The sequence below is a fragment of the Streptomyces sp. NPDC057623 genome (genome assembly GCF_042800355.1).
Classification (GTDB): domain Bacteria; phylum Actinomycetota; class Actinomycetes; order Streptomycetales; family Streptomycetaceae; genus Streptomyces.
The window spans coordinates 1-56,798 of the sequence record NZ_JBHVGZ010000030.1 but is presented as its reverse complement, the minus strand read 5'-3'; the positions used below and the strand labels follow the sequence as shown (position 1 = coordinate 56,798).

The following is a 56,798-nucleotide window of genomic DNA, read 5'->3' as shown; positions in this document are numbered from 1 at the left end:
TCGGCGAACGGCCCGTCGGTGACCGGCGGCCGCCCCTCACCGTCGTACCGGACCCACGACCCTTCGGGGGCGAGTGCCTGACCGTCGACGAACTCGCCGCTCTTCTCCAGCCGGGCCGCGAAGTCGTTCATGTACTGCACATGGGCCGAGATCTCCTGAGGCGTCCACTGGTCCATGGGCACGTCGTTCACGGCAGCCGGTGCGCCGCGGTAGTGCTTGAGCAGCAGGTACTTCGCCATGGTGCTTCTCCTCGTCGCTGTGCGACCCATTCTGGTCGCGTTCACAGCAGGGACGGAGCCGGTCGCGGGTTCTCGACATCGCCGCAGAGGTTTTTTCGGCCCACCGCACAGTGAGCCCGGCGGACAGACCGACGGAGCGACCTCCGGATCTTCGTGGCTTCTGCCAGTACGGCCCTGTCTCGGGATGCCGGAAGACTGCCCGTCAACCACGAGGCACAGGGGAGGACACCACGATGAGCGTGCAGCAGTACGACGAGATCGGTGAGGCGTTCGAGGGCTTCAAGTCCCTGCCGCTGACGCGGTACGGGGAGGTGCCCGGCTTTCTGGACATGGTCGGGGACGTGCACGGAAAGTCGGTGCTGGACCTGGCCTGCGGCACCGGCTTCTACAGCCGGGAGTTCAGGCGGCGCGGCGCCGCGGAGGTGCTCGGAGTCGACATCTCCGGTGAAATGGTCGCCGCCGCGCGGAAGTTGGAGGAGCGCGACCCGCTGGGCGTGCGCTACGAGGTGGGCGACGTCAGCGAACTGCGGCCCTTCGAGCGGCGCTTCGACATCGCCACGGGGGTCCAGGCGCTCAACTACGCGCAGGACATAACCGCCCTGGAGCGGATGTGCCGCAATGTGCACCGCAGCCTGGAGCCGGGCGGAGAGTTCTTCGTGCTCGGCCAGTCCCCCGACTACCGCGGCGACGGGCCGTCCCTGGACAAGTACGGCTTCCTTTGCGAGCCGACCGGTGAGGAGACCGAGACCGGACCGCGATTCCGGGTCACGGCCCTGCTCGACCCGCCCATCTCGATCGTCGCCGCCGTCCCGCGCCGCGAGGTCTACGAATCGTGTCTGCGGGCCGCCGGATTCAGCGACCTGACCTGGGTCCCCCTGGAGGTGTCCGCCGCCGGTCTGCACCGGTTCGGTGCGGACTTCTGGGCCGACTTCCTCGCTCACCCCCCGCTGGAGATGCTGCGCTGCCGCGCCTGACGGGGAACAGCCGAGGGCGGGGCCCCGGCCGGAAGGCCGGGCCCCGCCCTCATGCGCTCGGTTACGGCAGCGCCAGCATCCGCTCCAGTGCCAGCTTCGCGAACGCCTCCGTCTCCTTGTCGACCTCGATGCGGTTGACCAGGTTGCCCTCGGCCAGCGACTCCAGGGTCCAGACCAGGTGGGGGAGGTCGATGCGGTTCATGGTCGAGCAGAAGCAGACCGTCTTGTCGAGGAAGACGATCTCCTTGCCCTCGGGCGCGAAACGGTTCGCCAGCCGGCGTACCAGATTCAGCTCGGTCCCGATCGCCCACTTGGAGCCGGCCGGGGCGGCCTCCAGGGCCTTGATGATGTACTCGGTCGAGCCGACCTGGTCCGCCGCCGCCACGACCTCGTGTTTGCACTCGGGGTGGACGAGGACGTTCACGCCCGGGATCCGCTCGCGCACGTCGTTCACCGAGTCGAGGCTGAAGCGGCCGTGCACCGAGCAGTGGCCGCGCCACAGGATCATCTTCGCGGCGCGCAGCTCGTCCGCCGTCAGCCCGCCGTTCGGCTTGTGCGGGTTGTAGAGGACACAGTCCTCCAGGGACATGCCCATGTCGCGGACGGCGGTGTTGCGGCCGAGGTGCTGGTCGGGCAGGAAGAGCACCTTCTCGCCCTGCTCGAAGGCCCAGTCCAGGGCCCGCTTGGCGTTGGACGACGTGCAGATCGTGCCGCCGTGCTTGCCCGTGAACGCCTTGATGTCCGCGGACGAGTTCATGTACGACACCGGCACGACCTGCTCGGCTATGCCGGCCTCGGTCAGTACGTCCCAGCACTCGGCGACCTGCTCGGCCGTCGCCATGTCGGCCATCGAGCAGCCGGCGGCGAGGTCGGGCAGGACCACCTTCTGGTCGTCGGACGTCAGGATGTCCGCCGACTCCGCCATGAAGTGCACGCCGCAGAACACGATGTACTCGGCCTCCGGGCGGGCGGCCGCGTCCCGGGCCAGCTTGAACGAGTCACCGGTCACATCGGCGAACTGGATGACCTCGTCGCGCTGGTAGTGGTGGCCGAGCACGAAGACCTTGTTCCCGAGCTTGGCCTTGGCCGCGCGGGCACGCTCGACCAGGTCCGGGTCGGACGGCGAGGGAAGGTCGCCGGGACACTCGACACCGCGCTCGCTCCTGGGGTCGGCCTCACGGCCGAGGAGCAGCAGGGCGAGGGGCGTCGGCTGTACGTCGAGCTCCTGGGTCTGGGCGGTGGTCACGACACGCACCCTTTCTGTTCTGCGGCTCGCCGGCACCGGAGAAATCCGGGCCCGGCGGGTCAAGCGGGACACCTTCATCGACTTCTCGTCGATATGACGCTATCTATCATAACCGGTTCACGTCACTTTGACGATGGCCATCATGTCGATGTGACGTGAATCCCGGTGACGGGCCCGCGTATTCCCCAAAGGGACGTTTTCCGCTTCGCACGCCGTGTGCGAGCATGAAGAAAGACCGAAAGACAAGCGCCCGGCCCCGGAATGAATCCGCGGCCCCGCCGGTTGCACTCGTCGGCAAGCAGTCTCCGTACAACCCGGGAGAGATGTAGATGTCCGTATCGGACGAGACCAGTACCGCCACCGACGGCATCATCCTGAGTGACGCCGCCGCGGCCAAGGTCAAGGCCCTGCTCGACCAGGAAGGCCGCGAGGACCTCGCGCTGCGTGTCGCCGTTCAGCCCGGCGGCTGCTCCGGCCTGCGCTACCAGCTCTTCTTCGACGAGCGCTCGCTCGACGGCGACGTCGTCAAGGACTTCGGCGGGGTCAAGGTCGTCACCGACCGCATGAGCGCCCCGTACCTGGGCGGCGCGTCCATCGACTTCGTGGACACCATCGAGAAGCAGGGCTTCACGATCGACAACCCGAACGCGTCGGGCTCCTGCGCCTGCGGCGACTCCTTCAACTGAGCAGCCCGGCCGAGTCCGGCTGACGCGCGGAAAGGCGGCGACCCCCTCCGACGGGGCCGCCGCCTTCCCCTGTCCACGGGCCCGGTAGGGGCCTGGGGACAGGCCCCTACCGGGCCCCGGACGTCTCCGGAGCGTCCGGCAGCTTCTGTCCCGGCTTCTCCAGCGGGACCGCCTGGCCGTCCGTGCCCACGACCTTCCGGTCCCCGAGCGGCTCGTCCAGCCGCACGCTCTTGTGGAACACCTTGGCGATCAGGATGCACACCTTGTCCGGCTGCGACGTCTCGGTCACCCGGACCGTCACCTCGCCACCGCTCTCGCTCGCCGTCACCTCGTAGTCGGCGCACACGCCGCCGGTGAAGGCCACGGTGAGTTCCCTGCCGTCGGCCGTGTAGCCGTCCACGCCGACGTTCCGGGTGATCGGCGACGCGCTCGGGTCGTCCTTCGGCTCGCTCGGCCGCGGGGTCGGCTGCCCGGACGGCTCCTCGGACGGCGTGGACGAGGCCAGGTACTTCGGGTCGATCGCCGGGTACGTCACCGTGAAGCTGTCCTGCGCGCCCGGCGTCCGCACCTCGAACAGCCAGGACGGCACCAGCGCCTGCCGCGCGTCCACCTGGTGCGCGGCCAGCCCGAACACCGCCTTCTCGACCGTCACGGTGTCCCCGGCCGGCGCACCCGTCGACGCCTGCGCCCCGCAGGGCGCCTCAAGCCGGTCCTTCAGCGGTACGGGGCTGGCGCAGCCGCCGATCCCCATGCGGTGACCGGCCCCCGGCGTCGCGTTCATCAGCCCGAGCGTCTTCTCGGCGTCCAGCACGGGGTAGGAGTCCCCCTTCGCCGGCGCCTTCAACTGACCGCTGCCGCCGACCACTTCGCCCTGGGTGCTCACGGTCACCCCGGTCGTCCAGCCGTGCGTGGGCAGCCCGCCGACCACCGGGTTCGCGTTCACCACCCGCTGGGCGCCCATGACCTGGCCCGCGTCGAGCTTCGCGTCGTCCTGACCCACCGCCTTGAGCACCGGCGCGGCCGCCTTCTTCGCGGCGGCCTCACCCACCGGGTCACCCGTCGGCTCGGCGGGCGCCTTGGCGCAGACGGTGGTGCTCTCGCAGTCGTCCGTGCCGGGGGTGTACCGGGAGAACGTCCAGGTCCCCGGCGCCCGCTTGTTCACCTGGAGAGCGGGCCCCGCCCCGTCCTTCGCGCCGACCCGCCAGGTCTGCCCCTGCGCCACCGGTGTCCCGTCCACGCCGAGCGCCTCGGCCAGTCGGGCCACGTCATCCGCGCCGACCTCGCCCCCCGCCCGGTACACGGGCGCCGATCCGGGCCCGTCGGGCAGTTCCCCGTCGGCCTTGTAGGTGACGCCGTACGGGTTGGGCTCGCCGGGCGCGATGCCGTTCGTACCGCCCTCGGTGCCGCCTTCGGAGTAACCGTCGAGATGGAGCGGCGGGGGAGTGTCACCGTCGGCCGCCCCGGACGTCGTACCGCCGTCCGAGCCGCCCGACGCGCTCGCGGCCAGGTAGGCCCCACCGCCCCCGACGAGCAGTACGGCGGCGGCGACGGAGGCGATGATCGCGGGGGAACGGCGCCGGGGCGTGTCGGAGGCATCGGCGTCGTCAGCGACGGCATCGGGAACGCCGACGGGATCCGACCCCTCGGCATCACCGGCCGCGGCGACGTGCTCGTCCTCGGTCTCGCCCTTCGCGTCGTCCGCGGCGTCGGGAACGGACGTACCGTCCTCCGCATCGCCGCCGGAAGCCTCGGCACCGGCGACGTCCGCGCCCTTCTCCAGCCCGGCGTCCTGCTCCTCGGCGGAGCCGTCGGCGCCCGTGTCGTCGTTCTCGGGTCGCTCGGTGTTCACCGCATCGCTCCTTCGGCTGCGCACATGTCCCATGACCCTGACCCGACCCTGTCAAAAGGGTGGGTCCACCGGGTCGTATCCCGCATCCCCTTTACGGGGGACGCCGATGGGACGCAGCGGGGGAGCGCGCGGTTCCCCGGACGGCGCAGTCGGCTCAGTCGCCGTAGTCCGACATCGCGTCCAGCAGCCGTGCCGACCTCGGCGGGACGGTCACTCCGTGGATGCGTGAGGGGGAGACGGGACGGGAAAGGACACGATCGGGAGCGGCCCAGTGAGGAGCCATCCGCGCACAGTCACCGAGCAGTGACGCCAGGTCGACCTCCAGGTCGGCCGGAGCGGGGGCGCGGACCTCGAATTTCGTCATAGCGGAACCGTAGGCTCACCGACACCCGCGAAGAAAGATCTACTATCGGGTAGTTTCGACTACTTCAGAGTCCCGGGCGCGAAACGATAGCGTGGACTGTCAACCCAACCTCCCCCGCAGGAGACTCCACGCCGTGCGCATCGCAGTCACCGGCTCCATCGCCACCGACCACCTCATGACCTTCCCCGGCCGCTTCGCCGACCAGCTCGTCGCGGACCAGCTGCACACGGTCTCGCTCTCCTTCCTGGTCGACAACCTGGACGTACGCCGGGGCGGCGTAGGCGCGAACATCGCCTTCGGCATGGGTCAGCTGGGCACGCAACCGATCCTGGTCGGCGCCGCGGGCTCCGACTTCGACGAGTACCGGGCCTGGCTGGACCGGCACGGCGTCGACACCGGCTCGGTCCGCATCTCCGAGACCCTGCACACCGCCCGCTTCGTCTGCACCACCGACGCCGACCACAACCAGATCGGCTCCTTCTACACCGGTGCGATGAGCGAGGCCCGCCTCATCGAGCTCAAGACCGTCGCGGACCGTGTCGGCGGTCTCGACCTGGTCCTCATCGGCGCCGACGACCCCGAGGGGATGCTCCGCCACACGGAGGAGTGCCGCTCCCGCCAGATCCCCTTCGCCGCGGACTTCTCCCAGCAGATCGCCCGGATGAACGGCGACGAGATCCGGATACTGCTGGACGGAGCGACGTACCTCTTCTCGAACGAGTACGAGAAGGGCCTCATCGAGTCCAAGACCGGATGGACGGACGAGGAGATCCTCGGCAAGGTCGGCCACCGCGTCACGACCCTCGGTGCGCGCGGCGTCCGCATCGAGCGCGAGGGCGAGGACCCGATCGAGGTCGGCACCGCCGAGGAGGAGCGCAAGGCCGACCCCACGGGTGTCGGCGACGCCTTCCGCGCCGGGTTCCTCTCCGGCCTGGCGTGGGGTGTGTCCCTGGAACGGGCCGCTCAGGTCGGCTGCATGCTGGCGACGCTCGTCATCGAGACCGTCGGCACGCAGGAGTACCAGCTGCGGCGCGCGCACTTCATGGACCGGTTCACCAAGGCGTACGGGGACGCTGCCGCTGAGGAGGTCCGTAAGCACCTCGGCTGACGCCGGGTGCGACCACTCGTCTGCCACGGCAGATTCGTGGTCGGCTGCGGGTGCACGGGGGCTGTTCCACAGTCCCGCGCCCCTGACAGAGGGGCGTTCAGGTCACCCGGCGGATCAGATACGCCGTTCCTTTCTCCGCCGGCTCCTCGCCCACGTACTCCTGCCCCCGCATCGCGCACCACGCCGGGATGTCCAGCCGGGCGGCCTCGTCGTCGGCGAGGACGCGGACCAGTCCGCCGACCGGCACCTCGCCGATGACCTTGGCCAGCTCGATGACGGGGATCGGGCACAGCTTGCCGAGGGAGTCCACGACCAGGACGTCGTCCCGTACGACCGTCTCTGCGACCGGGGCGCCGAGTCTCTCCCGCACCCCCGCGACCGCCCCCGGCAGCACCTCAAGGAAACGCTCGACGTCCTCCGCCGCCGTCCCGAACGGCAACGACACCCTCACGTTCCCCTCGCTCAGCACCCCCATCGCCTTCAGTACATGGCTGGGCGTCAGCGTGCTGCTCGTGCAGGACGAACCGGACGAGACCGAAAACCCGGCACGGTCCAGCTCGTGCAGCAGTGCCTCCCCGTCGACATAGAGACACGAGAACGTGACGACGCCGGGGAGCCGTCGCACCGGATCGCCGACCACCTCCACATCCGGCACCAGCCCCGGCACCCGCGCCCGGATCCGCTCCGTCAGCTCCCGCAGCCGTACCGCCTCTTGGGCCGCCTCGGCCCGCACGGCACGCAGCGAGGCCGACGCGGCGACGATCGCCGGGATGTTCTCGAACCCGGGCGCCCGCCCCGACTCCCGCTCGTCCGCGGGCCCTTGCGCGGCGAACCGCACCCCTTTCCGTACGACGAGCAGCCCGACCCCGGACGGCCCACCCCACTTATGGGCACTCCCGGTCAGCACCGACCAGTCACCCTCGACGCGTCCCCACCCGAGCGACTGCGCCGCGTCCACCAGCAACGGCACCCCGGCCTCCTGGCACCGGGCGGCCACCTCGGCCACCGGCTGCTCTGTCCCCACCTCGTGGTTGGCCGACTGCAGACACGCCAGCGCGGTGTCCGCCCGCAGCGCATCCGCGTACGCCCGTACGCCCACCGCCCCCGCACGATCCACCGGCACCCGAGTGACGGTCCCCCCAGCAGCCTCGTGCGCGTCAGCCGCATGGAGCACAGAGGAGTGTTCGACGGCAGACACGATCAGGTGGCGTCCGACGCGCCGCCGCCCCGCCAACACCCCGGCGACACCCGAGTGGACGGCTTTCGTCCCCGATGTGGTGAACACCAACTCGTCGGCTCGGCACCCCACAGCCTCCGCAGCGGCCTCCCGAGCCGCGTCCAGCAGCATCCGCGCCCGCCGCCCTTCCCTGTAAAGACGGGTCGGGTCGGCCCACCCCTCATCAAGGGAGGCCACAAGCGCCTGCCGGGCCACAGGATGCAGAGGAGCACTGGAAGCAGCGTCGAAGTAACTCACACGGCAACGCTAGACGCCGGGCCACTGCAACGTCCCCAATAGGGGCGCGGGACTGTGACATCAGCGGCTCCGCCGCGGGGCGCGATCAGCCACAAACAACCCGCAGCCGCCAATCCAGCGAACCCCCCACCCCACTAGGCCCCCCTCCCCGCGAACCCCCGGAGGGCGTCGGCTAGGGTTTGGTCCGCATAAACATCCAAACCCCTGCCCGTCGCAGGGCGGCGACCGACCAGCGAGAAGGCAGGCCGCAGCCATACCGCGCGGGCGAGACTCTCGGGAAGGCGCTACGTGAGTCCCAACGGCTCCGACCGCTCGCCGCGGCGCCCGATGCGGCGGAAGCTGCTGCAGGCAATGACCGCGGGCCTGGTCCTGGCGACAGCCACCGGTTGCTCGTACAACTGGGAAGACTTCCCCCGCCTTGGTATGCCCACCCCGACCACGGAAGAGGCTCCGCGGATCCTCTCCCTGTGGCAGGGCTCGTGGGCGGCCGCGCTCGCCACGGGCGTGCTGGTCTGGGGCCTGATCCTGTGGAGCACCGTCTTCCACCGGCGCAGCCGCACCAAGGTCGAGGTTCCTCCGCAGACTCGGTACAACATGCCGATCGAGGCGCTGTACACGGTCGTTCCGCTCATCATCGTCTCGGTGCTGTTCTACTTCACCGCCCGCGACGAGACGAAGCTCCTCAGCCTCAAGGACAAGCCCGACCTCACGGTCAACGTCGTGGGCTACCAGTGGAGCTGGGCCTTCAACTACGTCCAGCCCGTCGACGGTTCCACCGGTGACGCGAAGACCGACAAGAACCTGTCCGCCATTCCGGACCGGTTCAAGGAGGACTTCCCGGCGAACGCGGGCGGTGTCTACGACGCCGGAACCCCGGCCAGCCGGAACCCCCAGACGGGCAACCCGGGCCCCACCCTGTGGCTGCCCAAGGGCAAGACGGTCCGCTTCGTCCTCACCTCGCGTGACGTCATCCACTCCTTCTGGGTGGTGCCGTTCCTGATGAAGCAGGACGTCATCCCGGGCCACACCAACGCCTTCGAGGTGACCCCCAACCGTGAGGGCACCTTCCTGGGCAAGTGCGCCGAGCTGTGCGGCGTCGACCACTCCCGGATGCTGTTCAACGTGAAGGTCGTCTCCCCCGAGCGCTACGAGCAGCACCTCAAGGACCTCGCCAAGAAGGGGCAGACCGGTTACGTTCCCGCCGGCATCGCGCAGACGGGCCACGAGAAGAACCGGGAGACGACAAACCTGTGAGCATCCTCAACGAACCCCAGGGTGCCGCGGCAGCTGAGGACTCGTACGAGAACGAGCTGCCGGTCAGGCGCAAGCAGCCCGGCAACGTCGTGGTCAAGTGGCTCACCACCACCGACCACAAGACGATCGGAACGCTGTACCTCGTCACGTCGTTCGCGTTCTTCGTGATCGGTGGCGTGATGGCGCTCTTCATGCGCGCCGAGCTCGCCCGGCCTGGTCTTCAGATCATGTCGAACGAGCAGTTCAACCAGGCGTTCACGATGCACGGCACGATCATGCTGCTGATGTTCGCGACGCCGCTGTTCGCCGGCTTCACGAACTGGATCATGCCGCTCCAGATCGGCGCACCGGACGTGGCCTTCCCCCGGCTGAACATGTTCGCCTACTGGCTGTACCTGTTCGGCTCGACGATCGCGGTCGGCGGCTTCCTCACCCCGAACGGTGCAGCCGACTTCGGCTGGTTCGCCTACTCCCCGCTGTCGGACGCGGTCCGCTCGCCGGGCATCGGCGCCGACCTGTGGATCATGGGTCTGGCCTTCTCCGGCTTCGGCACCATCCTCGGCGCGGTCAACTTCATCACCACGATCATCTGCATGCGCGCCCCCGGCATGACGATGTTCCGCATGCCGATCTTCGTCTGGAACGTGCTGCTGACCGCGGTGCTGGTCCTGCTCGCCTTCCCGGTCCTCGCGGCCGCGCTGTTCGCGCTGGAGGCGGATCGCAAGTTCGGAGCGCATGTCTTCGACTCTGCCAACGGCGGAGCGTTGCTGTGGCAACACCTCTTCTGGTTCTTCGGCCATCCAGAGGTGTACATCATCGCGCTGCCGTTCTTCGGCATCATCTCCGAGGTCATCCCGGTCTTCTCCCGCAAGCCGATGTTCGGCTACATGGGCCTGGTGGCCGCGACCATCTCGATCGCCGGTCTGTCCGTGACGGTGTGGGCGCACCACATGTACGTCACCGGCGGCGTACTCCTGCCGTTCTTCTCCTTCATGACGTTCCTCATCGCCGTACCGACCGGTGTGAAGTTCTTCAACTGGATCGGAACGATGTGGAAGGGCTCGTTGTCCTTCGAGACACCGATGCTCTGGGCGACCGGCTTCCTGATCACCTTCACCTTCGGTGGTCTGACCGGTGTCATCCTGGCCTCGCCGCCGATGGACTTCCACGTCTCGGACTCGTACTTCGTGGTGGCCCACTTCCACTACGTCGTCTTCGGCACCGTCGTCTTCGCGATGTTCTCCGGCTTCCACTTCTGGTGGCCGAAGATGACCGGCAAGATGCTCGACGAGCGCCTCGGCAAGATCACCTTCTGGACGCTGTTCATCGGCTTCCACGGCACCTTCCTGGTCCAGCACTGGCTGGGTGCCGAGGGCATGCCGCGTCGTTACGCGGACTACCTCGCGGCCGACGGCTTCACCGCCCTGAACACGATCTCGACGATCAGCTCGTTCGTGCTCGGCGCCTCGATCCTGCCGTTCTTCTACAACGTGTGGAAGACCGCCAAGTACGGCAAGAAGGTCGAGGTCGACGACCCGTGGGGCTACGGCCGCTCGCTCGAGTGGGCCACGTCCTGCCCGCCGCCGCGGCACAACTTCCTCACCCTGCCGCGGATCCGTTCCGAATCCCCGGCGTTCGACCTGCACCACCCTGAGATCGCCGCCCTCGACCAGCTCGAGAACGCCCCTCACGGTGAGAAGGCCCTCGCTGGTGGCAAGGAGGCCGGCAAGTGAAGATCCAGGGCAAGATGTTCATCTGGCTGGCCGTCTTCATCCTCGCCATGGCGATCGTCTATGGCGTGTGGTCGAAGGAGCCGGCCGGCACGACGGCCCTCTTCCTGTCCTTCGGTCTGTCCGTCATGATCGGCTTCTACCTGGGCTTCACGGCCCGGCGGGTCGACACGGGCGCCCAGGACAACAAGGAAGCGGACGTCGCGGACGACGCCGGCGAGGTCGGGTTCTTCAGCCCGCACAGCTGGCAGCCGCTCTCCCTCGCGATCGGTGGCGCGCTCGCCTTCCTGGCGATCGCGGTCGGCTGGTGGCTGCTCTACTTCTCGTTCCCGCTGCTGCTGATCGGCCTCTGGGGCTGGGTCTTCGAGTACTACCGCGGTGAGAACCGTACCCAGTAACACGAGCTGAGCTCACAGGAGCCCGGACACTCCGTCAGGAGAGTCCGGGTTCCTTCGTTTGCAGCAGCGCGGATCACCCATACGCCTTATCCGGCGCGCCGTGGCCGACGCGGCTTCCTACGTTGAGGCCATGAGCCAAATACCGCGTACGAGCACCGTCATAGGCTGCTCGCTGCTGCTGGTCGCGATAGGCGCGAGCGCCGTCGGCTGCAGCAGCGACGGCAACCCGCTGTCCGCCGAGCCCTACGACGCGGCCGACCAGATCGCCTTCAACGGCCCCACGGGCGACGGCGGGAAGGCCGACCCCGACAAGCCCCTGGAGATCACCGCCGAGGACTCCGACGGCCGCATCACGGACGTCACCGCCAGGGACGCCGCAGGACGCCATGTCGCGGGCGAACTCTCCGTCGACGGCACCCGCTGGCACAGCACCTCCCCGCTCGCCGCCAACGCCCACTACACGCTCCGCGTGAGCACCGAGGACGAGGACGGCGCCCCCGGCCGCAAGGTCCTCACCTTCGACACCAGCAAGCCGACCAGCAAGAAGCACCTGACGGTGACGTTCGGCCCCAAGACGGGCACATACGGCGTCGGCCAGCCCGTCACGGCCGAACTGAGCCAGCCCATCAAGGACAGGAACCAGCGGGCGATCGTGGAGCGGGCCCTCAAGGTCGAGTCCACCCCCGCCGTCGACGGCAACTGGCACTGGGTGGACGACACCAAGCTCCACTACCGCCCCCAGGAGTACTGGCCCGCCGGCGCCACCATCCAGGCCCGCAGCAACCTCGACGGCATCAAGATCAGCGACCGGCTCTGGGGCGGCAAGGTCAAGCCCCTGCGCATCACCATCGGTGACCAGGTCATCGCCGTCACGGACGCCGCGACCCACCAGCTGACGCTCTACCGCAACGGCGAGGAGGTCAGGTCGATCCCCGTCACGACCGGAAAGCCCGGCTTCGAGACCCGCAACGGCGTCAAGGTCGTACTGGGCAAGGAGTACTTCGTACGCATGCGCGGCACGAGCGTCGGCATAGCGGAGGGCTCCGCGGACTCGTACGACCTACCGGTCTACTACGCCACCCGCGTGACCTGGAGCGGCGAATACGTCCACGCCGCGCCCTGGTCGGTCGGCTCCCAGGGCTACGCCAACGTCAGCCACGGCTGCACCGGCATGAGCACCGCCAACGCCTCGTGGTTCTTCGACAACGTCCGCGAGGGCGACATCGTCAAGGTCATCAACTCGTACGGCAACACGATGGAGCCGTTCGGCAACGGCTTCGGCGACTGGAACCTGCCCTGGAAGAACTGGCGTGACGGCAGCGCCCTGGTGGGCGGCACACCGGATGGCCCGAGCCCGGCGGAGAGGGCGAACCTGAGGCCACAGAGCGTCTAGGCCGACGGGTCGGCAGCCGACCCGACGGGGCGCGAGGAACTGCGCGACCGGCCACACCGGACCCGCAGTCGCCCCACAACCCTCGGAACCCGCGCTCCTAGGCGCTCTGAAGGTTCTTCGTCCGCAGCAGGGAAGCCAACGCCGCCGCGAACTCCACCGGCTCCACAGGCAGCGTCACAGCCGCCTCAGCCCGGCTCCACGTGGCCAGCCACGCGTCCTGTGGCCGCCCGATCAGCAGCAGCACCGGCGGGCAGTTGAACACCTCGTCCTTGATCTGCCGGCAGACCCCCATGCCCCCCATGGGCACGGCCTCACCGTCCAGCACACAGACGTCGATGCCCCCCTTGTCCAGCTCGCGCACCACCGCGGCCGGCGTCGCGCACTCCACGAACTGCACCACAGGTACGTCCGGAGCGGGCCGGCGCCCGGTGGCCAGCCTCACCTGCTCGCGGGTGTTGGAGTCGTCGCTGTAGACCAGCACCGTGGCGGTCGGCTGCATTGTTCCTCCGTGACGTCAGCGTCGTAAGGACAGGCCCGTTGGGCCGGATGCTACTCCCTTGAACACCACGTCAACACCGGTACGGACAGCGAAGACACTCCGAACGGCACCCCCCGGAGTGAGGGCGGGATAAGCGACCGACATAATGTCGGTCGTGGCGACAGCAACGACAGTAGACAAGGGTCACGCGCACCCGTCGGTCAACCGACCGAACCTCACCAGCGTCGGAACCATCATCTGGTTGAGTTCCGAGCTGATGTTCTTCGCGGCCCTCTTCGCGATGTACTTCACCCTGCGATCGGTGACCGGTCCGGACTTCTGGCACGAGAAGGCCGCCGCCCTGAACTTCCCGTTCTCGGCGACGAACACCACGATCCTGGTGCTTTCCTCCCTCACCTGCCAGCTCGGCGTCTTCGCCGCCGAGCGCGGTGACGTGAAGAAGCTCCGGGGCTGGTTCATCGTCACCTTCATCATGGGTGCGATCTTCATCGGCGGTCAGGTGTACGAGTACACCGAGCTGGTCAAGCACGAGGGCCTCTCGCTCTCGTCCGACCCGTACGGCTCGGTCTTCTACCTGACCACCGGCTTCCACGGCCTGCACGTGACGGGCGGACTCATCGCCTTCCTGCTGGTCCTCGGTCGCACCTACGCGGCGAAGAGGTTCACGCACGAGCAGGCGACCGCCGCGATCGTCGTGTCCTACTACTGGCACTTCGTCGATGTCGTCTGGATCGGCCTCTTCGCCACGATCTACATGATCAAGTAGTCGGGCCCGATCCCGCGCGCGTTTCCACAAACGCACATACCGAAGCATCGACGCAGAAGATCCTGACACCGGGGTAATCCGTGAAAAAGCTCTCCGCACGACGACGCCATCCGCTGGCGGCGGTCGTCGTCCTACTCCTCGCGCTGGCGTGCACGGGGGGGCTGTACGCCGTGTTCGCTCCCGCGGACAAGGCGCAGGCCGAGGAATCCGCCCAGTCCCTCACCATCGAGGAGGGCAAGAAGCTCTACACCGTCGGCTGCGCCAGCTGCCACGGAGCCGATGGTCAGGGCACCTCCGACGGGCCGAGCCTGGTGGGCGTCGGCGCTGCCGCCGTCGACTTCCAGGTCTCGACGGGCCGTATGCCGGCCGCCACCTCCCAGGGCGCCCAGGTCCCGAAGAAGAAGAACATCTACTCGCAGGCCGAGATCGACCAGCTCGCGGCGTTCATCGCCTCGCTGGGCGCCGGCCCGTCCATCCCGACGGAGGAGCAGTACGGCCCCGAGGGAGCGGACATCGCCGAGGGCGGCGAGCTCTTCCGCAACAACTGCGCCCAGTGCCACAACTTCACCGGCAAGGGCGGCGCGCTGACGGAGGGCAAGTACGCACCGAGCCTGAAGGATGTCGACCCCAAGCACATCTACGAGGCCATGCAGACCGGCCCGCAGAACATGCCGTCGTTCCCCGACACCACGCTGTCGGAGCAGAACAAGAAGGACATCATCGCGTACCTGCACGCGGTCAACAGCGACGAGACGGTCAACCCGGGTGGTCTGGAGCTGGGCGGCCTCGGGCCGGTCAGTGAGGGCCTCTTCGCCTGGATCTTCGGGCTCGGTGCACTGATCGCGGTCGCCGTCTGGGTCGCCGCTCGGACCGCAAAGGCCAAGAAGTCATGAGTAGCCAAGACATTCCAGAAGAGAACCTGCCCGCTGAGCAGGACGCCCACGTCGCGGTAGCGGACGAGAAGAACCCCTTCGCCGACCCCGGTCTGCCGCCCCACGAGCACCGGATCCAGGACATCGACGAGCGGGCCGCCAAGCGGTCCGAGCGCACGGTCGCCCTGCTGTTCACGGTGTCGATGCTGGCCACCGTCGGCTTCATCGCCTCGTACGTCGCGATCCCGCACGACAAGTCGATCTTCGTCTTCCCGATCGGTCACCTCAACGCGCTGAACTTCGCGCTGGGTCTGACCCTCGGTGCGGCGCTGTTCTGCATCGGCGCGGGCGCGGTCCACTGGGCCCGCACCCTGATGTCGGACGTGGAGGTCGCGGACGAGCGACACGCCATCGCGGCGGAGCCCGAGGTCAAGGCCAAGGTCATGGCCGACTTCAAGCAGGGCGCCAAGGAGTCCGTGCTGGGGCGTCGCAAGCTGATCCGCAACACGATGTTCGGCGCGCTCGCCCTGTTCCCGCTCTCCGGCGTGGTCCTGCTGCGTGACCTCGGCCCGCTGCCCGGGACCAAGCTGCGCCACACCTTGTGGTCCAAGGGCAAGCTGCTCGTCAACATGAACACCGACGAGCCGCTGCGTCCCTCGGACGTCGCGGTCGGCTCCCTCACCTTCGCCAAGCCGGAGGGCCTGGAGGAGCACGACCACGACTTCCAGAACGAGATCGCCAAGGCCGCCCTGATGATCGTCCGGCTCCAGCCCGACGACATCAAGGACAAGCGCGAGCTCGAGTGGTCGCACGAGGGCATCGTCGCGTACTCGAAGATCTGCACCCACGTCGGTTGCCCGATCTCCCTGTACGAGCAGCAGACGCACCACGTGCTGTGCCCCTGTCACCAGTCCACCTTCGACCTCTCCGACGGTGCCCGAGTGATCTTCGGTCCCGCTGGTCACGCCCTGCCGCAGCTGCGGATCGGCGTGAACGACGAGGGCTACCTCGAGGCGCTCGGCGACTTCGATGAGCCCGTCGGTCCTGCATTCTGGGAGCGCGGATGAGCACCACAGAGACGACAGAGTCCCGCTCTCGCGGGAAGGCCCCGGCCGGCGAGCGCGTCGCCGACTGGGCGGACGGCCGACTGGGGATCTACTCCCTGGCCAAGGCCAACATGCGCAAGATCTTCCCCGACCACTGGTCGTTCATGTTGGGTGAGGTCTGCCTCTACAGCTTCATCATCATCATCCTCACGGGTGTGTACCTGACGCTGTTCTTCCACCCGTCGATGAACGAGGTGGAGTACCACGGCAGTTACGTCCCGCTGCAGGGACAGCTCATGTCGGAGGCGTTCAGCTCGACGCTGCACATCTCCTTCGACGTGCGCGGTGGTCTGCTCATCCGGCAGATCCACCACTGGGCGGCGCTGATCTTCCTCGCCGGCATGTTCGTGCACATGATGCGCGTGTTCTTCACGGGCGCGTTCCGCAAGCCGCGTGAGATCAACTGGCTGTTCGGCTTCCTGCTGTTCGTCCTGGGCATGTTCACCGGTTTCACCGGCTACTCGCTCCCGGACGACCTGCTCTCCGGCACCGGTGTGCGCTTCACCGAGGGCGCGATCCTGTCCATGCCGATCGTCGGCACGTACATCTCGTTCTTCCTCTTCGGCGGCGAGTTCCCGGGCGTCGACTTCGTGGCCCGTTTCTACTCGATCCACATCCTGCTGCTGCCGGGCATCATGCTCGGTCTGGTGGTCGGCCACCTGATCCTGGTCTTCTACCACAAGCACACGCAGTTCGCGGGCCCCGGAAAGACCAACAAGAACGTCGTCGGCATGCCGCTGATGCCGGTCTACATGGCCAAGGCCGGAGGCTTCTTCTTCCTGGTCTTCGGTGTCATCGCGGTCATCGCGGCGGTCGCGCAGATCAACCCGATCTGGGCCATGGGCCCCTACCGGCCGGACCAGGTGTCCACGGGCGCCCAGCCCGACTGGTACATGGGCTTCGCCGAGGGTCTGGTCCGGTACATGCCGGGCTGGGAGGTCAACTTCTGGGGTCACACGCTCGTCCTGGGCGTGTTCATCCCGCTGGTGCTCTTCGGTCTGGTCCTGGGCGCGATCGCGGTCTACCCGTTCATCGAGTCCTGGGTCACCGGAGACAAGCGCGAGCACCACATCCTGGACCGTCCGCGCAACGCTCCGACGCGTACCGCGTTCGGCGTCGCCTGGGTCACGGTGTACATGATCGGCCTGGTCGGTGGTGGCAACGACCTGTGGGCCACCCACTTCCACCTGTCGATCAACGCGGTCACCTGGTTCGTCCGGATCGGCTTCTTCGTCGGCCCGGTCCTCGCGTTCATCATCACCAAGCGGATCTGCCTCGGCCTCCAGCGCCGGGACAAGGACAAGGTGCTGCACGGCCGCGAGTCGGGCATCATCAAGCGCCTGCCGCACGGTGAGTTCATCGAGGTGCACGAGCCGCTCAGCCAGGACGCGCTGCACACCCTCACCGCGCACGAGCAGTACCAGCCGCTCGAGATCGGCCCGACGGTCGACGAGAACGGCGTCGAGCGCAAGGTGAAGGGCTCCGAGAAGCTGCGCGCCAAGCTCAGCAAGTCCTACTTCGACGAGGACGGCCAGATCCCGAAGCCCACCGTCGAGGAGTACAAGGAGATCACGAGCGGCCACGGCCACCACTGACGCTCCGCTGATGGTGCCGCGATGCGTCGTCGGTTGTCTGCGGCGCCGTTGTGGTTGGTCGCGCAGTTCCCCGCGCCCCTGAGGGGGCGCGTCGGAACCGCGGTCTCGCCAGTACTGCTTAGCCACGCCACGGTTGAAGGGCCCCGTCCGTTGTACGGACGGGGCCCTTCGCCGTGCCCCGCGGCTGGATAGGGTGGACCCCGTTGAGATTCACGTCCCGTAGTGCGGGACAAGGACAACCGACCCAGGAGCGGCTGATGAGCGCTGTGACCCCCGCTGGAGGCGACACCGCGGCGGGCCGTTCCTGGCCCGAGGTGCTGAGTGCCCTGCTCGCCGGACAGGACCTGAGCGCCGGCGACACGGCATGGGCGATGGACCGCTTCATGAGCGGCGAGGCCTCGGACGCCCAGATCGCCGGCTTCATGGTGGCCCTGCGGGCCAAGGGCGAGACCGTCGAGGAGATCAACGGCCTCGTCGAGGCGATGTACGCCCACGCCCAGCCGCTGGACATCCCCGGCCCGGCCGTCGACATCGTCGGCACGGGCGGCGACCGCGCCAAGACGGTCAACATCTCGACGATGTCAGCCATCGTGATCGCGGGCGCCGGGGCGAAGGTGGTCAAGCACGGCAACCGCGCGTCGTCGTCCGCGAGCGGCTCGTCCGACGTGCTGGAGAAGCTCGGCATCAACCTGGACCTGTCGCCGCAGGGCGTGGCGCGGGTGGTGGACGAGGCCGGGATCACCTTCTGCTTCGCCGCCAAGTTCCACCCCTCCATGCGGTTCGTCGGTGGCGTACGGCGGGACCTGGGCATCCCGACCTCGTTCAACCTCCTCGGCCCGCTGACCAACCCCGCCCGCGTCACCTCCTCGGCGGTCGGCTGCTTCGACACCCGGATGGCGGGGCTCATCGCCGGCGTGCTGGCCGAGCGCGGCTCGTCCGCTCTGGTGTTCCGCGGCGACGACGGCCTCGACGAGCTGACGACGACGGCCACCTCCCGGGTGTGGGTGGTCCGCGACGGCAAGGTGACCGAGGAGGCCTTCGACCCGCGCGACGTCGGCATCGAGCTGGTGCCCGTGGAGGCGCTGCGCGGCGCGGACGCGTCGTACAACGCGGAGGTCGCCCGGCGCCTGCTGGACGGCGACCCGGGGCCGGTACGGGACGCCGTACTGCTCAACTCGGCGGCGGCGCTGGTGGCGTTGGAGCCCACTCGGGCCCCGCTCACGGAGCAGATCCGGCTCGGTATGGCGAGGGCGGCGGAGTCGATCGACTCGGGGGCGGCCAAGCGGACGCTGGAGCGTTGGGTGGCGGCCAGCAACGCCTGAACCCGCCAGATGTGACGCAGGGCGCAGTCCGGATTCTGGACCGCGCCTTGCGCGTCGAAGATCGTGTGGCAGGATATTGGACCAGGTCATGAGTGACAGTCATGAGGCCCCGGCCGACTGTCCGGCAACCCTCCGTCCGTGGCGGGGTGCCCCGGGTGAAGACCAGGCCGTAGGCAGCGAGGTCTACGGCAAGCGCGGGCCCCTCTCGAAACCAGGGGTCCTGGTCGTTCGAGGGAGTCTTCCGTGAGCAAGCGAATGCGATAGGGCTGCTGAGCCCCGCCTCCGCACACCCTTTTTCTCTTTCCCGCATGCCCTCAACCCGCATGCCACTCACGGGAGTTCGCCATGTCTGTCTCCACCGCTGCCGTCGACCAGTCCGTTTGCACCCCGTTGCCCGTTCTGGGCCGTGATGTCACCGTCCCGCTCGTGACCGGCGGCGAGGTCACCTACGCCGCGCTCGACTACGCCGCCAGCGCCCCGGCCCTCCAGCGCGTCTGGGACGACGTCGCCGCCTACGCGCCGTACTACGGTAGCGTCCACCGCGGTGCCGGATACCTCTCCCAGCTGTCCACCGACCTGTTCGAGAACGCCCGCAGGACGGTCGCCGAGTTCCTCGACTGCCGGGACACCGACCAGGTCGTGTTCACCCGGTCCACCACCGACTCGCTCAACCTCCTCGCCGCCGCCCTCCCGGCCGGCTGCCAGGTCTTCGTCTTCGAGACCGAGCACCACGCCTCCCTGCTGCCCTGGAAGAATGCGCAGGTCACCTACCTCAACGCGCCCCGCACCCCGCGCCAGGCCATCGAGACCCTGGAGCGCGCCCTCGGCGACCGTGACCCCCACGGCCCGGCCCTGGTCTGCGTCACCGGCGCCTCGAACGTCACCGGTGAGCTGTGGCCCGTACGGGAACTCGCGGCGGCCGCCCATGCCCACGGCGCCCGGATCGTGCTCGACGCCGCCCAGCTCGCCCCGCACCACCCGGTGAGCGTCCAGGACCTGGACGTCGACTGGGTCGCCTTCTCCGGCCACAAGCTGTACGCCCCGTTCGGCTCCGGCGTCCTGGCCGGCCGCGCCGACTGGCTGCGGGAGGCCGAGCCGTACCTCGCGGGCGGCGGCGCCAGCCGCAAGGTCACCCGGCGCGAGGACGGGGGAGTGGACGTCGAGTGGCACGAGAGCGCCGCCCGCCACGAGGCCGGCTCGCCGAACGTCATCGGCGCCTACTCCATCGCCTCCGCCTGCAAGGCGCTCGCCGAGGCCGGGTTCGACAGCCTGGTCACCCGGGAGCAGTACCTGATCGAGCAGGTGCGCACGGGCCTCGCCGAGGTGCCCGAGGTCCGGATCCTCTCCCTCTTCGGCGACGACGCCCCGCGCGTCGGCGTGATCTCCTTCGTCGTCGACGGCTGGAACAGCTCCCACTTCGCCGCCGCGCTCTCCGCCGAGTACGGCATCGGGGTGCGGGACGGCCTGTTCTGCGCCCACCCCCTGGTCCGCACCCTGCTCGGCAGCGACCCGCAGACGCAGGGCGAGTGCGGTGCCCCGGACGCCGCTCCCGGCGAGAAGTCCCTCAACGCGATCCGGGTGAGCTTCGGGGCCGGTACGCCGGACGAGCACGTCGAGCGGTTCGTGAACGCCGTGAAGGAGCTCGTGGCGGACGGTGCCCGGTGGAACTACCGCACGGAGGACGGGCGTTGCGTGCCCGACACCTCCGCGTGAGCCGGTAGCCGGGCGCCCAGCAGGATCATCCGCAGGGCGCGTTCGGTCGCGTCCGTGAGGAGTTCGGAGGCCCGGACCAGGGCTTCCGCCAGGGCCATCGGCGCCGGCAGGATCGCACTGAACGCGTCCACGCCCGGCACCTCGTGGGCGCCCTCGCCGAGGGTGCCCGCCAGCACGAGCACCGGGCGGCCGTACAGCTTGGCCCGGCGGGCCACCTCGGCCGGGACCTTGCCCCGGGGTGTCTGGTGGTCCAGTGCGCCCTCGGCGGTGACGACGAGGTCGGCGCGGGCGAGGCGGGCGTCCAGGTCGAGGTGGCCCAGGAGCACGTCGAAGCGGGGGAGCAGACGGGCGCCCAGCGCGGCGAGCCCCGCGCCCAGACCGCCGGACGCACCGGTGCCGGGGCCGTGGCGCAGGTCGGTGCCCACGGCCCCCAGGTCACGGGTGAGGACGTGTGCCCAGTTCTCCAGGCCCGCCGAGAGGTCCTCGACCTGTGCGGGCGTCGCCCCCTTCTGCGGGCCGAAGACCCGGGCCACGCCGCGCTCGCCGCACAGCACGTTGTACGGGTTGCAGGCGACGAGCAGCTCGACGTCCCGCAGCCGCGGGTCCAGACCGGACGGGTCGATCCGCGCGAGCCGCGTCAACTCGCGCCCGCCACGGGGCAGTTCGAAGCCGTCGGCGTCCAGGAGCCGGGCGCCGAGCGCCTGGAGCGCGCCGGCGCCCCCGTCGGACGTACCCGAGTCGCCGCAGCCGATCAGGACGCGCCGTACGCCCGTGTCGAGCGCGGCGCGCAGGAGTTCGCCGACGCCGTACGTCGTCGTGGCGCCCGGGTCGCGCAGGGCGCGGGGCACGAGGGACAGCCCGGCCACCGCGGCCATCTCCACGACCGCCGTGTCCCCGTCGCCCGAGCCGAGCAGCGCGAAGTGCGTGCCGACCGGCTCGCCGACCGGGCCCGTGGCGGGCAGCGCGACCAGCCGTCCGCCGGTCGCGGCGGCCAGGGTGGCGGCCGTGCCCTCGCCGCCGTCCACCAGGGGGATCAGGTCGAGCACGGCGTCCGGCAGGACGCGCCGGACACCGTCCGAGATGGCCTCGGCGGCTGCCTGGGCGGACAGGGACTCCTTGAAGCCACTGGGGGCTACGACGACTCGGGTCAGCATCAGATCTCCTAACGGAGCACGGGTACGCCGAGCAGCGGCCACACCGCGACGGCGAAGAGCAGGACAAGGGCGGCCGTCAGCGGGGCCAGGACGGCGGACAGGCGCAGCAGGTCGCGCGGGGTGTAGGTGGGGGTCCCCGGGATGTCGGAGAAGAGCGTGACCGGCTTGGCGGAGGCCGGGAGGGTGTGGCAGAAGCCGGCCGCGGCGGTGGAGGCGAGCGCGGCGGCCACCGGGTTGACGCCGGCGCCGACGGCCGCCGCGACCACCAAGGGGACCAGGACCGAGGAGCGGGCCGAGCGGGACTGGAGGACCAGGTGGGCCGCCGTGCTGACCACGATCACGACGGCCAGGAACAGCATCGGGCTGATGCCCGCGGGGAGCCCGTCGACCAGCCAGCGCGCGGCTCCGGAGTCGGCGAGCGCGACGCCCATCGCCATCGTCGCGGCCATGAAGAGCAGCAGTGACCACGGGACCGTCTTCAGAGCGTCCTTCAGACGCACGGTGCCGAGGGCCGGGGAGGCCGCCACCACCGCGCCGATCAGCGCCACGACGGCGGGCGGCACCCGGTGGAGCGGCTCGCTGCACCACAGCACCACGACTGTGCCGAGCAGCAGCGCGCACCGCTTCTCGGCCTGCGACCAGGGGCCGGTGACCGGGTCGTCGCTGTGCTCCTGGATCTGCTCGGGGGTGATGTGCACGGCGCCCTCGCGGTCCGCGCGCCGGGTCGTCGTCAGGAGTACGGCCTCGGCGGCCAGGTGGGACGACGCCACGGCCAGCGGCAGGCCGAGCAGCAGCCACTCGGTGAAGCCGATCCGGTCACCGGTGGCCTGCCACAGCACCGACACGGTGATCAGATGCGCACCGGCCCCGATCAGGGTCGCCACCGCCGACAGCAGGATCACGGTCGGGAACAGCAGCGCCAGCATCACCACCAGCCGCTTGCGGTCGGCCAGCACCTTGGCGAGCGCCAGGAACACCGGCAGCGCGAGCGCGGCCCGCCCCGACGTGGCCGGCACCGCGAACGCCGTGACGACCAGGGCGGCCGTGGTGAGGTGCACGAGCTGGCGTACGGTCCGCGCCCCGCCGACCAGGAACGCCGCCGCCCGCCCGGCGAGCCCTGTCCGGGCCACGGCGGCCGCGAGCACGAAGGCGCAGATCAGCAACCAGACCGTCGAGTCCCCGAGGGTGCCGAAGAGCGTGTCGCTGCTGATCACCCCGGTCACCGTCAGGGCGAGTCCGGCACCCAGCGCGATGTACGTGTCGTCGACCGGTGTGGCGATCCAGGCGCAGGTCGCCAGGGCGAACACGGCGAGGGTGAGGCGGGCGTCGGCGCCGAGTCCCGGGAAGTTGCCGGGCACGGCGAGCAGCGCGCACAGGGAGAGCGCCACGCACAGGGCCGCGCCCAGTCGGAGGTTCAGGGTCACGTCATCGAGGGTTCACCCGGGCCGTGAGCGCTCGATGAGCCGTGGATGAAGGACACTTCACGCGGACCGGGGACTTCCCGCGGGCCAAAGACCTCACGCGGACAGGCGGTACCCCACGCCCCGCACCGTCTCGACCCGTTCGGCCCCGAGCTTCTTGCGCAGCGCCCGCACGTACACGTCCACGATGTTGGACCCGGGGTCGAAGTCGTAGCCCCACACGTGCGACAGGATCTGCTCGCGGGACAGTACCTGCCCCGGATGCCGCAGGAACAGCTCCAGCAGCACGAATTCACGGGCCGTCAGGTCCACGGTCCGCTCGTCCGCCCGGGCCCGCCGGGTGCGCAGGTCCAGGGTGAGCGAACCCGACCGCAGCACCGTCACCTCGGGCGCCCGGGCCGCCGTACGCAGCCGCAGGCGCACCCGGGCGAGCAGTTCCTCGAAGCGGAACGGCTTGGTCATCCAGTCGTCGGCACCGCCCTCCAGACCGGCCACCGTGTCCCGTACGGAGTCCCGCGCGGTCAGCACGATCACCGGAACCGACACCCGGGCCTCGCGCAGTTCGCGCAGCACCGTGAAGCCGTCCCGGCCGGGCAGGCCGATGTCCAGGACCACCAGATCGAAACCGCCGGTCAACGCGTACTCGTAGGCGGCGTCGCCGTCGCCGACGACGGTCGTGGTGAAGCCGTTGGAGCGCAGGCCCTTCTCGACGAAGGAGGCGATCCTGTCCTCGTCCTCGACGATGAGAATGCGGTTCACGTCTGTGCCTCTCCCAGGAGCAGGACGAAGGTGGCGCCGCCACCCTCCGTGTCGCGCAGCCGCACCCGGCCGCCGTGCGCCTCCGCGATCGCCCGGACGATCGAGAGGCCGAGCCCGGCTCCGGAGCCCCGGGCGCCGCGCCGGGACGTACCGCGCCGGAACCGTTCGAAGATCACCTCACCGTCCTGCGGCTGCACACCGCACCCGGAGTCGGCGACGTACAGCTCGACGCCCGGCCCGTCGGTGCGCGAGCCGATCCGGACGGTCTGGCCGGGCGCGGTGTGCTGTACGGCGTTCTGGGCGAGCTGGACCATCGCCTGGGTGATGCGCTGCGGGTCCAGCTCGGCCTCGACGTCGGCCACCTCGGCGAGCTGCCAGTCCCGCTCGCCGAGGGTGCGGGCCTTGACGTAGACGTCGGCGGTGAGCTCGGCGAGCTGGACCGGCTCGGGGGTGACGAAGTCGGGACGCTCGGCCTTGGCGAGCAGCAGCAGGTGCTCCACGATGCGGCTCATCCGGTCGAGTTCGTCGGTGACCAGCCGTATCGTCTCCTCGCGCTCGGCTGCGCTCTCGGTGGCACCGCCCATCAGCTCCAGATGGCCGCGCACGATGGTGATCGGCGTGCGCAGCTCGTGGCCCGCGTCGTCGACGAACTCGCGCTGGGCGGCGAAGGCCCGCTCCAGCCGGTCGAGCATGTCGTTGAAGGTCTCCGCGAGCGCGGCGATGTCGTCCCGCCCGTGCACCGGGATACGACGGGTGAGGTCCTGCTCGGTGAGCTGTGCCGCCGCCGTGCGCACCAGCCGCACCGGCTTGAGGATCCGCCCCGCGACCGCCCAGCCGATGCCGGTCGTCATCAGCAGGGCGACGCCGGAGATGGCGAGCAGGATACGGAACTCCTCGTTCACCGCGGCCTGTTCGCGCCCGGGGTGGAAGGCGACGACGAACGCGGCCTCGGCCTCGCCGCCGGCCCGGGCGACCGTGACCTTGGCCCAGCGGATCTCGCCGGACGCCCGGTGCAGCGTGCCCGTGGCGTCGGGCGAGTCGAAGATGCGGCGGCGGGCGTCGGCGTCCCGGTGCAGCGGAACGGCGACAGGGATGTCACGCGGCTGGCGGTACTGGGCCGGGGTCGTGCCCGGGCGGCCCACCAGACCGATCAGCTCCTCGTCCGGGTCGGCGTACTGCCGTACCAGGAACTCGACCAGCAGCCGCGACGGGTCGGTGAACGGACGCCCGGTCTCCGGGTCGACGCCCCGCTCCTCGAAGTTGGCGAACTCCCCGGCCTCCTGGGCGAGCAGCCCGTTCGCCCGGTGGTCGACGTCCCGCAGCAGGATGGACCGTGTCGTCGTCGCCACGGAGACGAGTCCCACGGCCATGACGAACAGCAGCCAGAGCAGGATCCGGACCCGGGCGGAGATCCGACGGCGCACGGGGTCAGCCGTCGTCCCCGGGCTCGCCACGGTCGTCGTCTCCGGTCTCCCGGTCGGGGGCGTCGTCATCGTCGTCGCTCGTGGGGCTGTCGGTCACCGGGGGCCGGGAGACGACCTCGTCGCTCGGCGTCGGCGTGGGCCGGGTGGGCGTCGGTGAGGGGGAGCCGCTGTCCAGCTCGACCTTGGCCGGGACCTTGGGGGACTCCGGGTTGTCGGTGAGGGCGAAGCTGGTCGCGGCGATGCCCAGCGGAATCGCCACTACGGCGGCCAGCGCCGCGATCCGGTGCGAGAAGACCATGCGACCGAGCCTGCCCCCAGTACCCGGCGGTCAGGATGAGCCCAGGATGAAGAACCCTTCATCCTGCGCCACGCGGGTCAGCTGTCCAGGCCGATGGCGAACGCGGCCTCGATGTCGTGCTGCGAGTACGTACGGAACGCCACGTGCGTGTCCGTCCCCTCGACACCGGGGATCTTGCTGATCCGGCCCGGGATGACCTCGGCGAGATCCTCGTGCTGCTTCACCCGCACCATGGCGATCAGGTCGTACGTCCCGGTGACCGAGAAGACCTCGGTGACGCTCTCCAGCGAAGCGATCCGCTCCGCGATCTCGGGAATCCGGTCCACGCTGGTCTTGATGAGGACGATCGCGGTGATCACGGCTGGTTCTCTCCCTCGGAGGCCGGAGCTGGGGCGGTGTTCACTCTAGTGGTAGCCCTGAACCGGGCCCACGCGTAGCCGAAGCCCAGTCCGAAGCCCACCAGGTGCGCCAGATACGCCACCCCCGGCCCCTGGGCGGCCCGCCCCGCCGCCACCCATTGGAGGCCCGCCCAGAAGGGCAGCACGACCCAGGCCGGGAAGCGCAGCGGCAGGAAGAGCAGGAACGGCAGCAGGCTTGTCACGCGCGCCCCGGGGAAGAGGAACAGGAACGCGCCGAGGATCGCCGAGATCGCCCCGGAGGCGCCGACCAGGGACTGGGTGGAGTCGTCGTTGGCGGCCGCGTAGCCCAGCAGCGCCAGATAGCCGCACCCCAGATAGAAGAGCGTGAACTGGACGCGGCCCATCCGTTGCTCGGTCAGCACGCCGAAGACGTAGAGGAAGAGCATGTTGCCGAGCAGGTGTACCCAGCTGCCGTGCACGAAGAGTGCGGTCGCGGGCGTGAGGGCGGCCCGGGGCGCGCCCTCGAACAGCTCCGCGGGCACCACACCCCAGCGGTGGAAGTAGGCCCGCTGCGCGGCGGCCAGCCCCTCGCCGGAGCCGTACGCCGGATTCAGCCCCGCCGCCGGACCGATCAGGAAGAGCAGGCAGCACACGGCGATCAGGGCGTACGTCACCGGCGCCGGCGCCCGGAAGGCCGATCGGCCCGCCTTGGCGAACCGAGCCCCGAAACGCGCCACGCTCCAGTTGCCGATCATGAATACAGAGCATGACGTAACCGGACGCACCCGCGCAGACCGCCTCGCCGCCGTGGACGGACGGGCGGCGAGTACCCGCCAGGCCGTAGGGTAACGAGCCACACGCACCGGGGAGCCCGGGGCGTCGCGGACAATAGAAGCCTCAGAAGGAAAGAGCACGGTCACGATGACGGTTCCCCTGCCGACCGACACGACGCGGTGGCGCTGCACCCTCTGCGGCAACCTCACGCGCTTCGACGTGACGCGCTCGTCGAAGGTCGTGGAGTACGTCCACCTCGATCTGGCCGGCGAGCCGAAGGTCGAGGAGCGCGAGGTGCTCAGTGAGACCATCGAGTCGGTGCGCTGCCGCTGGTGCAACGCCGTGGACAAGGTGGAACTCGTGGACAGGCCGGGCGCCGGCTCCTGACAGGAGCCGGCCCCGCACAGCATTGGGGTGTGAGGGATGGTGGAGACACAAGGCGGGGGGCCGGGCGACGGCGCCGCCGAGGTGCTCGACCGTCCGCTGCCCGACGGGGTACGGCGCAGGGTCGTACAGATCGTGTCCGACGGGTTCGGCGGGCTGACCGTCGGCGAACTGCCCGCACAGCTTCGGCAGTACGCCAGATTCGCGCCGAACCGCCGGGCCAAGTTCGCCGGCAACGCGATGGCGGCCGCGCTGGAGACCGATCCGCTGTTCCGGCAGCGCATCGGGGAGAAGTTCAGAGAGGTCCAGCCGGAACTCTCCGGCGCCCTCGACGCCGGCTCGGCGCCCCCGGCCGCGGACCCGCTCGACGTGGCGGCCGCGGCCTATGTTCTGCGGCCCACCGACTGGGTCAAGCTGGTCACCGCGGCCGGCGAGGAGGCCCAGCGGGCCGACGCCGAGCGCGCCGACGACGAGACCCGCGCCGAGCTGGAGCGGCTGCGCGAGGAGCTCGCGCACGCCCGTGAGCACACCCGGCACGAGACCGAGCGGCTGCGCACCGAGCTGGACGCGGCGAAGAAGGAAGCCGAGTCGCTGCACCGCAAGCTGCGGTCGGCGCTCAGTGACGTCAAGCGCGGCGAGGCCGCCCTGCGCAAGGTCCAGGGCGAGATCGAGACCGTACGCGCCGAGGGGCACGCCCATGTCTCCGCGGCCGAGAGCGAGACCCGGCGGCTCAGGGCGCGGCTCGGGGAGGCCGAGGCCGCCCTGGAGGCCACACGCAAGGCGGCACGCGAGGGACGCAGCGTCGAGGACATGCGCGTCCGGCTGCTCCTGGACACCCTGCTGGACGCCGCCCAAGGGCTGCGCCGGGAGCTGGCGTTGCCGCCGGTGTCCGTACGGCCGGCCGAGACCGTGGACGCGGTCGAACCGGGACGAATGACCCCGAAGGACATCGCCGCACGGGCGTTGTCCGAGAACGACCCCGCGATCCTCGACCAGCTCCTCGCGCTGCCGCAGGCGCATCTGGTGGTCGACGGCTACAACGTCACCAAGACCGGCTATCCCCAGATGCCGCTGGAGAAGCAGCGCCTGCGGCTGCTCGGCCAGCTCTCGCAGCTCGCCGCGCAGACCGGCGCCGAGGTGACCTGTGTCTTCGACGGGGCCGAACTGGCCGCGCCCGTACTGCTCGCGCCGCCGCGCGGGGTGCGGGTGCTGTTCTCCAAGCCGGGCGTGACCGCCGACGAGCTGATCCGCCAGCTGGTGCGCGCCGAGCCGCCGGGCCGTCCGGTCATCGTCGCCTCGACCGACCGCGAGGTCGCGGACGGGGTCGCCCGGGCCGGAGCCCGCCCGGTGGCTTCTGCGGTGCTTCTCAAGCGCCTGTCCTGAAAACGGCAACGTACAGACGCAATGCCCGAATTGGTGTAAGCCCCGGACAACGTAGTGTCAAGCCCGTGTCACACGATGTGAGTTGTGTGTAAAGAATGGCGGGTGTGACGAGAATTTTCGTGTGAGGATTTGATCTGATCACAACTGGGTCACTAGGGTCTGGCCTCGAACCTCCGAGCGGGTGATCACTCAGAAGAAGGAGTTCACCTCCGTGGCGTCCCACCGTCGACCCAAGCAGCCGAGCCGAGCACGTGTGACCGTGCTGACGACCGCCGCCGCTGCTGCCGTGGCCATCAGTTCGCAGGCCGCCAACGCGGCGCCCAGCGAGAAGCCGAGCAAGGACGAGGTAAAGGCCAAGGTCGACAAGCTCTACGAGGAGGCCGAGCAGGCCACCGAGAAGTACAACGGCGCCAAGGAGAAGCAGGAGAAGCTCCAGAAGGAGATCTCCACCATCCAGGACAACGTCGCCCGCGGCCAGGAAGAGCTCAACGAGCTGCGCGACACGATGGGCCTCGCGGCCGCCGCCCAGTACCGCACGGGCAGCATCGACTCCTCCGTCCAGCTGTTCCTGTCGTCCGACCCGGACGACTACCTGGACAAGGCGTCCACGATGGACCAGCTGAGCGCCCAGCAGGTCGACTCGCTGAAGAAGATCCAGGGCAAGCAGCGCGAGCTCTCCCAGCAGCGCGCCGAGGCGTCCGACAAGCTCAAGGACCTCGCCTCCACCCGCACCGAACTGGGCAAGAAGAAGAAGCAGGTCCAGGCCAAGCTCGGTGAGGCCCAGAAGCTGCTCAACACCCTGACCGCCGCCGAGAAGGCCGCCCTCGCCGCCGAGGAGCAGCGCGCCAGCCGCTCCGCCGCCGACCGCGTGGACCTCGGCAACGTCGGCTCCGCCTCCGGCCGGGCCATGGCCGCCTTCCAGGCCGCCCAGAGCCAGATCGGCAAGCCGTACGTCTACGGCGCCACCGGCACCGCCTCCTACGACTGCTCGGGCCTGACCTCCTGGGCCTACGGCCAGGCCGGCGTCCCCATCCCGCGCACCTCGCAGGCCCAGGCCAGCTACGGCAGGCACCTGTCGATGGGTGAGCTCAAGGTCGGCGACCTCGTCATCTTCTACGACGACCTGCACCACGTCGGCCTCTACGCGGGCAACGGCCAGGTGCTGCACGCCCCGCGCAGCGGCACGGTCGTCCGCTACGAGTCGATCAACAACATGCCGTTCATGTTCGGCGTGCGGATCTGACCCCGGCCGAACGCCTGCAAGATCAACACGCAGTGCCGCCCGAACGGGCGAATCACGACAACTCTCGCTGACCCCACGCCCCGCCCATGACCTGCGTCATAGGCGGGGCGTCACTTTGTGTGCCCGCCGCGGTCGTTGGTCGGTGTCCGTTCGCGCGGCTAGCATCGCCGCGTCCGTCGACGGAAGTTGTCGGACCTACCGCCGGACGGGCGGGAAGTCACGCCTGCGGAGGCCACGTAAGACCAACCCTCAGGGGCGGGCGGCGGCCTGTGAAACAGGAACCCGTGGTGGCATCGCGACGCGGTGCGGACCGAAATCTCCTGCCCCCGGGCGGGAGAGGGCGTCAATGTCTGCCGCGTTTCCCCCGGCCCGGGGGAGACCGGTGGCGTTCCGACACATGGAAGGAGAGCGGCTTCCCGTGGGGTCCCATCGCCGCCTTGTATCGCCCGGGTTCGACCGGGGCGCCAGCACAGCCCTCTGCGTCATGTCGGCCGCCGCCGCGGCCCTCGGGGTCGTACCGGCCACGGCCGCGCCGCAGGACGACACCCGGGCCAAGGTGGACCACCTCTACGAGGAGGCTGAGAAGGCCACCGAGCTCTACAACAAGGCCGACGAGCGCGCCGACAGGCTCCGGGAGCAGGTGAGCGACGCCCAGGACCGGATCGCCCGGCAGCAGGAGGACATCAACTCCATGCGCGACGCCCTCGGTTCGCTGGCCGGCGCCCAGTACCGCTCCGGCGGCCTCGACCCGTCCCTCGCCCTGCTGCTCTCCGACGACCCGGAGGACTACCTCGACCGGGCCGCCCGGATCGCGCGGATCAGCGCCCACCAGGCCGACGAGCTCAAGGACCTCCAGGACGCGATGCGCGAACTCGCCCAGGAGCGCACGGAGGCGGCCGGAAAGCTCGTCGAGCTGGAGAAGAGCCGCAAGACCGTCGCCGCCCACAAGCGGACCGTCGAGCGCAAGCTCGCCCAGGCCCGCAGGCTCCTCAACTCCCTCACGGCCTCCGACCGCGCCGCCTACGACCGCGCCTCCCGTTCCGGCCGGGACGTCATGCCCGACTTCGGCAGCCTCGCCGCGCCCTCGGGCCGCGCGGGCGCCGCCATCGCCGCCGCCCACTCCGCCCTGGGCAAGCCGTACGTCTGGGGCGCCAACGGCCCGTCCGGGTTCGACTGTTCGGGCCTGATCCAGTGGTCGTACGCCCAGGCCGGTGTCGCCCTGCCGCGCACCTCGCAGGGCCAGCGGTACGCCGGCCGGCAGGTCCCGCTCTCCGAGGCCCAGCCCGGCGACGTCGTCACCTACCGCTCCGACGCCAGCCACGTCGGGATGTACGCCGGCAACGGCCAGGTGATCCACGCGCCCTACCCGGGCGCCCCCGTGCGCTACGACCCGGTCGGCATGATGCCGGGCGCGACGGTCACCCGGGTCTGAGCCGGGACGTGGATGGTTGCGGTGCCGGTCTGACGCGGACCTGACCTCCGGGCCTTCCCCGCCGTACGATCGGGAAATGGCTGGTCGAAGGCGGGTGTCGGGAACGCGAGTCGTCATCGCGCTCTGTCTGCTGCTCGTCTCGTTGGTGGGCTGCGGCGGGCGGCCCGCCACCGACAGCGCCAAGGCCGAGGTGCAGCGCGTCCTCGACCGGCGGGCGGCGGCGATCCTCGACCGGGACGAGGCGGCGTATCTGCGCACGGGCGCGCGGGACCGGTACGACAACCTGCGCGCGATGCCTCTCGCTGCCTGGTCGTACCGACTGACCAGCGTGCGGCGCACCGGCGACACCGCACTCGCCGAGGCCGAGCTCCGCTATCGAGTCCAGGGCTACGACCGGGCCCCCGTCAGTGTCGGCCGCACCCTGAGTCTGAGCCTGGACCTGGAGGGCCGGTGGTACGTCGAGGCGGAGCGGCCCGCCAAGGGCTCCGCCCAGCAGCTGTGGGACCAGGGCGAGGTCGGCGCCGTGCGGGGTGACGACAGCCTCGTCCTGGGCGTCGGGCAGTCCGACGCGACGCTGCGCTCCTACGCCGGGCTCGCGGACCGGGCGGTGCCGGCCGTGTCCCGGGCGTGGGGCACGGACTGGCCGCGGCGCGTCGTCGTCCTCGTACCGAAGTCGCTGACCGGGATGGCCGGGCTGCTGGACGCGCCGGCCTCCTCCTACCGTGGGATCGCCGCGGTCACCACCGGTGAGACCGGGGCCCCGGCGAGTGCGCCCGCGGACCGGATCATCGTCAACCCCGACGCGTACGGCGTCCTCGGGGGCACCAGCAGGCAGGTCGTCCTCACCCACGAGACCACCCATGTCGCCACCCGTGCCCACACCGCCGCCGCCACCCCGCTGTGGCTTTCCGAGGGCTATGCCGACTGGGTCGGCTACCTCGGCAGCGGCCGCTCCCCGTCCCAGGCCGCGCCCGAGCTGTATCGCGCGGTGGCGGAGGGGCGGGTGCCCGAGGCGCTTCCGGCCGACGCGGACTTCGGATTCACCGGTGACGGGGGTGAGCTGGCGCGGGCCTACGAGAGCGGGTGGATGGCGTGCCGGATGATCGCGGATCGGTGGGGGGAGGTCAGGCTCGCGGAGTTCTATCGTGCCGTGGGGGCGCATGAGGGGCGGGCGGGAGCCGTGGAGGGCGCGCTGAAGGACGTACTCGGGACGTCGCTGGAGGAGTTCACGGGGGAGTGGCGGGGGTATCTGACGGCGCAGCTGGGCTGACAACGGTTTCCTCGCCCCCGCCGCCCCTACCCGTCCCATCCTTCTGGGGCTCCGCCCCAGACCCCGCTCCTCAAACGCCGGAGGGGCTGGGTTTCTCAGCCCGTCCGGCGTTTGAGGACGAGGCCCCTTAAGGGCCGAAAGCGGGGCGAGCCAGGTTTGGCGGTGTCAGGACGGCAGGGACGTTTCCCTGGGGCGGGGGGTCTGGGCCGGTACCGGGAGTGAGGGGGTGGGGGTGACCGTCGAGCGCCAGAGTTCGCGGGCCGCGAGGAGCGTGGCGAGGACCAGCAGGCCGTTGCGGAGGAACAGGAGGGTGACGCCGAGGCCGTCGCTGGCGACGACATGGGCGAACCAGACGGGGAACTCCAGGACCGTGACGAAGGACGCCGCGAGGACCAGAGCGACCGGCAGCCGCATCCGGCTCTCCCGGAAGCACAGGCACACCGCCGCGAGGCCGACCAGCCACACCATGTACTGCGGGCTGATCACCCGGCTCGTCGTCACGAACATCAGCACCGCCACGAACGCCGCGTCCGCGAGGGTGTGGGAGTGGAACCTCCGCACCCGCAGCCGCCACAGCAGCAGCCAGCCGAAGGCGACCCCGCTCAGCACGAGGGCGGCCGTGCTGACGACGTCGACATACGGGCCGAGGAACTCCACCGAGCCGTAGTTCAGCAGCACCTGACCGTCCCAGCCGTACTGCCGGGCCACGTGGAAGACCAGCGAGCCCAGTGACTCCACCTCGGTGCCCCGGTCGCGCTGGAAGGTCAGGAACGCGAAGGCACCGGGCATGGCGACGGCGAACACCGCCGCCAGCGCACCGGCGGTCAGCGCCGCCGAGCCCCAGGCGCTCCGCCTGCGGGCCGCCACCAGCAGCAGCACCGGCCACACCTTCAGCATCGCCCCGAAGGCCGTCAGCGCGCCCATCACCCGGGGATGCCGGGCCCCCGCGAGCAGCGCGGCCACGGCGACGCCGGTGACCATCACGTCGTAGCGGGCGTACACGGTCGGTCCGAGCAGCGGTACGCCCGCCACCCACACCGCGGCCCCGCGCAGCGGCCGGCCCGGGCGCCGGCCGGCGTACAGCAGGAGCAGCAGGACGGCCAGGTCGGCGGCGAAGCAGAGGACGAAGAACGCCGACGGATAGTCCAGCCAGAACACCAGGGCGGGGGAGAGGACCGGCAGCGCGGCGGCGGGCGGGTACTGCCAGGTGACGTCGTTCAGCGGGAACGTTCCGGTGCGCAGCACCTCGTACCAGCCCTGGTAGATCACCGACACGTCGCTGGTGACGTCCGGGCCGGGGAAGACGTACACCCTGAACACGAAGAGCAGCAGAACCACCCTGGTCAGGGCCCAGATCCCGAGAAGCCACGCCAGGGACCGCCGCGTGCCCGTCGTCTCCACCACAACCCCTGCCGTTCGCTTCCCGCCTCAGGGCAACATGATGTCCTGTTCAGCTGTGTGGGGGCCACACACGTGGCCGAGCCCCAGCTGTGAACAGGGGCTTCGGTAAGGTCGGCGGCGATGCACAAGACCCTGATCGTGACGAACGACTTCCCGCCCCGCCCCGGCGGCATCCAGGCGTTCCTGCACAACATGGCGCTACGGCTCGACCCGGAGCGGCTGGTCGTCTACGCCTCCACCTGGAAGCGGAGCCGCGAGGGCATCGAGGCCACCGCGGCCTTCGACGCCGAGCAGCCCTTCACGGTCGTACGGGACCGTACGACGATGCTGCTGCCGACGCCCGGGGCGACGCGGCGCGCGGTCGGGCTGCTGCGCGAGCACGGGTGTACGTCGGTGTGGTTCGGGGCGGCGGCCCCGCTCGGCCTGATGGCACCGGCGCTCAGGAAGGCGGGTGCCGAGCGGCTCGTGGCCACGACCCACGGGCACGAGGCGGGATGGGCCCAGCTGCCCGCGGCCCGGCAGCTGCTGGGGCGGATCGGGGAGGCGACGGACACGATCACCTACCTGGGCGAGTACACGCGCTCGCGGATCGCGACCGCGCTGACGCCGGAGGCGGCCTCGCGGATGGTGCAGCTGCCGCCGGGGGTCGACGAGAAGACGTTCCATCCGGGGTCGGGCGGCGACGAGGTCCGGGCCCGGCTGGGGCTGACGGACCGGCCGGTGGTCGTCTGCGTCTCCCGGCTGGTCCGGCGCAAGGGGCAGGACACCCTGATCCGGGCCATGCCGCGCATCCTGGCCGCCGAGCCGGACGCCGTGCTGCTGATCGTCGGGGGCGGGCCGTACGAGAGCGACCTGCGCAAGCTCGCCCACGACACGGGCGTCGCCGACTCCGTCCACTTCACCGGCCCGGTGCCCTGGTCCGAACTGCCCGCCCACTACGGCGCCGGCGACGTCTTCGCGATGCCCTGCCGGACGAGACGGCGAGGGCTGGACGTGGAGGGCCTCGGCATCGTCTACCTGGAGGCTTCGGCGACGGGCCTGCCGGTCGTGGCCGGGGATTCGGGCGGGGCACCGGACGCGGTGCTCGACGGTGAGACGGGGTGGGTGGTGCGGGGCGGCTCCCCCGAGGAGGCGGCCGACCGCGTCATCACGCTCCTGGGAGACGCCGAGCTGCGCGCCCGGATGGGTGAACGGGGCAGGCAGTGGGTCGAGGAGAAGTGGCGCTGGGACCTGCTGGCGGAGAAGCTGCAAACGCTGCTGTAGTGCAACGCCCATCTATTTAGGGGCGCGGGGAACTGCGCGATCAACCACGAACTACCCGCACCCGCCCACAACGAATACCCGGCACCCCACTAGGCGGAACCAGATATTCCGCACATGCTGCGCACATGACATCAAACCTGATGCAGCGTCAGCTGACAAGACGTCAAATACTCGGCATGGCGGCACTCCAGACCGCGGCCACCCTCGGCTTCACCCGCATCGGCCTCCAGTCGGCCCGAGCCACTGAGCCCGACGCGGTCGAATCCGCCCCCGCCATAGTCGTCGGCTCCGGCTACGGCGGCGCCGTGGCCGCCCTCCGCCTCGGCCAGGCAGGCATCCGCACCCTCGTCCTGGAGATGGGCCGCCTGTGGAACACCGACGGCCCCGACGGCAAGGTCTTCTGCTCCACCAGCGCCCCCGACCGCCGCTCCATGTGGTTCCGCACCCGCACCGAGGCCCCGCTCGCCACCTTCCTGTGGCTGGACGTGGTCAACAAGGACATCAGCCCGTACCCGGGGGCCCTGGACCGGGTGCACTACGACCACATGTCCGTGTACGTCGGCCGTGGCGTCGGCGGCGGTTCGCTGGTCAACGGCGGCATGGCGGTCACCCCGCTCCAGTCCTACTTCGCCGAGCAGTTCCCGACCGTGGACACCGCGGAGATGTACGGCACCTACTTCCCGCGCGCCCGCTCCATGCTCGGCGTCAACACCGTCGACCCCGCGTGGTTCGAGTCGACCGAGTGGTACCGCTTCACCCGGATCTCCCGCAAGCACGCGAGCAACGCCGGCCTGAAGACCACCTTCGTGCCCAGCGTGTACGACTTCGGGTACATGCGGCGTGAGGCGGACGGCACGGCCACCAGGTCCGCACTGGCCGGAGAGGTCATCTACGGCAACAACCACGGCAAGCGCTCCCTCGACAAGACGTATCTGGCCTCGGCGCTCGGCACCGGGAACGTCACCCTGCACACCCTGGAGCGGGTGAAGTCGATCAGCAGGGCCGCCGACGGGACGTATGTGCTGGCCGTCGACCGGATCGACGACACCGGCACCGTGGTGGAGACGAAGGAGTACGGCTGTAGGTATCTCTTCCTCGGCGGCGGCAGCGTCGGCACCACCGAACTCCTCGTCCGGGCACGGGAGTCGGGCACGCTGCCCGCCCTGGACCCGAGCGTCGGCACGGGGTGGGGGACCAACGGCAACGTGATGCTGGGACGGGCCAACCACCTGTGGGACACCGTCGGGGCGAACCAGTCGACCATGCCGGTCATGGGCATCGACGACTGGGCCAACACCGCCAACCCCGTCTTCGCCGAGATCGCTCCCCTGCCCACAGGGCTGGAGCACTGGGTCAGCCTCTATCTGGCGATCACCAAGAATCCGGAGCGCGCGTCGTTCTCGTACGACTCGGCCAGTGGGGCGGTGCGGCTCGGGTGGAGTGCCGCGCAGAGTGCCGTGTCGGTCGGGATGGCGAAGAACCTGTTCGACCGGATCAACCGGGCGAACGCCACGATCTACCGGTACGACCTGTTCGGCTCGGGCAACAAGGTCTTCGCCGACGACTTCACCTACCACCCGCTGGGCGGCTGCGTGCTCGGGAAGGCGACCGACGACTACGGCCGGGTGAAGGGGTATCCGCGGCTCTACGTCACCGACGGCTCGCTCGTGCCCGGGTCGATCGGGGTGAACCCGTTCGTGACGATCACCGCGCTCGCCGAACGCACGATGGCGCGGGTCCTCGTGGAGGACACCGCGCCATGAGCCGTCGTACCGGTACGGCCTCGGAAAGGGCGTACTACTTCTGGTAGATCGCCTCGATCTCGTCCGCGAAGTCCTTCGCCACGACGTTGCGCTTGAGCTTGAGCGACGGCGTCAGATGGCCCGAGTCCTCCGTGAACTGGGAGGGAAGAATGCGGAACTTCCGCACCGATTCCGCCTTCGACACCGCGGCGTTGCCGTCGTCGACCGCCGACTGGATCGCGGCCAGCAGGTCGGGGTCCTCGTGCAGCGACGCCGTGGTGGAACCCGCCGGTTTGCCGTGGTCGGAGCACCAGCGGCCCAGGAACTCCTCGTCGATGGTGACCAGCGCGCCCACGAAGGGCCGCCCGTCGCCCACCACCATGCACTCCGCGACCAGCGCGTGCGCCCGGATCCGGTCCTCGATCACGGCCGGGGCGACGTTCTTGCCGCCCGCGGTGACGATGATCTCCTTCTTGCGACCGGTGATCCGGAGGTAGCCGTCCTCGTCGAGGGTGCCGATGTCACCGGTGTGGAACCAGCCGTCGGCCAGCGCCTCCTCGGTCGCGCCCGGGTTGTTCCAGTACTCCTTGAACAGGTGCTCGCCGTGCAGCAGCACCTCCCCGTCGTCCGCGATCCGCACCACGGAGCCCGGCAGCGGCTGGCCGACCGTGCCGATCTTCTGGCGGTCCCAGGGGTTGAAGGCGGTGGCGGCGCAGGACTCGGTCAGGCCGTAGCCCTCCAGGACCGTGAAGCCGATGCCGCGGAAGAAGTGGCCGAGCCGCTCGCCCAGCGGTGCGCCGCCGGAGATGGCGTACTCGCCCTTGCCGCCGAGCACCGCGCGCAGCTTGCTGTAGACCAGCTTGTCGAAGACCTTGTGCTTGATCTTCAGGCCGACGGGCGGGCCGGACGGCGTGTCCAGCGCCTTGCTGTAGGCGATCGCCGTGTCCGCCGCCTTGTCGAAGATCTTGCCCTTGCCGTCCGCCTGGGCCTTGGCGCGGGCCGAGTTGTAGACCTTCTCGAAGACGCGCGGGACGCCCAGGATCAGCGTCGGGCGGAACGAGGCCAGCTCGTCGGTGAGGTTCTTGATGTCCGGGACGGTGCCCAGCTTGATCGGCGCCATCATGGGCGCGACCTGCACGAGGCGGCCGAAGACGTGGGCGAGCGGGAGGAAGAGCAGGACCGAGCACTCGCCGGTGCGGAAGAGCGGCCGCAGGCGCTCGACGATGTTGCCGCACTCGGCGAAGAAGCTGCGGTGGGTGAGGACGCAGCCCTTGGGGCGGCCCGTGGTCCCGGACGTGTACACGATGGTCGCCGGGTCGTCGGCCTTCGCCAGCGAGCTGCGCTCCTCGACCGTCGCGTCGCTGATGTCCTGCCCGAGGCGGCCCAGCTCCTCGACGCCGTCGGCCTCGATCTGCCAGACGTGCTTGAGGGCGGGCAGCCGGTCGCGCACCGACTCGACGGCGGCGGTGTGACTGTCCAGCTCGACGACGCAGGCGGTGGCGCCCGAGTCGGAGAGGATCCACTGGATCTGCTCCGGCGAGCTGGTCTCGTACACCGGCACGGTGACCGCGCCCGCCGACCAGATCGCGAAGTCGAGCAGGGTCCACTCGTAGCGCGTACGCGACATCAGGCCGACCCGGTCGCCCGGTCCGACCCCGGCGGCGATGAGCCCCTTCGCGGCCGCGTGCACCTCGGCGAGGAAGGCGGTGGCCGACACGTCCTGCCAGGCACCTCCCCCAGACTCCGTCCGGGGGGACCCCCCTTTCGCTCCGCTCACCTTGCGGGCGATCACGGCGACGTCCGGGTGCTGCGCGGCGTTTCTGCGGACGATGTCGGTCAGATTTCCGTCCGCAGGGACCTCGTACAAAGCCGGAAGGCTGAACTCGCGCAAGACTGCTGCTCCTCATAGGGCGCCGGCGCCACGACGTTGTGCGATGCGACGGTGCGGTCCATGGCTCGGGCGAGTGCTCGTGGATTCACAAGTTGAAATCCAGAGCACGACTGGACCGACCGGACGTTACCCGCCGGTATGGCTTCTTCGACAGGGGGGTCCGGCGAGATGTTCGCTGCGTCACACGGATTGGTACCTCTGCGCGCACAGTAGTCGAGCTGTCTGACGACTGGCCAGTAACCATAGGTTCGGTCGGCACTGTTCACGTATGCCGCACACGCCTACCCTTGATCGCCATGGCACCGACACCGAGGGGAAACCGCAGGACGCGCGTCCATGTGGTCAGCGATGTGCACGGCAACACCCGCGACCTGGCCAGGGCCGGGGAGGGCGCGGACGCCCTGGTCTGTCTGGGCGACCTGGTGTTGTTCCTGGACTACGCCGACCACTCGCGGGGCATTTTCCCCGACCTGTTCGGCGTGGAGAACGCCGACCGCATCGTGGAGCTGCGCACCGCCCGGCGCTTCGAGGAGGCCCGGGAACTCGGGGCGCGGCTGTGGGCCGGGATCGGCTCGGACCGCGGCGCGGTGATCGAGAAGGCGGTACGCAGGCAGTACGCCGAGATGTTCGCGGTCTTCCCGACACCGACGTACGCCACCTACGGCAATGTCGACATGCCGCCCCTGTGGCCGGAGTACGCCGGGCCTGGCACGACGGTGCTGGACGGGGAGCGGGTGGAGATCGGCGGATGGGTCTTCGGCTTCGTGGGCGGGGGCCTGCGGACGCCGATGCGCACCCCCTACGAGATCAGCGACGAGGAGTACGCGGCGAAGATCGAGGCCGTGGGGGAGGTGGACGTGCTCTGCACGCACATTCCGCCCGAGGTCCCCGAGTTGGTGTACGACACCGTGGCGCGGCGCTTCGAGCGGGGAAGCAAGGCCCTGCTGGAGGCGATTCGCCGCACGCGCCCCCGTTACTCCCTGTTCGGCCATGTCCACCAGCCGTTGGTCCGCCGGATGCGGATCGGGGCGACGGAGTGCGTGAACGTGGGGCACTTCGCCGGGTCGGGGAAGCCCTGGGCGCTGGAGTGGTGAGGTGCGGGTGAAGTCGGCTGGTCGGACGCGCGGTAGCCTTCACGCTGCGCACGCGTGCGCACCACGACTTCATACCGGCCGCTTCTGGAGGAGCCACGGCGATGGCGGAACACACCAGCTCGAGCATCACGATCGAGGCGGCACCGGCCGATGTCATGGGGGTGATCGCCGACTTCGCGCGCTACCCCGACTGGACCGGTGAGGTGAAGGAGGCGGAGGTCCTCAAGACCGACGACCAGGGCCGGGCCGAGCAGGTCCGGCTCGTCATGGACGCCGGCGCGATCAAGGACGACCAGGTGCTGGGATACACCTGGACCGGCGAGAACGAGGTGTCCTGGACGCTGGTGAAGTCCCAGATGCTGCGCTCGCTCGACGGCTCGTACATCCTGAAGCCGGCCGGGGCGGGGGCGACCGAGGTCACGTACCTGCTGACGGTGGACGTCAAGATCCCGATGCTGGGCATGATCAAGCGCAAGGCCGAGAAGGTCATCATCGACCGGGCGCTGGCCGGGCTGAAGAAGCGGGTCGAGTCGGGCAAGTAGGCGGTTCACCGAGGGTGCGCGGGGGTACGCGGTAGCGCCGGGTACCTCCCAACCGACCTGAACCCCCACGTCCGTTACGGTTCACCCCCATGCGCACCATCCTGATCACGGGCCCGGGCGGCAGCGGCCGTACAACCGTCGCCGCCGCCACCGCGCTGACGGCAGCGGCCCACGGCACCAGAACCCTGGTCCTCAGCGCCGACCGCACCGACACCCTGGGCGCGGCACTCGGCGCCGGCACCGGGCCGGCCCCGACCCGGATCGCCCCGAACCTCACCGCCTGGCGTCCCGACGCCGCCGTCGGGTTCCGGGACGACCTCGCCGCCTTCCAGGAACGAGCCTCCTCCGCCCTCGACCTCCTCGGTGCCTCCCGGCTCGACCCGGAAGAGGTCACCCCCCTCCCCGGTGCCGAGGAACTCGCGCTGCTGCGGGCCCTGCGGGACGCCGCGCTCGCCGAGGCGCACGACCTCCTCGTCGTCGACCTGCCGGCCACCCCGCACGCCCTCGCCCTGCTCGCGCTCCCCGAAGAGCTGCGCCGCTATCTGCGCCGGCTACTCCCGCCCGAGCGGCAGGCCGCCCGTGCGCTGCGGCCCGTTCTGGGGCGGCTGGCCGGCGTGCCGATGCCCGCGGAGTGGCTGTACGAGACCGCGGCCCGCTGGGACCTCGACCTCGCCGCCGTCGAGTCCGTCGTCGCCGACCGCCACACCGTCGTACGGCTGGTCGCCGAGCCCGGTCCGGGCGGCGCCGACGCCGTGCGGTCCGCCACGCTCGCCCTCGCCCTGCGCGGCCTGCGCCCCGACCTGCTGGTGGCCAACCGGGTCCTGCCGGAGGCGGAGGCGGGGGCGGGCAGCTGGCTCGCCGGGCCCGTCGCCCAGCAGCGCAAGGTCCTGGAGGAATGGCGGACGGAGGGCCACGACGTCCACGGCGTCGCCCACCTCGGGCGGGACCCGCGCGGCGCCGACGACCTCGCCGACCTCGCCGTGCCCGCCGTCAACGACACGTCGTCCACCGTCGAGTGGCCCGTCACCGACCGGCTCGCCGAGGACGGCGTCCTCGTCTGGCACGTCCCGCTGCCGGGCGCCGTACGCGACGAGCTCGACCTCATCCGGCGCGGCGACGAACTCGTCGTCACCGCAGGGCAGTTCCGGCGTATCGTGCCGCTGCCGTCGGCCCTGCGCCGGTGCGGCGTGGACGGGGCCGGGCTGCGCGACGGCGAGCTGCGGATCCGGTTCGCGCCGGACCCCGATCTCTGGCCGGGCGCACGGTGAAGCAGGTACGCCCGTTCGGGTAACGTCGTAGAGACGAACCGTAGTCAGGAGTCCGTCATGAGCGAAGAGCTCCCCCCGTCAGACGCCGGTCAGCACGAGGCGATCGACGAGGCACGGGCGACCGACGCCGACGCCTGGGCGACGGCGTGCGCCGAGGACCTCGCGGAGGAGAAGGCGCGCCGCCGTGCCGAGCACGGTCAGCCGCCGGGCGCGGCCGCCGAGGAACTGCGCAAGCTCGTCGACGCTGTCGCGGACAAGCTGTCGACCCTCCAGTCCCCGCTGCTCGGCGCGGTCGCCGGACCCGCCGCCCAGCAGGTGGTCAAGCAGGTCGTGGAGCAGGCCAAGGCCGCCGTCGAGCCCGTCATCGAGCGCAACCCGGACGTCTTCGACCACCTGGCCGCGGCCGGCACCGAACTCCTCGCCGCCTACCGCTCCGCGGTCCAGGCCCAGGAACGCCGCTGGACCACCCGGGAGACGGGCGGGCACGACCTGGACGAGCGCCCGGACCGGGGCGACGACGCCGGTCCCGGCGAGCGCATCGACCTGGACTGATGCCCCGGATTCCACGGATCCTCAATTGATCGGAGCCCTGCTCGTTCGGGGCGCCCGCCGGCCCCGTCCGCCGGGCGGACGACGGGTCCCCGACGGCAGGGGCTCGGGTACCGTTGGCCGTAGCGGGGCTCGACCGAAACTGAGGGATTCATGGGACTCACCATCGGCGTCGACATCGGCGGCACGAAGATCGCGGCCGGCGTGGTCGACGAGGAAGGCAACATCCTCTCGACCCACAAGGTGCCGACCCCGGGCACGCCCGAGGGGATCGTGGACGCCATCGCCTCCGCGGTGGAGGGCGCGCGTGCCGGGCACGAGATCGTCGGCGTGGGTATCGGTGCGGCCGGTTACGTCAACCGTCAGCGCTCGGAGGTCTATTTCGCCCCCAACATCGACTGGCGCAACGAGCCGCTGAAGGCGAAGGTCGAGGCCCGCGTCGGCCTTCCGGTCGTCGTGGAGAACGACGCCAACGCGGCGGCGTGGGGCGAGTACAAGTTCGGCGCCGGCAAGGGCCACCGCAACGTCATCTGCATCACCCTGGGTACCGGCCTCGGCGGCGGCATCATCATCGGCAACAAGCTGCGCCGCGGGCACTACGGCGTGGCCGCCGAGTTCGGCCACATCCGCATGGTGCCGGACGGCCTGCTGTGCGGCTGCGGCTCGCAGGGCTGCTGGGAGCAGTACGCCTCCGGACGCGCCCTGGTCAGATACGCCAAGCAGCGCGCCAACGCCACCCCGGAGCACGCCGAGATCCTGCTCGGCCTGGGCGACGGCAGCCCCGAGGGCATCGAGGGCAAGCACATCTCCATGGCCGCCCGCCAGGGTGACCCGGTCGCCGTCGACTCCTACCGCGAGCTCGCCCGCTGGGCCGGCGCCGGCCTCGCCGACCTGGCCTCCCTGTTCGACCCGTCCGCCTTCATCGTCGGCGGCGGCCTCTCGGACGAGGGCGAACTGGTCCTCGACCCCATCCGCAAGTCCTACAAGCGCTGGCTGGTAGGCGGCAACTGGCGCCCGGTCGCCGACGTCATCGCGGCCCAGCTGGGCAACAAGGCGGGGCTGGTGGGCGCGGCGGACCTGGCCCGCGAGCCCGACCCGATCATGTAAGACCTGCCCTTCGGGCAACGGGGACCGTGCCCACCTTCAGGGGCGCGAGGCTGTATCGATGTGCGGCTCCGCCGCGTGCGCGCGACAAGGCACGACCAACCGGCAGTCGCGCACGAGCCTCGCGCCCCGAGCCATGGGGCGTACATTGATCCACATGGCGCTGCTGCCCGACTTCCACACAGAGCCCGACGGTTCCGCGGTCATCCGGGTCCTCAGCTACAACATCCGCTCGATGCGTGACGACACCACCGCCCTCGCCCGCGTCATCGACGCCTGCGCCCCCGACCTGGTCCTCGTCCAGGAAGCCCCCCGCTTCTTCCGCTGGCGCAAGAAACTCTCCCGCCTGGCCAGCGCGGCGAACCTCGTCATCCTCACCGGCGGGGCCACGGCCGCGGGCCCGGCGATCCTCTGCAACCTGAGGGCCACGGTGGAGCGCACGGAGGACGTACTCCTCCCCCTCACCCCCGGACTCCACCGGCGCGGCTTCGCCACGGCAGTGGTCCGGTTCGGCGGCGCCCGCCTGGGCCTTGTGAGCTGCCACCTCTCCTTGCAGCAGGCCGAACGCCACAAGCAGGGCGGCATGCTGCTCGACCGCCTCGCCGCCCTGGGCGTCGAGCACGCCGTCGCGGGCGGCGACCTGAACGAACGTCCCGCCGGCCGCACCTTCCGCCGCATGGCCGACAGCCTCCAGGACTGCTGGGCCACCGCCCCCTGGGGCAGCGAGTACACCTCGACCCCGGTCGACCCCCATCAGCGCATCGACGCGATCTTCGCCACCAAGGGCGTCGAGGTACTCGGCTGCGGTGTCCCCGCGGGCCACCCCGGTGTGACGGAGACAGACCTGAGGGCGGCCACGGACCACCTTCCGGTCCTGGCCGCCCTCAAGGTTCCGGCGTCCTAGAGCGTCTTGGCGAGCCTCAGACGACCGCACCCCGTCCCGGATCGTCGTCGTCCTCGTCGTCCGTCTTCATTCGCATCACCAACGTGGCGAACCCGCCCAGGAACCCGCCGATGCCCAGCGTCGCCAGCCACCACGTCATGTCCCAGCCGAGCAGAACGGCGAGCAGCAGCAGGATCGGCCCGCCGATCACCCCGAGCCAGGCGAACTTCGCGGTCGCGTCGGCGGCGGGCAGCGGCGGCGGCTCCGGCGGGACGAAGTGGCCCTCGTCGTCGGCGTCGAAGTCCTCCTCGGCCGGCTCGGGCACGCTGTAGTCGCGCGGGCCGACGCCGGGGGCGAAGGAGACGGAGCTGCCCAGCGGCTGGACCGGCTTGTCCTCCCGGTCCTCCCTGGGCTCGTCGGCCTGCTTGGCCTTCGCGCCGGTCTCGCCCTTCTCGTGCCCGCGGTCCTCGTCCGTCCCGCCGCTCGCCCCGTCGTTCGTGTCGGGCTCCAGCAACGCCAGGTCCTCCACCGACTTGAACGGCTTCGAGCCCGGCGGGTCCGGCGGCTCGTCGCCGTACCCGGCGACGATCGCGGCCCAGGCGGCGTCCTCGTCGAACGGGACGTGCTGCTCTTCCGGCTCGCGATCGTCGCGGTCATCACGCCTCTCGCGGTCGGAGTCGTGCTCAGCCACGGGCAGTCGTCCCTTCCTTGCCGACGCCGGTCGCGACCCGGTCGATGAAGCCGATGCTCTGCTCGAAGATCCGGTCCGCCTCATGGTCCAACGTCGCCACGTGGTAGCTCTGTTCCAGCACGATCTCCGTTACGTCAGTGGATGACACGCGGCTCAGGATCCGGGCCGGGTCCACCGACGGCACTGTGTGGTCCTGCGCGCTGCGCACCACCAGCAGCGGTTGGGTGACCTGTGGCAACTCGCCGTCGACCAGCCGCAAGAAGGTCCGCAGCGAGTGGGCCGCGTGCAGCGGCACCCGGCCGTACCCGATCTCGACGCCGTCCTGCCTCGCGATGTCGCCGACGATCCCCGGCACCGTACGCACGAAGTGGCGGGACAGCGGAAGCGTGTACGCGGCCAGGCCGTGCACCTTGTTCGCCGGGTTGACGACCAGCACGCCCGCGACGCCCTCGCCGTGCTTCGCGGCGAGCCGCAGGGCCAGGGCGCCGCCCATGGCGAGGCCGGCCACGAAGACCCGCGCGCAGCGGTCACGCAGATTGCGCAGCTCGCGGTCCACCTCGGCGTACCAGTCCTGCCAGCCGGTGAGCCGCATGTCCTCCCAGCGTGTGCCGTGTCCGGGCAGCAGCGGCAGCGAGACGGTGAACCCGCGCTCGGCCAGAGACCGCGCCCACGGGCGCAGCGACTGGGGAGAAGAGGTGAAGCCGTGGCAGAGGAGAACCCCGGTCTCCCCGCCCTCGTGGCGGTACGGCTCGGCTCCAGGAAGGACCGGCACCTTACGGTCTCCTGTTCGTGAGAGGACGGACATGGACGAGAGCCATGTGTGGTTCACCGTACGCGACCGCACTGACACCGACCAGGGCCGTCGGACTCATTGACAGTGCTCCGGGTTAAGGTCTGATCGACAGACACAGGAGGCACTCGGTTGTTGTACGGCGCGATGAAGGTGGCCATCGGGGGACCGTTGAAGGTCGCCTTCAGGCCCTGGGTGGAAGGCCTGGAGAACGTTCCCGCCGAGGGCGCCGCGATCCTGGCGAGCAACCACCTCTCCTTTTCGGACTCGTTCTTCCTGCCCGCGGTCCTCGACCGCAAGGTGACCTTCATCGCGAAGGCCGAGTACTTCACGACCCCCGGCGTCAAAGGCCGGATGACGGCCGCGTTCTTCAAGGGCGTCGGCCAGCTGCCCGTGGACCGCTCAGGGGCGCGCGGGGCGGGCGAGGCGGCCATCAAGAGCGGCATAGAGGTCCTTGAGAGCGGTGAGTTGTTCGGTATCTATCCGGAGGGCACGCGTTCGCCCGACGGCCGGCTCTACCGGGGCAAGCCCGGCGGCCTCGCGCGCGTGGCGCTCGCCACCGGAGCACCGGTCATCCCGGTCGCGATGATCGACACGGAGAAGATCCAGCCGCCGGGCAAGGTCATGCCCAAGCTCATGCGGCCCGGCATCCGGATCGGCGAGCCCCTGGACTTCAGCCGGTACCAGGGCATGGAGCACGACCGCTTCGTGCTGCGCGCGCTGACCGACGAGGTCATGTACGAGATCATGAAGCTCTCCGGCCAGGAGTACGTCGACATCTACGCGACGGCCGCCAAGCGGCAGATCGCGGATGCGGCGAAGGCGGAGAAGGAACAGGCCAAGAAGGAACAGGCCAAGAAGCCGAAGAAGGCGGACGAGGAGCGGTCGGGGGCCTAGGCAGGGCACTCTGGGCGAGCGACTCGAAAACAGGGGTGGGGGGAATGGCCAAGCGCGAGCGGGTCATGAGGATGTCCGTCGAGCAGCCACTGTGGCGTGCGCTGGCCGGCTACCGCGTGCTGACCATGGTGTACGCGATCGGGCTGTTCATCAGCGCCCACGACGAGGTCGCCCGCCCCTGGGTGGCCATCGCCTACTACGCCGTACTGGCGGTGTGGACCCTGGCCACCCTGCCCAGGGTCGCGAACGCCGCGAGCTGCACCAAGCGCTTCCTCGCCGTGGACCTCACCGTCGCCCTGGCCGGCATCCTGCTCACCCGCCTCGCCGAGACGCCCGCGCGCATCGAGGCCGGGGCGCCGACCCTGCCGTCGATCTGGACCGCGGGCGCCGTGCTCGCGTTCGCCATCAAGGGCGGCTGGCGCTGGGCCGCCTTCGCCTCCACGCTGGTCGCCGCCGCCAACCTGGTCCACCGCTCCGGCGTACCGACCCGCGACACCGTCCACATGGTGCTGCTCGTCTGGATCGCCTCCATCGCCATCGGCTACGTCGTCGAGGTCGCCCGCGCCTCCGAGCGCACCCTGGCCCGCGCCCTGGAGATCGAGGCGGCGACGCGTGAGCGGGAGCGGCTCGCCCGGGACATCCACGACAGCGTGCTCCAGGTGCTGGCGATGGTGCAGCGGCGCGGCGCCGTCATCGGTGGTGAGGCGGCCGAACTGGGCCGGATGGCCGGCGAGCAGGAGGTCGCGCTGCGCACCCTGGTCTCGGGTGGGCTGGTGCCCGTGTCGCGCGTGTCGCGGGACGCCGCCGAGGGTGCCGTCGTGGTCGCCGTGGAGGAGGCGGACGACTCCGCCGGTCCCGTCGATCTCCGTGCGCTGCTCGCCCCGCACGCCGGTGCGAAGGTCAGTCTCGCCGAGCCCGGAGCGCCCGTGGTCCTGTCCCCGGCCGCCGCGCGGGAGCTGGCCGCGGCCGTGGGAGCCGCCCTGGACAACGTCCGCAAGCACGCGGGGGAGGACGCACGCGCGTGGATCCTCGTCGAGGACGAGCCCGACGAGGTGATCGTCACCGTACGGGACGACGGCCCGGGCATCCCCGAGGGCCGGCTCGCGCAGGCCGAGGGCGAGGGCAGGCTCGGTGTCGCGCTGTCGATCCGGGGGCGGCTGCGGGACCTCGGCGGCAGCGCCGAGCTGATCTCGGTGCCGGGCCAGGGCACGGAAGTGGAACTGAAAGTACCGAAGGACAGCAGCGCTTCACGGGGGAAGGCGGAGCAGCGATGACGGACACCGCGAGCGGACAGCAGGACCCGATCAAGGTCATGGTGGTCGACGACCACCCCATGTGGCGCGACGCGGTCGCCCGTGACCTGGCCGAGTCCGGCCTCGACGTGGTCGCCACGGCGGGCGACGGCGACCAGGCCGTACGCCGCGCCAAGGCCGCCGCACCCGACGTCCTCGTGCTGGACCTCAACCTGCCCGCCAAGCCCGGCGTCCAGGTGTGCAAGGAGCTGGTGGCCCACAACCCCGCGCTGCGCGTCCTCGTCCTGTCCGCGAGCGGTGAGCACGCCGACGTCCTGGAGGCCGTGAAGTCGGGCGCGACCGGCTATCTGCTGAAGTCGGCATCCACGGAGGAACTCCTCGACGCGGTGCGCCGTACGGCCGTCGGCGACCCGGTGTTCACCCCGGGCCTGGCCGGCCTGGTGCTCGGCGAGTACCGCCGACTCGCCTCCGAACCGGCGTCCGCCGCCTCGGACGCCGACCAGCCGGGGGCCCCGCAGCTCACCGAGCGCGAGACCGAGGTGCTGCGGCTCGTCGCCAAGGGTTTGAGCTACAAGCAGATCGCCGAGCGCCTGGTCATCTCCCACCGCACGGTGCAGAACCATGTGCAGAACACCCTCGGCAAGCTTCAGCTGCACAACCGGGTGGAGCTGGTGCGGTACGCGATAGAGCGCGGCCTCGACGACGAGTGATCCATCGGCCGTCCGATGTTCGTCAAGTATGGGCGGCGCGTAAACCGAACACCCGGCAGTTCACCGGAATTGCCGTTCCTACCCATCCCGTTGTGACTTGGCTCACCATTAGCGTGGCCTCACCAGGCAACCGCGGCGAAGGGACATTTCCATGCGGGTCGGAGTACTGACCGGAGGCGGCGACTGCCCCGGTCTCAACGCCGTCATCCGGGCCGTCGTCCGCAAGGGCGTGCAGGAGTACGGCTACGACTTCGTGGGCTTCCGGGACGGCTGGCGAGGTCCGCTGGAGAACGACACCATCCGTCTCGACATCCCCGCCGTACGCGGCATCCTGCCCCGCGGCGGCACCATCCTCGGCTCCTCGCGCACCAACCCGCTGAAGCAGGAGGACGGCATCCGCCGTATCAAGGAGAACCTCGCCAAGCAGGAGGTCGAGGCGCTCATCGCGATCGGTGGCGAGGACACCCTCGGCGTCGCCGCCCGCCTGTCCGACGAGTACGGCGTGCCCTGCGTCGGCGTGCCCAAGACGATCGACAACGACCTGTCCGCCACGGACTACACCTTCGGCTTCGACACCGCCGTCGGCATCGCGACCGAGGCGATCGACCGGCTGCACACCACCGCCGAGTCCCATATGCGGGTCCTGGTCTGCGAGGTGATGGGCCGTCACGCCGGCTGGATCGCCATCCACTCCGGGCTGGCCGGCGGCGCCAACGTCATCCTCATCCCCGAGCAGCGCTTCGACGTCGACAAGGTCTGCGCGTGGATCACCTCGCGCTTCAAGGCGTCGTACGCCCCCATCGTGGTCGTCGCCGAGGGCGCCATGCCGAAGGACGGCGACATGGTCCTCAAGGACGAGTCGCTGGACTCCTTCGGGCACGTGCGGCTGTCCGGGGTCGGCGAATGGCTGGCCAAGGAGATCGAGAAGCGCACGGGCAAGGAAGCCCGCACCACGGTCCTCGGGCACATCCAGCGCGGTGGCACCCCCAGCGCCTTCGACCGCTGGCTCGCCACCCGCTTCGGGCTGCACGCCGTCGAGGCGGTCCGCGACGGCGACTTCGGCAAGATGGTCGCCCTGCGCGGCACGGACATCGTCCGGGTCCCGATCGGCGAGGCGACGGCCAAGCTGAAGACGGTGGACCCGAAGCTGTACGAGGAGGTCGGGGTCTTCTTCGGCTGATCCGCCGGGCGACGAGGCGAAGGGAAGTCTGGGGGCCCGCGAGCCCCCAGACGGCTACACGGGCGTGTTGCGCAGCCCGCCCACCAACTCCCTCACGACAGCGGCCCCGCCCAGCGTCAGAACCGACTCCGGGTGGAACTGCACGCCGGCGAATCCGGGCCCCCGTACGGCATGCACCTCCCCGTTGCCCGCCCGGCTCACCTCCACCCCGTGCGCGGACAGCTCCGCCGCCACCTCGTCGTCGCAGCGCGCCACGAAGCTGTTGTAGAAACCGACCGTCTCCCGCCGCCCGAACAGCTCGACCGTCGTCTGCGCCCCCTGGTACGGCACTTCCTTCCGTACGATCTCCAGCCCCAGCTCGGCCGCGATCAGCTCGTGCCCCAGGCAGACGCCGAGGACGCCGTACCGGTGGTTCCGGATGACCTCGGCGGTGAGGTCCCGCAGGAACCGCATCTTCGGGTCGGCGAGATCCGAGGGGTCACCGGGGCCCGGGCCGAGCACGACCGGGCCCTCGTGAGCGAGCACCGTGTCCCGCAGCCCGGGTTCGTCGAAGCGCCTGATGGTCACGTCCAGCCCGCTCGACCGCAGCACGTGCCCGAGCATCGCCGTGAAGGTGTCCTCGCCGTCGACGACCAGGGCGTGTCCGCCCAGTTCCTCGGACCGTTCCTGCATCCGCAGCCAGAACGGGGCCAGCGACGCCCGCCGCCCGTCGAGCGCGGCACGCACGCGTGGGTCGTCGGCGAGATGTACGCGCGCGTGCTCCGCACGGGGCCGGGACGGCCGTACGCCGAGGGCCGTCAGGACCCCCGCCGCCTTCGCGTGCGTCTCCGCCACCTCGCTCGCCGGGTCCGAACCGCGCACGAGCGTGGCGCCGACCGGCACCCGCAGCCGTCCGTCCGCGCCGATGTCGGCGGTGCGGATGAGGATGGGGGAGTCGAGGGTCTGGGCCCCGCCGGAATCCCGGCCGATGAGCGCCAGCGCCCCCGCGTAGTAGCCGCGCCCGCCGACCTCGTGCCGCTCGATGACCCGGCAGGCGTTCTGCACGGGCGAGCCGGTCACGGTGGCCGCGAACATGGTCTCCTTCAGGACCTCCCGCACATCCAGTGAGGACCTGCCGCGCAGCTCGTACTCGGTGTGCGCGAGGTGCGCCATCTCCTTCAGCCGGGGCCCGACGACCACCCCGCCCATGTCGCCGACGGTGCACATCATCTTGAGCTCCTCGTCGACGACCATCGACAGCTCCTCGATCTCCTTGCCGTCGGCGAGGAAGTCGAGCAGGTGCTCGGGCGTCGGCCCCTCGGCGGGGTAGCGGTACGTCCCGCTGATCGGGTTCATCACGACGGTCCCGCCGGACATGCGCACGTGCACCTCAGGGCTCGCCCCGACCAGGGTCCGCTCCCCGGTGTGCACGACGAACGTCCAGTACGCGCCCCGCTCGCCCTCCAGCAGCCGCCGGAACAGTGCCAGCGCGTCGGCCCGGCCGAACCCGGGGACCGCGCCCTCGTACGTTCGCCGGATCACGAAGTTCGCGCCCTCGCCCTGCCCGATCTCCTCCCGCAGGACGCGCCCGACGATCTCCTCGTACGCCTCGTCGGAGACGTCGAAACCACCGTCCTCCACGCGCACGTCGTGGGACGGCAGCTGCCCGAGGGCATCGGCGAGCGGGAGGGCGTACGTCTCCTCGGGGGTCAGCACCGTCAGCGGCGTGCCGTCGTCGCGCACGTCGAAGCCGCGTTCGCGGATCTGGCGGAAGGGGACGAGCGCCAGGCCCTCGTCGGGGAGGTCGGCGAGTCTGTCGCATGTGGCGACCGGGCCGACGAGGACCTCGACCGTCTCGTGGTCCTGACCCGGGGTGCGGCGGCGCAGCAGGGCGAACGGACGGGGGTCGTCCAGCAAGCCGAGCAGGTTCATGGGTCCGTGCTCCTTCTCAGTGAGACTCGGTGGTACTCAGTGGGAGAGGAACGGACCCCGAAAACGCCGAAGGCCGCCCCTCGGGCGGCCTTCGCGAAGTCTGTCGTACGCGCAGTCAGCGGGCCGCCGGATGAGCGGTCCACCACCAGTTCTGGGTCGAGTGCGCGAACATGCGAGGCACCTTACCCCATGCCCGATCACCCACGTCCGAGTCGTGTACCTCGTGTCTCAATTGCTGGGCATGGGGCAGGACGCCCGACACGACCCCGTAATGTTGAGGGCGTGACCGTGAACGCTAAGACCAGCGCGAGTGCTGGCAACACCTGGCGAGACCTGCCCGCGGCGCAGCAGCCCGAGTACCCCGACACCGAGGCTCTGCGCGCAGTCGTTGCGGAGCTGGAGTCGTATCCGCCGCTCGTCTTCGCGGGCGAGTGCGACCAGCTGCGCGCCCGGATGGCGGCCGTCGCCAAGGGAGAGGCGTTCCTCCTCCAGGGCGGCGACTGCGCCGAGGCTTTCGACGCGGTGTCCGCCGACCACATCCGCAACAAGCTCAAGACCCTGCTCCAGATGGGCGCCGTGCTGACGTACGCCGCCTCGGTGCCGGTCGTGAAGGTCGGCCGGATCGCCGGCCAGTACTCCAAGCCGCGCTCCAAGGGCACCGAGACCCGCGACGGCGTGACCCTGCCGACGTACCGCGGCGACTCGGTCAACGGCTTCGACTTCAACGAGAAGGCCCGCATCCCGGACCCCGAGCGCCTGAAGCGGATGTACAACGCCTCCGCCTCCACGCTCAACCTGGTCCGCGCCTTCACCACCGGCGGCTACGCCGACCTGCGCCAGGTGCACGCCTGGAACCAGGACTTCGTGAAGTCGTCCCCGTCGGGGCAGCGCTACGAGCAGCTGGCCCGTGAGATCGACAACGCGCTGAACTTCATGCACGCCTGCGGGGCCGACCCGGAGGAGTTCAAGACGGTCGAGTTCTTCTCCTCGCACGAGGCGCTGCTGCTCGACTACGAGTCGGCGCTGACCAGGGTCGACTCCCGCACGGGGCAGCTGTACGACGTCTCGGCGCACATGGTGTGGATCGGTGAGCGCACCCGGCAGCTGGACCACGCGCACATCGAGTTCGCGTCGAAGATCCGCAACCCGATCGGCATCAAGCTCGGCCCGACGACGACGGCCGAGGAGGCGCTTCAGTACATCGAGCGCCTGGACCCGGAGCGTGAGCCGGGCCGGCTGACCTTCATCGTCCGCATGGGCGCCGACAAGGTCCGCGACAAGCTCCCCGAGCTGGTCGAGAAGGTCACCGCTTCGGGCGCGACCGTGGCCTGGGTGACCGACCCGATGCACGGCAACACCTTCGAGGCGGCCTCCGGTCACAAGACCCGCCGCTTCGACGACGTGCTCGACGAGGTCAAGGGCTTCTTCGAGGTCCACAAGGGCCTCGGCACCCACCCCGGCGGCATCCATGTCGAGCTGACCGGTGACGACGTCACCGAGTGCGTGGGCGGCGGCGACGAGATCTTCGTCGACGACCTGCACCAGCGCTACGAGACGGCCTGCGACCCGCGGCTCAACCGCAGCCAGTCGCTTGACCTGGCCTTCCTCGTGGCGGAGATGTACAGGGACCAGTAGCCGGTTCGGTTGTTACCGGCGTGTGGGGTGGGGGGGGGGGGGGGAAGAACCCCCCAAGGCCTGGTGTGTGGGACCCGCTCCTCGCCCCCCCCACACCGGCTCGGACAGGGAGGAGACGGCCGGTGGGTGCGCTGAAGCGTGCGTTCTTCAAGATCGACCGGAGTCTCGGCGGAGCCGAACCGCCGCCCAGGGTGCAGGTGTACCTGGCCAGGCACCCGCTGGGTACGGCATGGGTCGTCGGCGTCACCCACGGGCTGCTGTGCGCCTGGGTACTGTCCGGGTTCGACGACCCCTGGCGCCTGTTCCAGTCGATCCTGGTCGGGCTCGGCGCAGGGCTCCTCATGTGGCTCGCCTGTCGGTTCGAGCGCAGACGACAGGCGCACTACCAGCGGACGGGAGGATTCCGATGGAATCCTCCCGCGCCTCCCGTACCGGAGGAGGACCGGCCGCCCGTGTGGTTCGAGGGCGTGCGGTGGATCTGCCTCTGGGCGGCCGTGACGGTGCTCCTGTGGCTGGTGGGTCGGTTGAAGGACCCGCCGAGCGGCTGGTCGGCCAGTGCGGTGTACGCCGGGGTGTTCGTCATCGCCGGCTGGGCCGCCCGGCTGGTCAGGGAGCGCCGACGCCGCCGAAGTGCCCGCGGCTGAGCGGGCACTACCCCCGCGCCGGCCGGATCACCTTCCGAATCGGCTGCCCCACCATCCGCCGCGCCCGCCGGTAGACGGACGCCGCCGGAAGGGCCGCACCCCCCTTGCCGGTGCGGGCCACTTCCCGCCTCAACCGGTCGTTGTCCGCCGCGAGCTCGGAGACACGGCCCTGCAGCCAGCCGAACCGGCTGGTCAGCGAGGCGAGGTCGGCGTCGTTCCAGGGGCGGACGCCCGCCGGGAAGGCCAGCGACCGCATGCGCTCGTCGAAGGCGGCGCCGCCGTCGCCGTGCGTGAACGTGTTCTCCAGGCCGTTGCGGTCCAGGAACCCCGTGAACCGCTCGAACCGCTCCTGGTGGCCGCTCATCAGGGCGCCGAAGTCGGCCTCCTCGTACAGCGCCGCCGGGTCCAGGTCCTCGGGCAGCTTGTCGATCCGGCGGTGTGGGATGTCGAAGTAGCGGCACAGCTCAAGCGTGCGCGAGTCACCGCACAGCACGGTCGCGGGCGTGCCCGCGAGCAGCGCGGCGATGTTGCCGTGGATACGGGAGCCGAAGGAGAAGTCGAACGCGCGCAGGTCGTCGATCCAGGTGACCGGGTCGACGTAGACGCGGACCTTGTCCTCCCGGTACATCGGGTGCTCGGGATGCGTCGGCATCGCCGTCACCTGACCGTTCGGGTCGGACAGGTCCCGCCAGTGCAACTGCCGTGCGTCGCTGATGTTCTGGCCGATGAAGCGCAGGTACGGGTAGCGGGCGTGGGCGCGGGTGATGACCCGGTCCAGGCCCTGCGACCGCACCGCGCTGTGCGAGCCGTTGACCGCGATCCGGGAGGCGGCGCCGAGGGCGGGCTCCCGCTTGGTGACGGTGAGCTCCTTGCCGTACAGGAACAGCGACGGGCAGCCGATGACCTCGACGTCCCGGAACCCCAGGTCCTTCAGGTACTTCTCGGTGAACTCGCCCCGGACCCCGATCGAGGCACTGCGGTCGAGTACGGCGGAGACGAACTCGCGCACGGCGGGCTCGATGCCCTTCAGCCGCGCCGCGTTGTAGCCGAGCCCGGCCTGCGCGCCGACCCCCACCACGACCACGGGGATCCGCAGCTTGCCGATCAGCCGCGTCAGGCGCTTCAGCTGACCCTCGAACGACGGCCGGAACGCGTTCGCGAGCGGGACGACGAACGCGTCGTACTCCTCGTTGATCCGGCCCGCCGCCGAGACATCGGTGCGGATGCCGTTCGAGACGACCTCGGTGCGCGGGGTCTCGAGGATCTTGTGCGTGGCGTCGCTGAAGATCAGGTTGCCGGAGTTGGTGGCGATGACGTCCCGGTGGAGGGCCTCCTCCAGGGGAACGACGTCATAGGGGCTCTTGCCCGAGCGGAGAAGGATGCGCTTTACGCCGGGAACCTGGTGTACGTGGTGTGGCACAACGTTCAAAATATGTTTGCCCGGTCTTTATTTTCCATAGGCAACCAACGCAACCTTTTTGCCGTATGCAACGCGTGAGCACACCGTTACCGCCCGCCTGTCCGGAGGCTGGAATCCCCGCGCGCCGAACGATCCACTTCGCGTAGATTGCCGAGCAGGGAACCGGATGGACGTGAGGGGAAGAAGCACAGGTGGCAGGGGCAAGGCAGGGTGTGCGCGAGGCCCGCAGGATCGTCGTCAAGGTGGGCTCCTCCTCGCTGACCACCGCCTCCGGCGGCCTGGACGCCGACCGGGTGGACGCGCTCGTCGACGTACTCGCCAAGAGCCGCAGCGGCGGGGAGAGGGAGGTCGTCCTCGTCTCCTCCGGCGCCATCGCGGCCGGACTCGCCCCGCTGGGCCTGCGCCGGCGGCCCAAGGACCTGGCCCGTCAGCAGGCCGCCGCCAGTGTCGGTCAGGGCCTCCTCGTCGCCCGGTACACCGCCTCCTTCGCCCGCTACGGCGTCCGTGTCGGCCAGGTGCTGCTGACCAGCGACGACATGAGCCGCCGCTCCCACCACCGCAACGCCTCGCGCACCCTGGACAAGCTCCTGGCGATGGGCGCGTTCCCGATCGTCAACGAGAACGACACGGTCGCCACCGACGAGATCCGCTTCGGCGACAACGACCGGCTCGCCGCCCTGGTCGCCCACCTCGTCCGCGCCGACCTGCTGGTGCTGCTGTCCGACGTGGACGGCGTGTACGACGGCGACCCCAGCAGGCCCGGCACCTCGCGGATAGCGGAGGTGCGCGGGCCGTCCGACCTCGCCGGGATCGAGATCGGCAGCTCGGGCAAGGCCGGCGTCGGCACCGGCGGCATGGTCACCAAGGTCGAGGCGGCGCGGATCGCGGCCGCGGCCGGTATCCCGGTGGTCCTGACCAGCGCGATCCACGCGGCCGAGGCACTGCACGGCGGTGACACCGGAACGTACTTCCACGCCACCGGCAAGCGCTCCGCCGACCGCCTGCTGTGGCTCCAGCACGCCTCCACCCCGCAGGGCTCGCTGACGCTGGACGACGGCGCCGTACGAGCGGTCGTCGAAGGCCGCAAGTCGCTGCTGCCGGCCGGAATCGCCGCCGTCGAGGGCGAGTTCAGCGCGGGCGACCCGGTCGAGCTGCGCGACAGCGCGGGCCGCGCGGTCGCCCGCGGGCTCGTCAACTTCGACGCCAAGGAGATTCCCCAGCTGCTCGGGCGCTCGACGCGGGAACTGGCGCGGGAGCTGGGGGCGGAGTACGAGCGTGAGGTCGTACACCGGGACGACTTGGTCCTCCTCCACCCCTGACGCTGTCATGCCGAGAACGGGGTGAAGGCCCTGCGAGGGAAGTCGCCCTGAGGTGGACGTTCCGCGCTGTGTCGTCCCGGGGGCCGACCCCCGGACCCCCAGCCGAAAACGGGGTGAACGCC

The 56,798-nt window shown here is 70.4% G+C and carries 53 protein-coding genes and 1 riboswitch (1 of these 54 running past the window's edge); of the genes, 33 read left to right on the top strand and 20 right to left on the bottom strand.

Features of this window, described 5'->3' with window-relative positions:
- A protein-coding gene (locus ACFU95_RS27465) for a YciI family protein (RefSeq protein ID WP_383832397.1) crosses the window boundary here: on the bottom strand, positions 1–239 show its 5' portion. 181 nt of this gene lie to the left of the window's left edge; the window shows 239 of its 420 coding nt (coding positions 1–239); its start codon is at positions 237–239; its stop codon lies off the left edge, out of view.
- 233 nt (positions 240–472) lie between these two features.
- Between ACFU95_RS27465 and ACFU95_RS27460 the strand changes: the two genes are divergently transcribed.
- Positions 473–1,213: a class I SAM-dependent methyltransferase gene (locus ACFU95_RS27460; RefSeq protein ID WP_383832395.1), complete on the top strand. Its 741-nt coding sequence runs from the start codon at positions 473–475 to the stop codon at positions 1,211–1,213.
- A 61-nt stretch (positions 1,214–1,274) separates the two neighbouring features.
- Here the strand turns inward: ACFU95_RS27460 and nadA are convergent, their stop codons facing one another.
- Positions 1,275–2,459, bottom strand: a complete 1,185-nt coding sequence (gene nadA, locus ACFU95_RS27455; RefSeq protein WP_383832393.1) for a quinolinate synthase NadA — start codon at positions 2,457–2,459, stop codon at positions 1,275–1,277.
- A gap of 329 nt (positions 2,460–2,788) precedes the next feature.
- Between nadA and ACFU95_RS27450 the strand changes: the two genes are divergently transcribed.
- The gene (locus ACFU95_RS27450) at positions 2,789–3,145 is read left to right on the top strand and encodes a HesB/IscA family protein (protein WP_383832391.1); all 357 of its coding nucleotides are present in this window, start codon (positions 2,789–2,791) and stop codon (positions 3,143–3,145) included.
- A 106-nt stretch (positions 3,146–3,251) separates the two neighbouring features.
- Here ACFU95_RS27450 and ACFU95_RS27445 read toward each other — a convergent pair whose 3' ends face one another.
- Positions 3,252–4,994 carry a hypothetical protein gene (locus ACFU95_RS27445; RefSeq protein WP_383832389.1) on the bottom strand — a complete coding sequence of 581 codons (1,743 nt, stop codon included), beginning with the start codon at positions 4,992–4,994 and terminating at the stop codon, positions 3,252–3,254.
- A 154-nt stretch (positions 4,995–5,148) separates the two neighbouring features.
- Positions 5,149–5,358 carry a hypothetical protein gene (locus ACFU95_RS27440; protein ID WP_383832387.1) on the bottom strand — a complete coding sequence of 70 codons (210 nt, stop codon included), beginning with the start codon at positions 5,356–5,358 and terminating at the stop codon, positions 5,149–5,151.
- A 133-nt stretch (positions 5,359–5,491) separates the two neighbouring features.
- On the opposite strand from ACFU95_RS27440, the gene ACFU95_RS27435 reads away from it, so the two are divergent.
- Entirely contained in the window at positions 5,492–6,466 is a 975-nt protein-coding gene (locus ACFU95_RS27435) for a carbohydrate kinase family protein (RefSeq protein ID WP_383832385.1), read from the top strand.
- Positions 6,467–6,563: 97 nt separating this feature from the next.
- Here the strand turns inward: ACFU95_RS27435 and ACFU95_RS27430 are convergent, their stop codons facing one another.
- A complete protein-coding gene (locus ACFU95_RS27430) occupies positions 6,564–7,940 on the bottom strand; it encodes a cysteine desulfurase/sulfurtransferase TusA family protein (RefSeq protein ID WP_383832383.1) in 1,377 nt (458 codons plus the stop codon).
- 288 nt (positions 7,941–8,228) lie between these two features.
- On the opposite strand from ACFU95_RS27430, the gene coxB reads away from it, so the two are divergent.
- The 4 genes from coxB to ACFU95_RS27410 all read left to right on the top strand — a co-directional run bounded on the left by coxB (position 8,229) and on the right by ACFU95_RS27410 (position 12,715).
- Positions 8,229–9,194, top strand: coding sequence for a cytochrome c oxidase subunit II (coxB, locus tag ACFU95_RS27425; protein WP_383832381.1), 966 nt, complete (start codon positions 8,229–8,231; stop codon positions 9,192–9,194).
- Positions 9,191–10,927 (top strand): cytochrome c oxidase subunit I, encoded by a 1,737-nt coding sequence (gene ctaD / locus ACFU95_RS27420; protein ID WP_383832379.1) that lies wholly within the window; start codon positions 9,191–9,193, stop codon positions 10,925–10,927. The genes coxB and ctaD overlap by 4 nt, the downstream gene beginning before the upstream one ends.
- Positions 10,924–11,322: a cytochrome c oxidase subunit 4 gene (locus tag ACFU95_RS27415; protein ID WP_383832378.1), complete on the top strand. Its 399-nt coding sequence runs from the start codon at positions 10,924–10,926 to the stop codon at positions 11,320–11,322. Before ctaD ends, ACFU95_RS27415 begins: the two co-directional genes overlap by 4 nt.
- 130 nt (positions 11,323–11,452) lie before the next feature.
- Positions 11,453–12,715: an Ig-like domain-containing protein gene (locus ACFU95_RS27410; RefSeq protein ID WP_383832376.1), complete on the top strand. Its 1,263-nt coding sequence runs from the start codon at positions 11,453–11,455 to the stop codon at positions 12,713–12,715.
- 97 nt (positions 12,716–12,812) lie between these two features.
- Here ACFU95_RS27410 and ACFU95_RS27405 read toward each other — a convergent pair whose 3' ends face one another.
- Positions 12,813–13,214, bottom strand: coding sequence for a hypothetical protein (locus ACFU95_RS27405; protein WP_302001309.1), 402 nt, complete (start codon positions 13,212–13,214; stop codon positions 12,813–12,815).
- A gap of 145 nt (positions 13,215–13,359) precedes the next feature.
- On the opposite strand from ACFU95_RS27405, the gene ACFU95_RS27400 reads away from it, so the two are divergent.
- The 6 genes from ACFU95_RS27400 to ACFU95_RS27375 all read left to right on the top strand — a co-directional run bounded on the left by ACFU95_RS27400 (position 13,360) and on the right by ACFU95_RS27375 (position 20,588).
- The gene (locus ACFU95_RS27400; RefSeq protein WP_031483278.1) at positions 13,360–13,980 is read left to right on the top strand and encodes a heme-copper oxidase subunit III; all 621 of its coding nucleotides are present in this window, start codon (positions 13,360–13,362) and stop codon (positions 13,978–13,980) included.
- Positions 13,981–14,060: 80 nt separating this feature from the next.
- Positions 14,061–14,873 carry a c-type cytochrome gene (locus ACFU95_RS27395; protein ID WP_383832373.1) on the top strand — a complete coding sequence of 271 codons (813 nt, stop codon included), beginning with the start codon at positions 14,061–14,063 and terminating at the stop codon, positions 14,871–14,873.
- Positions 14,870–15,919, top strand: coding sequence for a Rieske 2Fe-2S domain-containing protein (locus ACFU95_RS27390; protein WP_383832370.1), 1,050 nt, complete (start codon positions 14,870–14,872; stop codon positions 15,917–15,919). Before ACFU95_RS27395 ends, ACFU95_RS27390 begins: the two co-directional genes overlap by 4 nt.
- Entirely contained in the window at positions 15,916–17,553 is a 1,638-nt protein-coding gene (locus ACFU95_RS27385) for a cytochrome bc complex cytochrome b subunit (protein ID WP_383832368.1), read from the top strand. Before ACFU95_RS27390 ends, ACFU95_RS27385 begins: the two co-directional genes overlap by 4 nt.
- 257 nt (positions 17,554–17,810) lie before the next feature.
- A complete protein-coding gene (gene trpD / locus ACFU95_RS27380; RefSeq protein WP_383832366.1) occupies positions 17,811–18,875 on the top strand; it encodes an anthranilate phosphoribosyltransferase in 1,065 nt (354 codons plus the stop codon).
- A gap of 84 nt (positions 18,876–18,959) precedes the next feature.
- Positions 18,960–19,076: riboswitch (SAM riboswitch) on the top strand.
- A gap of 144 nt (positions 19,077–19,220) precedes the next feature.
- Positions 19,221–20,588 (top strand): aminotransferase class V-fold PLP-dependent enzyme, encoded by a 1,368-nt coding sequence (locus ACFU95_RS27375; protein WP_383832364.1) that lies wholly within the window; start codon positions 19,221–19,223, stop codon positions 20,586–20,588.
- On the opposite strand, the gene ACFU95_RS27370 is transcribed toward ACFU95_RS27375, so the two are convergent.
- From ACFU95_RS27370 to ACFU95_RS27340, 7 genes are all read right to left on the bottom strand, one after another.
- Positions 20,543–21,742: a glycerate kinase gene (locus tag ACFU95_RS27370; RefSeq protein WP_383832362.1), complete on the bottom strand. Its 1,200-nt coding sequence runs from the start codon at positions 21,740–21,742 to the stop codon at positions 20,543–20,545. The two genes, ACFU95_RS27375 and ACFU95_RS27370, sit on opposite strands and share 46 nt — an antisense overlap.
- A gap of 8 nt (positions 21,743–21,750) precedes the next feature.
- Positions 21,751–23,166 (bottom strand): SLC13 family permease, encoded by a 1,416-nt coding sequence (locus ACFU95_RS27365; RefSeq protein ID WP_383832360.1) that lies wholly within the window; start codon positions 23,164–23,166, stop codon positions 21,751–21,753.
- A gap of 93 nt (positions 23,167–23,259) precedes the next feature.
- Entirely contained in the window at positions 23,260–23,922 is a 663-nt protein-coding gene (locus ACFU95_RS27360) for a response regulator transcription factor (protein ID WP_383832358.1), read from the bottom strand.
- Complete coding sequence (locus ACFU95_RS27355) at positions 23,919–25,415, bottom strand: ATP-binding protein (protein WP_383832356.1); 1,497 nt, start codon at positions 25,413–25,415, stop codon at positions 23,919–23,921. Before ACFU95_RS27355 ends, ACFU95_RS27360 begins: the two co-directional genes overlap by 4 nt.
- The gene (locus ACFU95_RS27350; protein ID WP_383832354.1) at positions 25,351–25,644 is read right to left on the bottom strand and encodes a small secreted hydrophilic protein; all 294 of its coding nucleotides are present in this window, start codon (positions 25,642–25,644) and stop codon (positions 25,351–25,353) included. Before ACFU95_RS27350 ends, ACFU95_RS27355 begins: the two co-directional genes overlap by 65 nt.
- 77 nt (positions 25,645–25,721) lie before the next feature.
- Positions 25,722–26,003 (bottom strand): Lrp/AsnC family transcriptional regulator, encoded by a 282-nt coding sequence (locus ACFU95_RS27345; RefSeq protein ID WP_048585175.1) that lies wholly within the window; start codon positions 26,001–26,003, stop codon positions 25,722–25,724.
- Positions 26,000–26,758 carry a rhomboid family intramembrane serine protease gene (locus ACFU95_RS27340; RefSeq protein WP_383832351.1) on the bottom strand — a complete coding sequence of 253 codons (759 nt, stop codon included), beginning with the start codon at positions 26,756–26,758 and terminating at the stop codon, positions 26,000–26,002. Before ACFU95_RS27340 ends, ACFU95_RS27345 begins: the two co-directional genes overlap by 4 nt.
- Before the next feature lie 166 nt (positions 26,759–26,924).
- Between ACFU95_RS27340 and ACFU95_RS27335 the strand changes: the two genes are divergently transcribed.
- The 5 genes from ACFU95_RS27335 to ACFU95_RS27315 all read left to right on the top strand — a co-directional run bounded on the left by ACFU95_RS27335 (position 26,925) and on the right by ACFU95_RS27315 (position 32,489).
- Positions 26,925–27,164, top strand: coding sequence for a hypothetical protein (locus ACFU95_RS27335; RefSeq protein WP_217209432.1), 240 nt, complete (start codon positions 26,925–26,927; stop codon positions 27,162–27,164).
- 36 nt (positions 27,165–27,200) lie between these two features.
- A complete protein-coding gene (locus ACFU95_RS27330) occupies positions 27,201–28,544 on the top strand; it encodes an NYN domain-containing protein (protein WP_383832349.1) in 1,344 nt (447 codons plus the stop codon).
- A gap of 211 nt (positions 28,545–28,755) precedes the next feature.
- Positions 28,756–29,787 (top strand): NlpC/P60 family protein, encoded by a 1,032-nt coding sequence (locus ACFU95_RS27325; protein WP_383832473.1) that lies wholly within the window; start codon positions 28,756–28,758, stop codon positions 29,785–29,787.
- A 418-nt stretch (positions 29,788–30,205) separates the two neighbouring features.
- Entirely contained in the window at positions 30,206–31,219 is a 1,014-nt protein-coding gene (locus ACFU95_RS27320; RefSeq protein ID WP_383832347.1) for an NlpC/P60 family protein, read from the top strand.
- A gap of 76 nt (positions 31,220–31,295) precedes the next feature.
- Complete coding sequence (locus tag ACFU95_RS27315) at positions 31,296–32,489, top strand: hypothetical protein (protein WP_383832345.1); 1,194 nt, start codon at positions 31,296–31,298, stop codon at positions 32,487–32,489.
- A 165-nt stretch (positions 32,490–32,654) separates the two neighbouring features.
- Here the strand turns inward: ACFU95_RS27315 and ACFU95_RS27310 are convergent, their stop codons facing one another.
- A complete protein-coding gene (locus ACFU95_RS27310; RefSeq protein WP_383832343.1) occupies positions 32,655–33,890 on the bottom strand; it encodes a glycosyltransferase 87 family protein in 1,236 nt (411 codons plus the stop codon).
- Between the two features lie 120 nt (positions 33,891–34,010).
- Between ACFU95_RS27310 and ACFU95_RS27305 the strand changes: the two genes are divergently transcribed.
- Together ACFU95_RS27305 and ACFU95_RS27300 are read left to right on the top strand one after the other, a co-directional pair.
- Positions 34,011–35,153, top strand: a complete 1,143-nt coding sequence (locus ACFU95_RS27305; RefSeq protein ID WP_383832341.1) for a glycosyltransferase family 4 protein — start codon at positions 34,011–34,013, stop codon at positions 35,151–35,153.
- A 176-nt stretch (positions 35,154–35,329) separates the two neighbouring features.
- Positions 35,330–36,916, top strand: a complete 1,587-nt coding sequence (locus tag ACFU95_RS27300) for a GMC oxidoreductase (protein ID WP_383832339.1) — start codon at positions 35,330–35,332, stop codon at positions 36,914–36,916.
- Positions 36,917–36,950: 34 nt separating this feature from the next.
- On the opposite strand, the gene ACFU95_RS27295 is transcribed toward ACFU95_RS27300, so the two are convergent.
- Positions 36,951–38,786, bottom strand: coding sequence for an AMP-dependent synthetase/ligase (locus ACFU95_RS27295; protein WP_383832337.1), 1,836 nt, complete (start codon positions 38,784–38,786; stop codon positions 36,951–36,953).
- Between the two features lie 296 nt (positions 38,787–39,082).
- Between ACFU95_RS27295 and ACFU95_RS27290 the strand changes: the two genes are divergently transcribed.
- From ACFU95_RS27290 to ACFU95_RS27265, 6 genes are all read left to right on the top strand, one after another.
- Positions 39,083–39,880, top strand: coding sequence for a metallophosphoesterase (locus ACFU95_RS27290; protein WP_383832335.1), 798 nt, complete (start codon positions 39,083–39,085; stop codon positions 39,878–39,880).
- A gap of 101 nt (positions 39,881–39,981) precedes the next feature.
- Entirely contained in the window at positions 39,982–40,422 is a 441-nt protein-coding gene (locus ACFU95_RS27285; RefSeq protein WP_383832333.1) for an SRPBCC family protein, read from the top strand.
- An 89-nt stretch (positions 40,423–40,511) separates the two neighbouring features.
- Entirely contained in the window at positions 40,512–41,690 is a 1,179-nt protein-coding gene (locus ACFU95_RS27280; protein WP_383832331.1) for an ArsA family ATPase, read from the top strand.
- 57 nt (positions 41,691–41,747) lie between these two features.
- The gene (locus ACFU95_RS27275; protein ID WP_383832329.1) at positions 41,748–42,242 is read left to right on the top strand and encodes a DUF5304 domain-containing protein; all 495 of its coding nucleotides are present in this window, start codon (positions 41,748–41,750) and stop codon (positions 42,240–42,242) included.
- Between the two features lie 150 nt (positions 42,243–42,392).
- The gene (locus tag ACFU95_RS27270; RefSeq protein ID WP_383832327.1) at positions 42,393–43,346 is read left to right on the top strand and encodes an ROK family glucokinase; all 954 of its coding nucleotides are present in this window, start codon (positions 42,393–42,395) and stop codon (positions 43,344–43,346) included.
- A 154-nt stretch (positions 43,347–43,500) separates the two neighbouring features.
- Entirely contained in the window at positions 43,501–44,247 is a 747-nt protein-coding gene (locus ACFU95_RS27265; protein WP_383832325.1) for an endonuclease/exonuclease/phosphatase family protein, read from the top strand.
- A 16-nt stretch (positions 44,248–44,263) separates the two neighbouring features.
- Here ACFU95_RS27265 and ACFU95_RS27260 read toward each other — a convergent pair whose 3' ends face one another.
- Positions 44,264–44,917: a hypothetical protein gene (locus ACFU95_RS27260; RefSeq protein ID WP_383832323.1), complete on the bottom strand. Its 654-nt coding sequence runs from the start codon at positions 44,915–44,917 to the stop codon at positions 44,264–44,266.
- The gene (locus tag ACFU95_RS27255) at positions 44,910–45,689 is read right to left on the bottom strand and encodes an alpha/beta hydrolase (protein WP_383832321.1); all 780 of its coding nucleotides are present in this window, start codon (positions 45,687–45,689) and stop codon (positions 44,910–44,912) included. Before ACFU95_RS27255 ends, ACFU95_RS27260 begins: the two co-directional genes overlap by 8 nt.
- Before the next feature lie 150 nt (positions 45,690–45,839).
- On the opposite strand from ACFU95_RS27255, the gene ACFU95_RS27250 reads away from it, so the two are divergent.
- From ACFU95_RS27250 to ACFU95_RS27235, 4 genes are all read left to right on the top strand, one after another.
- Positions 45,840–46,604, top strand: coding sequence for a lysophospholipid acyltransferase family protein (locus ACFU95_RS27250; protein ID WP_383832319.1), 765 nt, complete (start codon positions 45,840–45,842; stop codon positions 46,602–46,604).
- A gap of 44 nt (positions 46,605–46,648) precedes the next feature.
- Complete coding sequence (macS, locus tag ACFU95_RS27245; protein ID WP_383832317.1) at positions 46,649–47,878, top strand: MacS family sensor histidine kinase; 1,230 nt, start codon at positions 46,649–46,651, stop codon at positions 47,876–47,878.
- On the top strand, positions 47,875–48,567 hold the full coding sequence (locus ACFU95_RS27240; RefSeq protein ID WP_383832315.1) for a response regulator: 693 nt from the start codon (positions 47,875–47,877) through the stop codon (positions 48,565–48,567). The genes macS and ACFU95_RS27240 overlap by 4 nt, the downstream gene beginning before the upstream one ends.
- Before the next feature lie 151 nt (positions 48,568–48,718).
- Positions 48,719–49,747, top strand: a complete 1,029-nt coding sequence (locus tag ACFU95_RS27235; RefSeq protein WP_383832313.1) for a 6-phosphofructokinase — start codon at positions 48,719–48,721, stop codon at positions 49,745–49,747.
- Positions 49,748–49,801: 54 nt separating this feature from the next.
- On the opposite strand, the gene ACFU95_RS27230 is transcribed toward ACFU95_RS27235, so the two are convergent.
- Both ACFU95_RS27230 and ACFU95_RS27225 read right to left on the bottom strand, forming a co-directional pair.
- Entirely contained in the window at positions 49,802–51,658 is a 1,857-nt protein-coding gene (locus ACFU95_RS27230; RefSeq protein WP_383832311.1) for an anthranilate synthase family protein, read from the bottom strand.
- A gap of 115 nt (positions 51,659–51,773) precedes the next feature.
- Positions 51,774–51,830, bottom strand: coding sequence for a trp operon leader peptide (locus ACFU95_RS27225; RefSeq protein WP_078516689.1), 57 nt, complete (start codon positions 51,828–51,830; stop codon positions 51,774–51,776).
- Positions 51,831–51,940: 110 nt separating this feature from the next.
- On the opposite strand from ACFU95_RS27225, the gene ACFU95_RS27220 reads away from it, so the two are divergent.
- A complete protein-coding gene (locus ACFU95_RS27220) occupies positions 51,941–53,293 on the top strand; it encodes a class II 3-deoxy-7-phosphoheptulonate synthase (RefSeq protein ID WP_383832309.1) in 1,353 nt (450 codons plus the stop codon).
- Positions 53,294–53,415: 122 nt separating this feature from the next.
- Entirely contained in the window at positions 53,416–53,937 is a 522-nt protein-coding gene (locus ACFU95_RS27215) for a hypothetical protein (protein ID WP_383832307.1), read from the top strand.
- Between the two features lie 7 nt (positions 53,938–53,944).
- Here the strand turns inward: ACFU95_RS27215 and ACFU95_RS27210 are convergent, their stop codons facing one another.
- A complete protein-coding gene (locus tag ACFU95_RS27210; RefSeq protein ID WP_383832306.1) occupies positions 53,945–55,357 on the bottom strand; it encodes a polysaccharide pyruvyl transferase family protein in 1,413 nt (470 codons plus the stop codon).
- A 191-nt stretch (positions 55,358–55,548) separates the two neighbouring features.
- Between ACFU95_RS27210 and proB the strand changes: the two genes are divergently transcribed.
- Positions 55,549–56,676: a glutamate 5-kinase gene (proB, locus tag ACFU95_RS27205; protein WP_383832304.1), complete on the top strand. Its 1,128-nt coding sequence runs from the start codon at positions 55,549–55,551 to the stop codon at positions 56,674–56,676.
- Positions 56,677–56,798: the final 122 nt, after the last annotated feature.

Excerpts from the sequence above, each read along its gene's own strand:
- ACFU95_RS27335 (WP_217209432.1), top strand. The coding sequence starts at position 26,925 with ATGACGGTTCCCCTGCCGACCGACACGACGCGGTGGCGCTGCACCCTC.
- ACFU95_RS27400 (WP_031483278.1), top strand. The coding sequence starts at position 13,360 with ATGTCGGTCGTGGCGACAGCAACGACAGTAGACAAGGGTCACGCGCAC.
- ACFU95_RS27450 (WP_383832391.1), top strand. The coding sequence starts at position 2,789 with ATGTCCGTATCGGACGAGACCAGTACCGCCACCGACGGCATCATCCTG.
- ACFU95_RS27340 (WP_383832351.1), bottom strand. The coding sequence starts at position 26,758 with ATGATCGGCAACTGGAGCGTGGCGCGTTTCGGGGCTCGGTTCGCCAAG.
- ACFU95_RS27355 (WP_383832356.1), bottom strand. The coding sequence starts at position 25,415 with ATGACGACGCCCCCGACCGGGAGACCGGAGACGACGACCGTGGCGAGC.
- ACFU95_RS27405 (WP_302001309.1), bottom strand. The coding sequence starts at position 13,214 with ATGCAGCCGACCGCCACGGTGCTGGTCTACAGCGACGACTCCAACACC.
- ACFU95_RS27235 (WP_383832313.1), top strand. The coding sequence starts at position 48,719 with ATGCGGGTCGGAGTACTGACCGGAGGCGGCGACTGCCCCGGTCTCAAC.
- ACFU95_RS27370 (WP_383832362.1), bottom strand. The coding sequence starts at position 21,742 with ATGCTGACCCGAGTCGTCGTAGCCCCCAGTGGCTTCAAGGAGTCCCTG.
- ACFU95_RS27300 (WP_383832339.1), top strand. The coding sequence starts at position 35,330 with ATGGCGGCACTCCAGACCGCGGCCACCCTCGGCTTCACCCGCATCGGC.
- ACFU95_RS27390 (WP_383832370.1), top strand. The coding sequence starts at position 14,870 with ATGAGTAGCCAAGACATTCCAGAAGAGAACCTGCCCGCTGAGCAGGAC.
- ACFU95_RS27410 (WP_383832376.1), top strand. The coding sequence starts at position 11,453 with ATGAGCCAAATACCGCGTACGAGCACCGTCATAGGCTGCTCGCTGCTG.
- ACFU95_RS27440 (WP_383832387.1), bottom strand. The coding sequence starts at position 5,358 with ATGACGAAATTCGAGGTCCGCGCCCCCGCTCCGGCCGACCTGGAGGTC.
- macS (WP_383832317.1), top strand. The coding sequence starts at position 46,649 with ATGGCCAAGCGCGAGCGGGTCATGAGGATGTCCGTCGAGCAGCCACTG.
- ACFU95_RS27375 (WP_383832364.1), top strand. The coding sequence starts at position 19,221 with ATGTCTGTCTCCACCGCTGCCGTCGACCAGTCCGTTTGCACCCCGTTG.
- ACFU95_RS27350 (WP_383832354.1), bottom strand. The coding sequence starts at position 25,644 with ATGGTCTTCTCGCACCGGATCGCGGCGCTGGCCGCCGTAGTGGCGATT.
- ACFU95_RS27275 (WP_383832329.1), top strand. The coding sequence starts at position 41,748 with ATGAGCGAAGAGCTCCCCCCGTCAGACGCCGGTCAGCACGAGGCGATC.
- ACFU95_RS27290 (WP_383832335.1), top strand. The coding sequence starts at position 39,083 with ATGGCACCGACACCGAGGGGAAACCGCAGGACGCGCGTCCATGTGGTC.
- ACFU95_RS27460 (WP_383832395.1), top strand. The coding sequence starts at position 473 with ATGAGCGTGCAGCAGTACGACGAGATCGGTGAGGCGTTCGAGGGCTTC.
- ACFU95_RS27305 (WP_383832341.1), top strand. The coding sequence starts at position 34,011 with ATGCACAAGACCCTGATCGTGACGAACGACTTCCCGCCCCGCCCCGGC.
- ACFU95_RS27280 (WP_383832331.1), top strand. The coding sequence starts at position 40,512 with ATGCGCACCATCCTGATCACGGGCCCGGGCGGCAGCGGCCGTACAACC.
- ACFU95_RS27270 (WP_383832327.1), top strand. The coding sequence starts at position 42,393 with ATGGGACTCACCATCGGCGTCGACATCGGCGGCACGAAGATCGCGGCC.
- ACFU95_RS27230 (WP_383832311.1), bottom strand. The coding sequence starts at position 51,658 with ATGAACCTGCTCGGCTTGCTGGACGACCCCCGTCCGTTCGCCCTGCTG.
- ACFU95_RS27330 (WP_383832349.1), top strand. The coding sequence starts at position 27,201 with ATGGTGGAGACACAAGGCGGGGGGCCGGGCGACGGCGCCGCCGAGGTG.
- ACFU95_RS27385 (WP_383832368.1), top strand. The coding sequence starts at position 15,916 with ATGAGCACCACAGAGACGACAGAGTCCCGCTCTCGCGGGAAGGCCCCG.
- ACFU95_RS27315 (WP_383832345.1), top strand. The coding sequence starts at position 31,296 with ATGGCTGGTCGAAGGCGGGTGTCGGGAACGCGAGTCGTCATCGCGCTC.
- trpD (WP_383832366.1), top strand. The coding sequence starts at position 17,811 with ATGAGCGCTGTGACCCCCGCTGGAGGCGACACCGCGGCGGGCCGTTCC.
- ACFU95_RS27265 (WP_383832325.1), top strand. The coding sequence starts at position 43,501 with ATGGCGCTGCTGCCCGACTTCCACACAGAGCCCGACGGTTCCGCGGTC.
- ACFU95_RS27240 (WP_383832315.1), top strand. The coding sequence starts at position 47,875 with ATGACGGACACCGCGAGCGGACAGCAGGACCCGATCAAGGTCATGGTG.
- ACFU95_RS27285 (WP_383832333.1), top strand. The coding sequence starts at position 39,982 with ATGGCGGAACACACCAGCTCGAGCATCACGATCGAGGCGGCACCGGCC.